At 70.1% G+C, this 55,938-nt stretch carries 49 protein-coding genes (1 of these 49 cut by a window edge); 24 read left to right on the top strand and 25 right to left on the bottom strand.

The genetic code is table 11. The features are described 5' to 3' along the window. Nucleotides 1–182: 182 nt before the first annotated feature. Nucleotides 183–1,130, bottom strand: a complete 948-nt coding sequence (locus NL114_RS19895) for a thiamine-phosphate synthase family protein (protein ID WP_254822660.1) — start codon at nt 1,128–1,130, stop codon at nt 183–185. On the opposite strand from NL114_RS19895, the gene thiC reads away from it, so the two are divergent. The 3 genes from thiC (at nt 1,024) to NL114_RS19880 (ending at nt 5,081) form a co-directional block, all read left to right on the top strand. Further along, nucleotides 1,024–2,697: a phosphomethylpyrimidine synthase ThiC gene (thiC, locus tag NL114_RS19890; protein ID WP_286671089.1), complete on the top strand. Its 1,674-nt coding sequence runs from the start codon at nt 1,024–1,026 to the stop codon at nt 2,695–2,697. The two genes, NL114_RS19895 and thiC, sit on opposite strands and share 107 nt — an antisense overlap. A 76-nt stretch (nt 2,698–2,773) precedes the next feature. After that, the gene (locus tag NL114_RS19885) at nt 2,774–3,967 is read left to right on the top strand and encodes a pyridoxal-phosphate-dependent aminotransferase family protein (protein WP_254822658.1); all 1,194 of its coding nucleotides are present in this window, start codon (nt 2,774–2,776) and stop codon (nt 3,965–3,967) included. Nucleotides 3,968–4,430: 463 nt separating this feature from the next. Further along, nucleotides 4,431–5,081 (top strand): helix-turn-helix domain-containing protein, encoded by a 651-nt coding sequence (locus NL114_RS19880; protein ID WP_254822657.1) that lies wholly within the window; start codon nt 4,431–4,433, stop codon nt 5,079–5,081. 508 nt (nt 5,082–5,589) lie between these two features. Here NL114_RS19880 and NL114_RS19875 read toward each other — a convergent pair. After that, the gene (locus NL114_RS19875; protein WP_254822656.1) at nt 5,590–7,605 is read right to left on the bottom strand and encodes an AMP-dependent synthetase/ligase; all 2,016 of its coding nucleotides are present in this window, start codon (nt 7,603–7,605) and stop codon (nt 5,590–5,592) included. A 198-nt stretch (nt 7,606–7,803) separates the two neighbouring features. Beyond that, the gene (locus NL114_RS19870; protein ID WP_254824751.1) at nt 7,804–8,058 is read right to left on the bottom strand and encodes an MTH865 family protein; all 255 of its coding nucleotides are present in this window, start codon (nt 8,056–8,058) and stop codon (nt 7,804–7,806) included. A gap of 392 nt (nt 8,059–8,450) precedes the next feature. Between NL114_RS19870 and rqcH the strand changes: the two genes are divergently transcribed. Together rqcH and NL114_RS19860 are read left to right on the top strand one after the other, a co-directional pair. Next, on the top strand, nt 8,451–10,628 hold the full coding sequence (gene rqcH / locus NL114_RS19865) for a ribosome rescue protein RqcH (RefSeq protein ID WP_254822655.1): 2,178 nt from the start codon (nt 8,451–8,453) through the stop codon (nt 10,626–10,628). A 162-nt stretch (nt 10,629–10,790) separates the two neighbouring features. Next, on the top strand, nt 10,791–11,495 hold the full coding sequence (locus NL114_RS19860; RefSeq protein WP_254822654.1) for a DUF4013 domain-containing protein: 705 nt from the start codon (nt 10,791–10,793) through the stop codon (nt 11,493–11,495). Between the two features lie 182 nt (nt 11,496–11,677). Here NL114_RS19860 and NL114_RS19855 read toward each other — a convergent pair whose 3' ends face one another. After that, on the bottom strand, nt 11,678–13,018 hold the full coding sequence (locus NL114_RS19855) for a condensation domain-containing protein (protein ID WP_254822653.1): 1,341 nt from the start codon (nt 13,016–13,018) through the stop codon (nt 11,678–11,680). A 97-nt stretch (nt 13,019–13,115) separates the two neighbouring features. Between NL114_RS19855 and NL114_RS19850 the strand changes: the two genes are divergently transcribed. Next, nucleotides 13,116–14,183 (top strand): mRNA surveillance protein pelota, encoded by a 1,068-nt coding sequence (locus NL114_RS19850; RefSeq protein WP_254822652.1) that lies wholly within the window; start codon nt 13,116–13,118, stop codon nt 14,181–14,183. Nucleotides 14,184–14,191: 8 nt separating this feature from the next. Here the strand turns inward: NL114_RS19850 and NL114_RS19845 are convergent, their stop codons facing one another. Both NL114_RS19845 and NL114_RS19840 read right to left on the bottom strand, forming a co-directional pair. Then, a complete protein-coding gene (locus NL114_RS19845) occupies nt 14,192–14,548 on the bottom strand; it encodes a DUF3268 family zinc-finger domain-containing protein (protein ID WP_254822651.1) in 357 nt (118 codons plus the stop codon). Between the two features lie 93 nt (nt 14,549–14,641). Continuing rightward, nucleotides 14,642–15,418, bottom strand: a complete 777-nt coding sequence (locus NL114_RS19840) for an MBL fold metallo-hydrolase (RefSeq protein ID WP_254822650.1) — start codon at nt 15,416–15,418, stop codon at nt 14,642–14,644. A gap of 250 nt (nt 15,419–15,668) precedes the next feature. On the opposite strand from NL114_RS19840, the gene NL114_RS19835 reads away from it, so the two are divergent. The 4 genes from NL114_RS19835 to NL114_RS19820 all read left to right on the top strand — a co-directional run bounded on the left by NL114_RS19835 (nt 15,669) and on the right by NL114_RS19820 (nt 19,430). After that, nucleotides 15,669–16,703: a hypothetical protein gene (locus NL114_RS19835; protein WP_254822649.1), complete on the top strand. Its 1,035-nt coding sequence runs from the start codon at nt 15,669–15,671 to the stop codon at nt 16,701–16,703. Beyond that, the gene (locus NL114_RS19830; RefSeq protein ID WP_254822648.1) at nt 16,700–17,575 is read left to right on the top strand and encodes a mechanosensitive ion channel family protein; all 876 of its coding nucleotides are present in this window, start codon (nt 16,700–16,702) and stop codon (nt 17,573–17,575) included. Before NL114_RS19835 ends, NL114_RS19830 begins: the two co-directional genes overlap by 4 nt. 185 nt (nt 17,576–17,760) lie before the next feature. Next, the gene (locus NL114_RS19825) at nt 17,761–18,351 is read left to right on the top strand and encodes a DJ-1/PfpI family protein (RefSeq protein WP_254822647.1); all 591 of its coding nucleotides are present in this window, start codon (nt 17,761–17,763) and stop codon (nt 18,349–18,351) included. 80 nt (nt 18,352–18,431) lie between these two features. After that, nucleotides 18,432–19,430 (top strand): PAS domain-containing sensor histidine kinase, encoded by a 999-nt coding sequence (locus NL114_RS19820; protein ID WP_254822646.1) that lies wholly within the window; start codon nt 18,432–18,434, stop codon nt 19,428–19,430. Between the two features lie 81 nt (nt 19,431–19,511). On the opposite strand, the gene NL114_RS19815 is transcribed toward NL114_RS19820, so the two are convergent. Beyond that, a complete protein-coding gene (locus tag NL114_RS19815; protein ID WP_254822645.1) occupies nt 19,512–22,442 on the bottom strand; it encodes a penicillin acylase family protein in 2,931 nt (976 codons plus the stop codon). 120 nt (nt 22,443–22,562) lie between these two features. Next, entirely contained in the window at nt 22,563–25,526 is a 2,964-nt protein-coding gene (locus NL114_RS19810; protein WP_254822644.1) for a penicillin acylase family protein, read from the bottom strand. 163 nt (nt 25,527–25,689) lie between these two features. Between NL114_RS19810 and NL114_RS19805 the strand changes: the two genes are divergently transcribed. Continuing rightward, nucleotides 25,690–25,845, top strand: a complete 156-nt coding sequence (locus NL114_RS19805; protein ID WP_254822643.1) for a hypothetical protein — start codon at nt 25,690–25,692, stop codon at nt 25,843–25,845. Nucleotides 25,846–26,022: 177 nt separating this feature from the next. Here NL114_RS19805 and NL114_RS19800 read toward each other — a convergent pair whose 3' ends face one another. Beyond that, nucleotides 26,023–27,828, bottom strand: coding sequence for an acyl-CoA dehydrogenase family protein (locus NL114_RS19800; protein WP_254822642.1), 1,806 nt, complete (start codon nt 27,826–27,828; stop codon nt 26,023–26,025). 149 nt (nt 27,829–27,977) lie between these two features. Between NL114_RS19800 and NL114_RS19795 the strand changes: the two genes are divergently transcribed. Beyond that, nucleotides 27,978–28,712, top strand: coding sequence for a GNAT family N-acetyltransferase (locus tag NL114_RS19795; protein WP_254822641.1), 735 nt, complete (start codon nt 27,978–27,980; stop codon nt 28,710–28,712). A 55-nt stretch (nt 28,713–28,767) separates the two neighbouring features. Next, nucleotides 28,768–29,439: a 2,5-diamino-6-(ribosylamino)-4(3H)-pyrimidinone 5'-phosphate reductase gene (locus NL114_RS19790; RefSeq protein WP_254822640.1), complete on the top strand. Its 672-nt coding sequence runs from the start codon at nt 28,768–28,770 to the stop codon at nt 29,437–29,439. Nucleotides 29,440–29,461: 22 nt separating this feature from the next. Here NL114_RS19790 and NL114_RS19785 read toward each other — a convergent pair whose 3' ends face one another. From NL114_RS19785 to NL114_RS19775, 3 genes are all read right to left on the bottom strand, one after another. Further along, entirely contained in the window at nt 29,462–29,752 is a 291-nt protein-coding gene (locus NL114_RS19785; protein WP_254822639.1) for a DUF7545 family protein, read from the bottom strand. 57 nt (nt 29,753–29,809) lie between these two features. Next, on the bottom strand, nt 29,810–30,079 hold the full coding sequence (locus NL114_RS19780; RefSeq protein ID WP_254822638.1) for a hypothetical protein: 270 nt from the start codon (nt 30,077–30,079) through the stop codon (nt 29,810–29,812). Between the two features lie 144 nt (nt 30,080–30,223). Further along, nucleotides 30,224–31,150 carry a nucleotidyltransferase domain-containing protein gene (locus NL114_RS19775; protein WP_254822637.1) on the bottom strand — a complete coding sequence of 309 codons (927 nt, stop codon included), beginning with the start codon at nt 31,148–31,150 and terminating at the stop codon, nt 30,224–30,226. A gap of 104 nt (nt 31,151–31,254) precedes the next feature. On the opposite strand from NL114_RS19775, the gene tmcA reads away from it, so the two are divergent. Next, nucleotides 31,255–33,630, top strand: coding sequence for a tRNA(Met) cytidine acetyltransferase TmcA (gene tmcA / locus NL114_RS19770; RefSeq protein ID WP_254822636.1), 2,376 nt, complete (start codon nt 31,255–31,257; stop codon nt 33,628–33,630). Between the two features lie 31 nt (nt 33,631–33,661). On the opposite strand, the gene NL114_RS19765 is transcribed toward tmcA, so the two are convergent. Then, nucleotides 33,662–34,186, bottom strand: a complete 525-nt coding sequence (locus NL114_RS19765; RefSeq protein ID WP_254822635.1) for a hypothetical protein — start codon at nt 34,184–34,186, stop codon at nt 33,662–33,664. Between the two features lie 186 nt (nt 34,187–34,372). On the opposite strand from NL114_RS19765, the gene NL114_RS19760 reads away from it, so the two are divergent. Then, nucleotides 34,373–34,858 carry a DUF456 family protein gene (locus NL114_RS19760; RefSeq protein WP_254822634.1) on the top strand — a complete coding sequence of 162 codons (486 nt, stop codon included), beginning with the start codon at nt 34,373–34,375 and terminating at the stop codon, nt 34,856–34,858. A gap of 39 nt (nt 34,859–34,897) precedes the next feature. Here NL114_RS19760 and NL114_RS19755 read toward each other — a convergent pair whose 3' ends face one another. Further along, the gene (locus NL114_RS19755; RefSeq protein ID WP_254822633.1) at nt 34,898–35,488 is read right to left on the bottom strand and encodes a peroxidase-related enzyme; all 591 of its coding nucleotides are present in this window, start codon (nt 35,486–35,488) and stop codon (nt 34,898–34,900) included. Between the two features lie 24 nt (nt 35,489–35,512). Continuing rightward, the gene (locus tag NL114_RS19750) at nt 35,513–35,887 is read right to left on the bottom strand and encodes a hypothetical protein (RefSeq protein WP_254822632.1); all 375 of its coding nucleotides are present in this window, start codon (nt 35,885–35,887) and stop codon (nt 35,513–35,515) included. 123 nt (nt 35,888–36,010) lie between these two features. On the opposite strand from NL114_RS19750, the gene NL114_RS19745 reads away from it, so the two are divergent. Continuing rightward, entirely contained in the window at nt 36,011–36,502 is a 492-nt protein-coding gene (locus NL114_RS19745; protein ID WP_254822631.1) for a metal-dependent hydrolase, read from the top strand. A gap of 130 nt (nt 36,503–36,632) precedes the next feature. After that, nucleotides 36,633–38,276, top strand: a complete 1,644-nt coding sequence (locus NL114_RS19740; protein WP_254822630.1) for a class I adenylate-forming enzyme family protein — start codon at nt 36,633–36,635, stop codon at nt 38,274–38,276. Between the two features lie 214 nt (nt 38,277–38,490). Here NL114_RS19740 and NL114_RS19735 read toward each other — a convergent pair whose 3' ends face one another. Genes NL114_RS19735 through NL114_RS19720 form a run of 4 tightly spaced genes read right to left on the bottom strand, consistent with a single transcriptional unit; the run spans nt 38,491 to nt 41,979 of the window. Next, a complete protein-coding gene (locus NL114_RS19735) occupies nt 38,491–40,104 on the bottom strand; it encodes a tail fiber domain-containing protein (protein WP_254822629.1) in 1,614 nt (537 codons plus the stop codon). A 24-nt stretch (nt 40,105–40,128) separates the two neighbouring features. Beyond that, nucleotides 40,129–40,587: a hypothetical protein gene (locus tag NL114_RS19730; protein WP_254822628.1), complete on the bottom strand. Its 459-nt coding sequence runs from the start codon at nt 40,585–40,587 to the stop codon at nt 40,129–40,131. A gap of 42 nt (nt 40,588–40,629) precedes the next feature. Next, nucleotides 40,630–41,814, bottom strand: a complete 1,185-nt coding sequence (locus NL114_RS19725) for a DUF6517 family protein (RefSeq protein WP_254822627.1) — start codon at nt 41,812–41,814, stop codon at nt 40,630–40,632. Further along, entirely contained in the window at nt 41,815–41,979 is a 165-nt protein-coding gene (locus NL114_RS19720) for a DUF7331 family protein (protein WP_254822626.1), read from the bottom strand. 456 nt (nt 41,980–42,435) lie between these two features. Here NL114_RS19720 and NL114_RS19715 point away from each other — a divergent pair, with 456 nt between their 5' ends. The 3 genes from NL114_RS19715 to NL114_RS19705 all read left to right on the top strand — a co-directional run bounded on the left by NL114_RS19715 (nt 42,436) and on the right by NL114_RS19705 (nt 45,351). Beyond that, nucleotides 42,436–43,566 (top strand): DUF7345 domain-containing protein, encoded by a 1,131-nt coding sequence (locus tag NL114_RS19715; protein WP_254822625.1) that lies wholly within the window; start codon nt 42,436–42,438, stop codon nt 43,564–43,566. A 169-nt stretch (nt 43,567–43,735) separates the two neighbouring features. Continuing rightward, nucleotides 43,736–44,293, top strand: coding sequence for a hypothetical protein (locus NL114_RS19710; protein WP_254822624.1), 558 nt, complete (start codon nt 43,736–43,738; stop codon nt 44,291–44,293). A 194-nt stretch (nt 44,294–44,487) separates the two neighbouring features. Then, on the top strand, nt 44,488–45,351 hold the full coding sequence (locus NL114_RS19705; RefSeq protein WP_254822623.1) for a hypothetical protein: 864 nt from the start codon (nt 44,488–44,490) through the stop codon (nt 45,349–45,351). A 27-nt stretch (nt 45,352–45,378) separates the two neighbouring features. On the opposite strand, the gene NL114_RS19700 is transcribed toward NL114_RS19705, so the two are convergent. Beyond that, nucleotides 45,379–46,113: a proteasome assembly chaperone family protein gene (locus NL114_RS19700; protein ID WP_254822622.1), complete on the bottom strand. Its 735-nt coding sequence runs from the start codon at nt 46,111–46,113 to the stop codon at nt 45,379–45,381. Between the two features lie 114 nt (nt 46,114–46,227). On the opposite strand from NL114_RS19700, the gene NL114_RS19695 reads away from it, so the two are divergent. Further along, complete coding sequence (locus NL114_RS19695; RefSeq protein WP_254822621.1) at nt 46,228–48,021, top strand: CocE/NonD family hydrolase; 1,794 nt, start codon at nt 46,228–46,230, stop codon at nt 48,019–48,021. Between the two features lie 153 nt (nt 48,022–48,174). On the opposite strand, the gene surE is transcribed toward NL114_RS19695, so the two are convergent. The 3 genes from surE to NL114_RS19680 form a co-directional block, all read right to left on the bottom strand. Next, nucleotides 48,175–48,981 (bottom strand): 5'/3'-nucleotidase SurE, encoded by an 807-nt coding sequence (gene surE, locus NL114_RS19690; RefSeq protein ID WP_254822620.1) that lies wholly within the window; start codon nt 48,979–48,981, stop codon nt 48,175–48,177. A gap of 81 nt (nt 48,982–49,062) precedes the next feature. Beyond that, nucleotides 49,063–50,592 carry a DUF8157 domain-containing protein gene (locus NL114_RS19685; protein ID WP_254824750.1) on the bottom strand — a complete coding sequence of 510 codons (1,530 nt, stop codon included), beginning with the start codon at nt 50,590–50,592 and terminating at the stop codon, nt 49,063–49,065. Continuing rightward, a complete protein-coding gene (locus NL114_RS19680; RefSeq protein ID WP_254822619.1) occupies nt 50,592–51,464 on the bottom strand; it encodes an NAD(P)-binding domain-containing protein in 873 nt (290 codons plus the stop codon). Before NL114_RS19680 ends, NL114_RS19685 begins: the two co-directional genes overlap by 1 nt. A gap of 100 nt (nt 51,465–51,564) precedes the next feature. On the opposite strand from NL114_RS19680, the gene NL114_RS19675 reads away from it, so the two are divergent. Beyond that, nucleotides 51,565–52,443, top strand: a complete 879-nt coding sequence (locus tag NL114_RS19675) for a DUF7537 family lipoprotein (protein ID WP_254822618.1) — start codon at nt 51,565–51,567, stop codon at nt 52,441–52,443. 139 nt (nt 52,444–52,582) lie between these two features. On the opposite strand, the gene NL114_RS19670 is transcribed toward NL114_RS19675, so the two are convergent. Both NL114_RS19670 and NL114_RS19665 read right to left on the bottom strand, forming a co-directional pair. Next, nucleotides 52,583–53,005 (bottom strand): dual specificity protein phosphatase family protein, encoded by a 423-nt coding sequence (locus NL114_RS19670; protein WP_254822617.1) that lies wholly within the window; start codon nt 53,003–53,005, stop codon nt 52,583–52,585. 88 nt (nt 53,006–53,093) lie between these two features. After that, on the bottom strand, nt 53,094–53,888 hold the full coding sequence (locus tag NL114_RS19665) for a creatininase family protein (RefSeq protein WP_254822616.1): 795 nt from the start codon (nt 53,886–53,888) through the stop codon (nt 53,094–53,096). Between NL114_RS19665 and NL114_RS21700 the strand changes: the two genes are divergently transcribed. Together NL114_RS21700 and NL114_RS19660 are read left to right on the top strand one after the other, a co-directional pair. Continuing rightward, nucleotides 53,887–54,018 carry a hypothetical protein gene (locus NL114_RS21700; protein ID WP_286671088.1) on the top strand — a complete coding sequence of 44 codons (132 nt, stop codon included), beginning with the start codon at nt 53,887–53,889 and terminating at the stop codon, nt 54,016–54,018. The genes NL114_RS19665 and NL114_RS21700 overlap by 2 nt on opposite strands. Nucleotides 54,019–54,020: 2 nt before the next feature. Further along, nucleotides 54,021–55,938, top strand: partial view of a hypothetical protein gene (locus tag NL114_RS19660; protein WP_254822615.1) — the 5' portion only. 167 nt of this gene lie beyond the right edge of the window; only the first 1,918 of its 2,085 coding nucleotides appear in the window; its start codon is at nt 54,021–54,023; its stop codon lies off the right edge, out of view.

The following is a 55,938-nucleotide window of genomic DNA, read 5'->3' as shown; positions in this document are numbered from 1 at the left end:
GTCCGGCTCCACCTCGGTGTGTCCCTCCCGAGTCATATTTCCAATCCCATGTGTGCGTATATAAATGTAGGGTCGTGGTCGCGGTGTCACGGCCGCAAGCAGGCGTGTACCATCGGGCGTCGGCGGGGACGGGGGCGGGGGCAGGGGAGCGGGGGCGTCCTCCGCGAGTCGGCGACCGTATGCTACTCGCCGGGGCCGTCGCCGTCGGCGGGTCCGATGGCGCGCCCGACCAGTTCGCCCAGTCGGGCGACCGCGTCGATGGCCGACGGTCCGAACACGTAGGTGATGGGCTCGACGCCGTACGCGCCGCGGTGGTAGACCACCGGCGGCACGCCCCCATGCTCGGCGAACGCGGTCGCGAACCGTTCGTGAGCGTCCGCCTCCGCGTCCACCAGCAGCGGGTCGTGCCCCGCCTCGCGTGCGGCCGCCAGCAGCTGGTCGTCGGTCGCCACGTTGAGCGCTCCCCGGACCGTCGGGTCGGCGGCCGTGGCGGCGAGCACCGCGTTCGCGACGTGTTCGCTCGCCCCGAACTCCGGGTTCGCCGGGACCGTCACGCGCCCGCGGACGGCGATGACCCGGCCCGGGACCGCCGCCACGTCCGTCGGGTCCGCGGGGTCGGGCAGTGCCATCCCGACGTTGGTGCCGACGCTCGGGATGAACCTTGCTGCGCCCTCGATGTCCTGCAGCCGGCGGGTCGCCTTCCGGACGTTCGCAAGCACCTGTCGCTCTTCGGAGAGGGCCTTGTCGGCGCCGCGAACGCAGAGGTCACAGCCCAGCCCCTCCAGCGCCGGCATCTCCGCCTCGTGAACGGCACAGATCGGTCCCCGGTCCTCGAACGCGCGCACCAGTTCCATCGTCTCGGCGAGCGCCTCGTACCCGTCCATCGAGCCGTCCGCGAAGCCGGCGCCGATACGCTCGACGGTCCGCTGGAACCGCTCGTCCTCGACGAAGCGTTCCTCCACGGCCGGGTCGCCCGAGAGGTAGTTACTGACGGCGGCCTGGGTCACACCGAGCCCGTCGGCGATGTCGGCCTGCGTGAGGCCGCGGTCCGAGAGGTCACGGGCGAGCTCCACCCGGAGCGTCGGGAGGAGTCGCTCGACGACGATCTCCTCGGGCAGCACCAGCGACATAGCCGACACGTCGACCCCACCCCGCTTGAACGCACGGGTCGACTCCGGGAGACCCACCGATGACCGTGGTCACCACGCTCACCGCTGGCTTTACAATAACTCGATAATACAATCTGGTTGTACCATGTCGGACCGCACCCAGCTCCAGCGGGCCCGTGCCGGTGAGGTGACGCCGGCGATGGAGCGCGTTGCAGTGCGCGAGAACCGAGACGCCGAGTTCGTCCGCGAGCAGGTCGCCGAGGGGCAGGCCGTCGTCCCCAGCAACCACGCGCACGAGTCACTGGACCCGATGGTCATCGGCCGCGAGTTCGCGACGAAGGTCAACGCCAACATCGGGAACAGCGAGACGACCAGCGACCTTGAGACGGAACTGGAGAAGCTCCATACCGCGGTCCATTACGGTGCGGACACGGTGATGGACCTCTCGACCGGCGAGAACCTCGACGCCATCCGGACGGCCAACGTCGAGCACTCGCCCGTCCCGGTGGGGACGGTGCCCATCTACGAGGCGCTCAAGCGGGCCGGCAGCCCCGAGGACATCACGCCCGACCTGCTCCTCGAGGTCATCGAGAAACTGGCCCGCCAGGGTGTCGACTACATGACCGTCCACGCCGGCGTGCTGCTGGAGCATCTCCCTCTGACCGACGGCCGGACGACGGGTATCGTCTCCCGTGGCGGGTCCATCCTCGCGAAGTGGATGGAGGCCCACGGCGAGCAGAACCCGCTGTTCACGGCGTTCGAGGACATCTGCGAGGTGTTCGTCGAGCACGACGTGACCGTCTCGCTGGGTGACGGGCTCCGTCCGGGGAGCCTGGCGGACGCCTCCGACGCCGCCCAGTTCGCCGAGCTGGAGACCCTCGGTGAGTTGACCCGGACCGCGTGGAGCCACGGGGTGCAGGTGATGGTCGAGGGGCCGGGTCACGTCCCGCTCGACGAGGTGGCCGACAACGTCGAACGCCAGCAGGAGGTCTGTGACGGGGCGCCGTTCTACGTGCTCGGGCCGCTGGTGACCGACGTGGCGCCGGGCTACGACCACATCACCAGTGCCATCGGTGCGACGGAGGCCGCTCGTGCAGGCGCCGCGATGCTCTGCTACGTCACGCCCAAAGAGCATCTCGGGCTGCCCGAGCGCGAGGACGTCCGTGACGGGCTGGCGGCCTACCGTATCGCCGCCCACGCAGCCGACGTGGCGAACGGGCGGCCCGGTGCCCGCGACTGGGACGACGCCCTCTCCGAGGCCCGGTACGCGTTCGACTGGCGCCGGCAGTTCGAGCTGGCACTGGACCCCGAGCGTGCCCGGGCGTTCCACGACCAGTCGCTCCCGGGTGACAACTACAAGGAGGCGCGCTTCTGCTCGATGTGCGGTGCGGAGTTCTGTTCGATGCGCATCGACCAGGACGCCCGTGACGCCGACGGCGCCGGCGAACTGGACGCCATCGGTCGGGAGACCGACCTCGAGACATCGGCGGCGGCCGCCGTGAACCTGCCCCCAACCGGGAGCCACGACACCAGCGAGGTTCCGGAGTGGCCACGGGGCGACGAGCGCGAGGGCGCAGCCGACGACTGAGGCGTCCTGCTCGCAGAAATCACCCGGGCCGTCGTGAACGGCCGCGTTTATATCGCCGGGTCCCGGACGGCCGCACATGCAACGCCCTCAGGTCGGTGAGCTGTCGCCACCGGACCGCCTGCTGATGGGTCCCGGGCCGAGCGAGGTCCATCCGCGCACTCTCCGCGCGATGGCGGCCCCACCCGTCGGCCACCTCGACCCCGCGTTCATCGACGTGATGGACGAGACCCAGGAGCTGCTCCGCTACGTCCTCCAGACCGAGAACAGGTGGACCATCCCGGTCTCCGGGACCGGGAGTGCGGCGATGGAGGCCGCCATCGGCAACCTCACCCGCCCCGGCGACACGGTGCTCGTGCCCTCGAACGGCTACTTCGGCGACCGGATGGCCGCGATGGTCCGGCGCGCCGGCGGCGCCCCCGTGCGGGTCGACGCGCCCTGGGGCGAGCCGCTCGCCCCCGACGACGTGCAGGAGGCGTTCACCGAGCACGACCCCGACCTGTTCGGCTTCGTCCACGCCGAGACCTCCACCGGGGTCAAACAGCCCGACGTGCCCGCGCTCACCGACATCGCCCACGACAACGACGCGCTCGTCGTCGCGGACGTGGTCACGTCGCTGGGCGGCGTGGAGTTCCGGATGGACGACTGGGGTGTCGACGCCGCGTACTCGGCCGGGCAGAAGTGCCTCTCCTGTCCGCCGGGTGCGTCGCCGCTCTCGCTCAACCACGCGGCGATGGAGCGGGTGCAGTCCCGCGAGGAGCGCCCCCGCTCGTGGTATCTCGATCTCTCGCTGCTGGACGACTACTGGGGCGAGGAGCGGGCCTACCACCACACCGCGCCGGTCTCGAACGTCTACGCGCTCCGCGAGTCGCTTCGCCTCGTCGTCGAGGAGGGCCTCGAGGACCGGTGGGCCCGCCACGAGCGCGTCGCCGGCGCGCTCCGTGAGGGCCTGGCCGCGATGGGGCTCGAACCCGTCGCCGAGCCGGACTGGTGGCTCCCCTCGCTCAACACCGCGCGCCTCCCCGAGGCCGCCCACGTCGAACCGGGCGATGTCATCGACCGGATGCTTGAGGAGCACGGAATCGAGATCGCCGGCGGCCTCGGCGACCTCGCAGGCGAGGTGCTGCGCGTCGGCTGCATGGGCTACGGTGCCACGCCGGACAACGTGACCGCGCTCGTGGCCGCGCTGGGCGACTCGCTGCTCGCGCTGGGCGTCGATGTGGACGCCGACGCCGGCCCGGCGACCGTCCGCGAGTCACTGCGGAGCAACTAGCGTCCCCGGCGCGGCCGGCCTCCTGTTCTCGTCACCGTCTTCCGTCAGTTCAGCAGGCGCGCGCTGGCGGCTGTGCCGGAGGCCAGCCGCCGGCACCGTGCGAGGGCTGAAGCGCGCAGCGACCGCAGGGAGCGACACTGCAAGCGGTTGGGGAGGTGTGAGGCTGACAGCTGCCGACTGACCAGCGTGCAGCCTTGGCGGACTCGAAGCGCGAGGGCTTCGTAGCTGGTTGTATCGTTGCGGTGTTCGTGACAGAGCGCGAGGGCTCCCCCGTCTGACCGTTCCTGGCAAAGCAGCCCGGAAGATACAGATGTTAATCGGGAAATAAGAGTGTAATGGTCTAATCTGGGTGCAAAATTGCTAGAATATGGTGTAAAATCTGGAATGGCCTAGATATGCCCTCGGATGCGCTCTTCTCCGTAGCCCGCAACCCTCAAGATGCTGGACCACTCGAACCGCAGATATGAGGTACGTCGATTTTCTACTCATCCCGCGAGGCCGTTATCTCCACCCGGCCGTCGCGGCCGTCGCCGACGACCCCGACGTGCACCGGGAGGCCATCCACCACTTCAACGTCCTCGAGGACGGCTCCGCGGTCGTGCTGCTGGAGTTCTCCGGCGACGCCGACCGGCTGGAGGAGCTCGTCGGCGACGACCCGGACATCATCTCGTACGACCTCTCGGTCTCGGAGACGGGCATCTTCTCGTACTCGCGCATCACCGCCGATGAGGAGCTCCAGCAGCTGTACAGCGTGCCCCAGCGTCGCGAGCTGGTGCTGGACACGCCGATGCGCTACACCGACCGCGGGGCGCTGGAGGTCCGGGCCATCGGCAACCAGCGCGCCATCCGCGAGGCCATCAAGGACGTCCCCGACGGACTGGGGCTGAAGTTCCTCTCGACCGGCGAGTACGACCCCGAACAGTCCGAGTCCGGCGACCAGCTCACCGAGCGCCAGCGGGAGATTCTCCGGACCGCGGTCGAGATGGGCTACTACGAGGAGCCCCGGCAGACCAACTACCAGGAACTCGCCGACGAACTGGAACTCTCCTCCGGCACCGTCGGCGAGCACCTCCGGAAGATCGAGTCGACGGTGCTGAAGCGGCTCGTGCCGTAGAACGGGCTGGTTCTGTGACTGTAGGGAGTGTAGTTGAAGGGGGATTCAGAATGACGATACGTGAACCGAACCGATTTGGAAGCCCCTGGCCGCTCGATGTCCCGGGCCTCGCTGCGCTCCTCGGCCTCACTGCGTTCGGCCTGCGGTGCTTGCGTCGTCCGGGGACAGTCGAGCGACCAGCCCCTTCCAGTCCCACCCGAGAGTGTCCGGTCCACGGAACGTCCGCACCGAGCTAGCACGGTGCGACGCGACCCCCGAAAGCCACGACGGGCGGGACTGAAAGGGGCCGCGGGCTGAGCGGTTCCCCGGCGAAGTAAGGACCGCAACGCAGGCCCGGAACGGCCCGAGCGAAGCGAGGGCCGCACGCCCGGACCGTGAGGACCACAACGAGCCGCGGGGCCCTCAGCCCGCGGGGGCTTTCAACAGGAGGTCGTCGGCGCTGTTGTCCACTCCCCAGGTCAGTAACCACGCACGCTGACGTTGCCGAGCTCACCACCGAAACGCCCGCTCAGTCCTCGTAGATGCTGTCGATGTACTCCTGGAAGCCGTCGCGGATGGCGCGGCGCTTCTTCTTCATCGACGGGGTGAGATAGTCGTTCTCGGCGGTCCACTCGACCGGGACGAGTTCGAACTGCTTGATGCGGGAGTGCTTCGGGAACTCGGCGTTGACGCGGTCGACCTCCTCCCCGATGTACTCGCGGACGCGGTCGTCCTGGCAGATGCCCTCGTTGTCGTCGGGCAGGTCGATACCCTGCTTGTCGGCCCAGCGGCGGACCTGCTCGAAGTTCGGGACGATGATGGCGCCGATGAACTTCTCGTCGTCGCCGGTCACCATCACCTGCTCGACGCGCTCGGAGGTGGAGAACTCGTCCTCGATGGGCTGGGGCGCGACGTTCTTCCCGGTGTCCAGCACGACCAGCGTCTTCAGGCGGTCCGTGTAGACGAGGTAGCCGTCCTCGTCGATGGTGATGATGTCGCCCGTGCGGAACCAGGGGTCGCCGCCGTCCTCGGCCTCGGTGAACGCGTCCTCGGTCGCCTCGGGCTTGTTCCAGTAGCCCTGCGTGACGTTCGGCCCGCGGACGAGCAGTTCGCCCACCTGCCCGTCGGCGTTCTCGCGGCGCTCCTGGCTGACGACCGACTCGTCGACCGTCACCTCACAATCCACGACCGGCGGGCCCAGTGTGCCGTGCTTGGGCGCCTCGGCCGGGTTCGTCGAGACGACGGGCGAGGTCTCGGTCAGCCCGTACCCCTCGTTGATGGGGATGTCCATCCCGTCGAACATCTGGGCGAGTTCCTTCGAGAGCGAGCCGCCACCGGAGATGAACGAGTCGATGCGCCCGCCCACGCCCTCGCGGACGGTCTCGTAGACGAGTTTATCGGCGATGGCGTGCTTGACGCGCAGCCCGAGGTCGGGCTCCTCGTCCGGGTCGCGCTTGATGCGGCCGTAGTCGCGGGCCACGTCCAGCGACCACTGGAAGATGCGCTCTTTCACGTCCGAGCCCGACGCCTGCTCGCGCATCTGGTCGAAGATGCGCTCGTAGACACGGGGGACGCTCGTCGCGCCCGAGGGCTGGACCTTCTCGAGGTCGTCGCCGACGGTGTCCGGCGACTCGGCGTACGCGACGGTGCCGCCGGTCGCGAACATCGAGAAGTGGCCGGCCAGCCGCTCGAAGACGTGCGCCAGCGGCAGGAAGGAGAGCGTGCGGGTGTTCTTGTCGATGACGGGCGTGTCCTCGTCCTTGTCGGGCCGGGGCCCGAACCGCTTGCGGACCTGGTTGACGTTCGCGCGGAAGTTCCCGTGGGTCAACATCACGCCCTTCGGGTCGCCGGTCGTCCCGGAGGTGTAGACCAGCGAGGCGAGGTCGTCCAGTTCGCAGGCGTCGAGGCGCTCCTCGAACGCGTCCTCGTCGAAGGCGGACTGCCCGCGCTCGTACACGTCCGCGAGCGAGTACACGTCGAGGTCCGTCTCCGGCGCCTCGAACTCGTCCATCACGACCGCGAACTCGACATCGAGTTCGTCCTCCACCGCGACGACGCGCTCCAGCAGTTCCCCGTTCTCACAGACCACGCCCGTCGCGCCGGGGTCGCCCAGCAGGTACTGCACCCGCGGCGGCTCGGACTCCGTGTAGACCGTCGTGACGGTGGCGCCGGCCGAGAGGAGCGCGAAGTCACACTGGGCCCACTCCATCCGCGTGTTGGCGAACATCCCGACGCGGTCGCCGTGCTCGACGCCGATGTCGACGAAGCCGGCCGAGAGGCTCTGCACCACGTCCAGCATATCCGCGTACGTGAGCGAGGCGAACTCGCCGTCGAGCGCCTCCGGGTAGGCGACACCGGCCATCGTGCGGTCGTAGACCCCGCCCTTGTACCACTGTGCGTCCCGGCGGCCGTTCCGGCGGGCGCTGGCGACGAAGAGCTCGCCCAGCGTGTCGTCGCCGATGACCTCGTCGTCGTACTCCCGTTCTGCGCGGAGCCAGTCCGGCTCCCCCCGTCCGTATCCGATGGTCCCATCCAGGTCCTGCATCTATACGCCCGGCTTGTCGACCGTGGCACCCTATGTCCTTCGGTTCGCACATCGCGCTTCGGCGCGAGCGCGGCCGCTACCCGCCACAATCCGGGGATAACCGGGTCACTCATTGGGGCGGGCTCGTGCCGGCACACCCACTGCCGTCGCTGGTCGACGACACGGGCGAGAAGTCCGCGCTCGGGAGAGCGCGTGGCTCTAGAAGTAGCCTTCGTCTTCCATCCCGTCGACGAGGGCGTCGACCAGCTCGTCGACGCTATCGTAGGGATAGTCGGCCTGCCCGGAGGCCTCCTGGTTGAGCTCCATCGCGGTGATGGTCTCGTCGCCGATCTCGAACGTCGTGCCGGGGCCGTTCGGCAGGGCCGGCACGAGGTCCATCGGGCTGTTGACGGGGTAATCCGCACCCTCGAACGCTTCACGGAACTGCTGTCGTACGTTCTCCTTGTCCGCCATAGCAACCTGCATCTCGTCGCCCTCGGGTGTATCGTTACTGCCTGTCAACTGCGGGTTTTTTAGTCCGAGCCCGGTCGCCATCGGTGAGAAACGGTCGCGGGCCCGCCCCCGAAGCCACGCCCGGGCCACGTCACCGTACGAGTCGACCCGCTCGGCGAGCCGCCGCTCGGGGAGCTCCCCTTTCCGGACGACGCTGTCCGCCGCCTCGACCTCCTGCTTCACCACCCGCCGCATCGCTCTCCGTACGTCGTCGTTCATACCTGTTCCAGGCGAGCCATCCACTCGACCCTGTGCCCGCAGTTCTGCGGTTCGTTTTGATTCGAGGCGCCGTCCGCGCCCGGGTCGGGACCCCGACCCGACACGCCTATCCGGGCGACCGCCACAGTCCGGGCATGGAGCAGAAACGCGCCCTGACCAGTGTGGACTGTGCGGCGCTGGTCCGCGAACTCCGGAGCTACCGGGGGGCCAAGCTGGACAAGGCCTACCTGTACGAGGACGACCTCGTCCGGCTGAAGCTGCGGGACTTCGACGCCGGCCGCCTCGAACTACTGGCGGAGGTACGCGACCCGAAACGGGTCCACCTCGTCGACCCCGAACGCGTTCCGGACGCCCCGGGTCGGCCGCCGAACTTCGCGATGATGCTGCGCAACCGCCTGTCGGGCGCCGACCTCGTCGACGTGCGCCAGTTCGAGTTCGACCGCATCATCAGCGTGGAGTTCGAACGGGACGACGAGAACACCACCCTCGTCTTCGAGCTGTTCGGCGACGGCAACGTCGCGGTGCTGGACCCCGAGCGGGAGGTCGTCTCGTCGCTCGACACGGTCCGGCTGAAGTCCCGGACCGTCGCTCCGGGCTCGACCTACGACTTCCCCGACTCCCGGTTCGACCCGCTCGAAGCCGACCAGGAGGCGTTCGCACGACGGATGGACCAGTCCGACTCGGACATCGTCCGTACCGTGGCGACGCAGCTCAACTTCGGGGGCCTCTGGGCCGAGGAGCTCTGCCGGCGCGCCGGCGTCGAGATGGTCAAGGACATCGCTGCCGCCGAGCGCGAGGAGTACGACGCCCTCTACGACGCCTGGGACCGCCTCCGGGCCCGCATCAAGGAGGGCGACCTCGACCCACGCGTCTACACCGAGGCCGTCGAGATCGAGGACGACAGCAACGACGATACCGACGAGGACGCCCCTCGCCGCGTCGTGGACGTGACGCCCGTCCCGATGGAGGAGCACGAGGCCGAGGGGCTCCACGCCGAGGCGTTCGACGACTTCAACGAGGCGCTGGCGGACTACTTCCACCGACTGGAACACGAATCGGTCGGCGAGGGCGGTGGTGGCGGTGGTGGCGGACGTGACCGACCGGACTTCGAGTCGGAGATCGCCAAACACGAGCGCATCATCGAGCAGCAGGAGACCGCCATCGAGGAGTTCGAGGAACAGGCCGAACAGGAGCGCGAGAAGGCCGAACTGCTGTACGCCAACTACGACCTCGTGGACGACGTGCTCTCGACCGTGCGCGCGGCCCGCGAGGAGGACCGTTCCTGGGACGCTATCGAGGAGCGGTTCGCCGAGGGCGCCGAGCAGGGTATCCCGGCCGCCGAGGCCGTCGTGGGCGTGGACGGCGCCGAGGGGACCGTCACGCTCGCGCTGGACGACCACGAGGTGACCGTCGAGGTCGCGGACGGCGTCGAGAAGAACGCCGACCGGCTGTACACCGAGGCAAAGCGCATCGCCGAGAAGAAGGAGGGCGCGCTGGCCGCCATCGAGGACACCCGCGAGGACCTCGAGGCGGTCAAGCAGCGTCGCGAGGAGTGGACGGCCCGCGACGAGGAGGAGGTCGACGACGGGGACGAGGACGGGGACGACGAGACCAGCGACGAGGAGTGGCTCCAGCGGAGTTCCATCCCCATCCGGAGCGACGAGCAGTGGTACGAGCGGTTCCGCTGGTTCCACACCTCCGACGGCTTCCTCGTCATCGGCGGGCGCAACGCCGACCAGAACGAGGAACTCGTCAAGAAGTACATGGACCGCGGGGACCTGTTCTTCCACACGCAGGCCCACGGCGGCCCCGTCACGATTCTGAAGGCGACCGGGCCGAGCGAGGCCGCGACGGACATCGACATCCCTCAGCGGTCGAAGGCAGAGGCCGCGCAGTTCGCCGTCGCCTACTCCTCGGTCTGGAAGGACGGTCGCTTCGCGGGGGACGCCTACGTGGTCGACCCCGACCAGGTGTCGAAGACGCCCGAATCCGGCGAGTACCTGGAGAAGGGTGGCTTCGCCGTGCGTGGCGACCGCACCTACTTCGAGGATGTCGAAGCGGAGGTCGCCGTCGGCATCCAGGTCGAACCCGAATCGAGGGTCGTGGGCGGTCCGCCCGACCCCATCGAGGAGCGGACCGTGACCAGCGTCCGGCTGGAGCCGGGGCAGTACGCCCAGAACGACATCGCGAAGATGGTCTACCGGCAGTTCCGCGAGCGCTTCGCCGACCAGTCGTTCGTCCGGAAGGTCGCCAGCGCCGACCGCGTCCAGGAGTTCTGCCCGCCCGGCGGCTCGACGATCGTCGACGAGTAGCGGGGGGGGCTGCCCGACGGAACGGTCACTTCTGTCATCTCCGGGGCGTCCGACCGCGCATCGTTGCTCGGTATAAGTTTATATTCCAGAAGGGTGTAGAAACTTCCAGCCGTAGCGCGCGCGAAAGGTTAATCGCGCGGCCAGCACGGACGGTGATACACCATGTTCGAGGAATCCATCAACTATCCGCGAGAGGGAGGGGAGGGCTGGAAGACGATCGTCATCGGCGGGGTTCTGGGAATCCTGTCGTTCCTGGTCGTCCCCGTGTTCCTGGTGCTGGGCTACGGGGCCCGCGTCCTCCGGGACGCGGCGGCCGACCCCGAGACCGAGAGCGCCCCCGTCTTCGACGACTGGGGCGAGCTGCTCATGGACGGCCTGAAGCTGTTCGTGGTCTCGTTGGCCTACCTTCTCGTGCCCCTGGTCATCTTCGGCGTCACCACCGGTGGGCTGGTCGTCGCGATTCTCACCGGAAGTCAGAGCCTGACCGCCGGGGCCATCCTCGGCGCTCTCGGCGGGTTCGTCGTCGCCGGCCTGCTGACCCTGTTGATCTACTACTTCCTGCCCGCGGCGCTGACGTTCGTCGCCATGTCGGGAAGCGTGGCCGACGGGTTCGATGTCGGGCGCATCCGTGCGCTCGTGACGACCCGCGAGTACGCCGTCCGCTGGGTGGTCGCACTGGGCGTCCTCGTCGTCGTCGGCGCCATCACCAGCGTCCTCAGCGCCACCGGCATCGGCGGGCTGGTCGTCCCGTTCGTCTCGTTCTACGGGATGGTCTCGGCGTACTACCTGTACGGCGGAGCGGTCGGCGTCGTCGAACCGGGGGCCGACGAGGCGGACCCGGACCCCACTGCCGGACAGGCCATCTGAGCGTCCGGGCGCGACCCCCTATTCTGGAATCGTATCGATGATTTCGTTCTGCAGGAGAAGTGGTGGGATATTGGTATAATGTGTGCTATTAATGGAATGTTGGGCGTATACTTCTAGATATGGTCCGGTGGAGGAATATATCGGAGGGGTACGGTACGTGTGATGACCGGAACGTTCGCTGGTCAGTCCGCCGTCACTGCCGGCAACACCTCGTCCACGAGCCGCTCGATGTGGGTCACGTACGTGTCGACGAACCGCGCCGCCGCGGGCTCGTCGAACTGCTCCAGCAGGTACCGGCAGAACAGGTGGAGTTCACCGTCGAACGTTCCCACCGCGATGCCGATGGGAATCTGCCGCCAGGTCGGCGGCGAGAACCAGACCTCGCTCTCGGTCCCCTCGCCCAGTGACGGGGAGACGGGGACGTTTCCGAGGTTGGTCAGGACGGCCGTATCCAGCAGTCGCGCGCCACCGTCGCGGAGGAGGTCGGGGAGGTGGCGCTCCAGGGCGACAGGCAGACCGTCGGGGAGCAGCGCCAGCGCCTCGTAGGCTCGCTCCGGGAGGTCGCGTTCCTTGATGCGGGTCGTCTGCCGGGCCACCCGTGCCAGCGCGGTGCCGGGGTTCCGCCGGTGGGCCCGGTTCGTCCGCACCCGCTCGAACAGCGTGTACATCGCCATCACCTGGTAGAACCAGTCGTCGGGCCTGACGTTGACCGGCATCATGACGCCGAGCCAGCCGGTCGGCTCCCCGTGGGCGTCGTTCCACGCCTCGATGGCGAGGTGGAGGGCGGTCAGGAGGACGTCGTTGACCGAGACGCCCGGTGGCCGGGTGGCGATGAGCCGACCCGTCAGGTCGGCGTCGAGCACCCGTCGCTCGTAGCCCCAGCCGGGCCGGTCCGAGCCGCCGTCGTCCGCGATGTCGGTCGGGCTCAGAACGCCATCGCGGAGTCGCCGCCCCACCGTCTCCGCCGCTTCACAGGCGTCCCGCGGCGTCGTGGGACGGAGGTTCTCCAGCAGCGAGCGGGACTCGTGCAGGCCGACCGTGTCCCCGACCGGCTCCTCGCCCCGGTAGGCCGTCCAGGTGGCGTGACTGAACCGGAGTACACCCACGCCGTCGGCGACCACGTGGCTGGTCGACTGGAGGATACGGTCGCCACCGTCGATGCCGCCGCCCCGGTAGACGACCATCGCGAAGGGCGGCTCCTCGGTGAGGTCGAACTGGTGCCCGTAGAGCCGGTTCCGGACGGTCCGGAGGTCGTACTCCTCGCTGTCGACCTCGTAGACCGGGACCGGCCCCGGGTCGGAGGGTATCTCCCACCAGTATCGGGTGTCGGTGGGTCGCGACGGGCGGCGCCGTGCTCGCGACATGGGGTGGAGCTGCATCGCGGTTCCCGTGGCCGACCGCAGTTCGTCGATGTCGACACGGGCCGAGGACGCGATCTCGCCCTGCATGTCGAGCGGCTGGAAGCGCCGCTCGAGGTGGTGTGTCATCTCCTCGATGAGCGTGAACGGCAGGGTCTCGCGCATCTCGTGCTCGGTCTGCGGCCAGCCGGCTGATAAAGGCTGGCGCCGCCCGGCGGCCGGGAACGGCAGGGTCTTTGCGCCCGGCCCGCCGAGTCCGGGTATGCGAATCCAGGACCGCCACGCCGTCGGCGAGGGGCGAGAGAAGATCGAGGTGGTCCCCGAGAGTCTGGACGACCTGTGGCACCTGACCTACATCATCGAGCCGGGCGACGAGGTCGGGGGCGACACGACCCGCCGCATCCAGCGCAACGACGACCAGATGCGCGACACCGGTGGCGAGCGCGAGCACATGTACGTCACCATCGCGGTCGAGACCACGGAGTTCGCGAAGTTCGCCAACCGGCTCCGCATCGGGGGCGAGATCGTCGACTGCTCGCGCGAGGACCAGCTCGGGCTCCACCACACCCTGAACGTGGAGGAACTGACGGAGATCGAGATAACCAAGCGCTGGAAGACCGACCAGCTCGAACGGCTGCAAGAGGCCGTCGAGGCCGCCGAGAACCCGGACGTGGCCATCGCAACGGTCGAGGAGGGGGAGGCGTACGTCCACACCGTCGCGCAGTACGGCGTCGAGGAGCGCGCCGGCATCACGGCGACCACGGGCAAGGGCGAGTACGCCCAGCCGCGCACCCAGCTGTTCGCCGAGTTGACCGACGTGCTCGCGCGGATGGACGTGGACGCCATCATCCTCGCCGGCCCCGGATTCACCAAACAGGACGCCCTGGAGTACATCGAGGAGGAGGCGCCGGATGTCGCGGAGCTCATCACGACGGTCGACACCGCCGGCGTCGGTGACCGCGGTGTCCACGAGGTGCTCAAGCGCGGTGCCGTCGACGAGGTGCAGGCCGAGACCCGCATCGCCGAGGAGGCCGAGTACATCGATGAGCTGATGGAGCGCATCGCACAGGGCCACGAGGCCGCCTACGGCATCGAGGGCGTGATGGAGGCCGCCGAGTTCGGCGCCATCGACGAACTGCTCATCCTCGACGAACGCCTCCGCGCCGAGCGCGCCGGCGAGGGCGACTGGGACGTCGACGCCAACGACCTCGTGGAGACGGTCGAACAGAAGGGTGGCGAGGTGACGGTGTTCTCCAACGAGTTCGACCCCGGCCAGCAACTGAAGAACCTCGGCGGCGTCGCGGCGCTGTTGCGGTACCGCATCGACTGAGCTCCGGCTCAGTCCAGCATGTAGTTGAAGCGGAACCAGTCGTCGCAGCTCGGACAGCTGACCGTCGACCGCGCGTCTGCCTGTTTCGTCTCCATCCGGGTCGAGTAGAAGGAAGCGTTCGGGGGAACATTCACGTCGACCGGAACCCCGCAGTTCGGACACGTGACCGTCTCGACCGAATCCGACGAGCGCGAGTTGAACTCGTAGTTCGACCGGAACCAGCGGTCGCAGTGCCGACACCTCGATGTCGACCGCGCGTCCCCCTGCTTCGAGTTCTTCCGCGCGGAGTAGAAGTCGGCGTTGTTCGGCACGGTCGCGTGTGCGGTCTCCCCACAGTACGGACAGTTGACAGTAACCCGCCCCATGGCTCGTCCTGCGACCACTTCGACAAATGGTTTCGGATGGCGGCAGACGCACTCGGGGACGACACCCGCTTTCGGAGAGCGACTGGCGTGCAGCTACTCCACCTCGACCACCAGGCCGTCCTCCGCGAACCGCACCTCCCCGTCGTAGTGCTGCTCCAGTGAATCGAGCATCTCGGACTCCTTCCCGACCGTGTGCGGGTAGAGATGGGTCAGGTAGACCGTGCCGTAGTCGTGGCCCGCCAGGACCTGCCCGAGTGCGCTGGGCGTGGGGTGGTTGTCCACGTCGACCTCGTCGGGGAACGAGCAGTCGTGGACGAACACGTCCGAGCCGTCCGCGAAGCGCGCGAGGCGGTCGGTCTCCTCGGAGTCCCCCGAGAAGGTGAAGACGGGCGCGTCGTCGCCCGCGGCCGCGTCTGCGGGCGTGAACCGGTACGCGTGACAGTACATCGAGTGGACGGTCTCCATCGCGTCCACCGAGAAGCCCGCGAGGTCGAAGGGGGCCTCGTCGGGTGTCACCTCGCGGAGCCGGAGGTCGAGGCGGTCCTGCATGTAGTCGTGGACATCGAGCAGGCCCTCGACGAGTTCCCCTGTCCCGGGTGGTCCGACGACACGGAGCGACTCGGCGCCCGCCAGCCAGCGGGCCTTCATCAGCGGGAGGAGGTCCGCGACGTGGTCGAGGTGGTGGTGGGTCAGGAGGACCGTATCGACGCCCTCGTAGCCCGTTTCGGTGGCGGCCAGCGAGTGGAGCGCGCCGCTGCCACAGTCGACGAGCAGCGGGCCCGCCTCGCCGTCGCCCTCGACGAGCAGTCCCGTCTGCATCCGCTCGCCGGTCGGCATCGCGCTCCCGGTTCCGAGGAACGTCACCTGCATACGCCGACCTCGGGCGCGTCGGCGGCAAAGGCGTGGCGGTGCGGCGGCTGGCGGTTGGGAGGCTGGTGACGGGATGGCTGGCGGTGGAGAGGCTTCCGTGGGGAGGTTGCGGTGTGGGGGCTCGGCGGGCGGTGACGGTCGGGCGGCTGCACGGCGTTCCCGACCGAGTCGGGGAAACACGGAAGTCACCGCGGGGCCCGCAGGAGGGTATGGACGCTGGGGTGTCACGGGCTGTCGGGGGTGGACAGCCATGAGAGGGGTGGTCGAGGATGCGGTTCCGGACCTCCCCGTGGCGGCGCTCCGGGAAGCCGGACTCGGCGCGCAGTTCGACGCGCTCGAGGAGGCGGTCGGCGGCCACCTGGAGGGGGAGCGCTCGAACGTGGCGGTCGTCGCCGAGCCGTTCGCCGGGCGCGCGGGGCTGCTGGCCTACGCCGAGGAGTACCTGGGCGCGGCCGCCGAGCGTCGGTCGTTCGACGGCCTCGTTGTCGACCCCGACGAGGCCCCGGCGCCCGACAGCGAGGCGGTCGTGGTCGACGGCTGCCACTACCTCTACACCCGTCGCGTCGGCGGGTTCGACCCGCTGGAGCGGTTCATCGACCGCGTGACCGACAGCGACGCGATGTTCGTCACCGGGTGGAACCGCTACGCCTGGGACTACCTCCGTGCGACCCGCGATGTCGACGCGGCGTTCCCCGTCGTGGTCCGGCTGCCGGCGCTCGACGCGGGCGGCGTCCGTGACCTCATCCACGCGACGTACGGCCCGGACCTGCCGGCGTTCGAGTCGACGGAGGCGTTCGGCCGGGTGAAGACGCTGGACTTCGAGCGTCGGACGCTGTCGCTCACGCGCTCGGTCGGCGTCGAGGTGACCGTCCCGACGCTGAACCTCTCCTACCTCACCGCCCGCGCCGAGGAGGACGTGGGTGAGGTGGAGGCGGTCGTCTTCGAGCGGCTGACCCGGCTCTCCGAGGGGAACCCGGGCGTGGCGGTGGCGCTCTGGGAGCGCAGCGTCGAGGACGGCACCATCACGCCGGCCTCGGTGGAGGCACTGGACCGGAGCCTCGACCTCGACGACGACGCGGGGTTCGTGCTGCTGCTCGTACTGACCAACGGCGCCGTCGACCGGGAGGTGCTGGCCGCGGCGCTGCCGGAGGTGCAGGTCAGACGGTCGCTCACGTTCCTGGCGGACCGCGACCTCGTGTCACTCTCCGACGACATCGCCTGGGTCGAACCGACGGCGTTGCACCCCGCCGCCGAGTACCTCCGGGGGAGGCGGTTGCTGTGGTGAGCGCTCCCGTCGCGTGGGCGGGTGCCCGGGCACTGGTCGTCGCGCAGACGGGCGGGCTGAGCGGCTCGGAGGTGAGCGAGGCCAGTCCCGTCACCCTCCAGACGGTCCTCAACGCGCTCGCGGTGCTGGTGCTGGCGTACGTCGTCGCCCGCGCCACGAGCGCGGTCCTGAACGGGCTGGCCGACCGGCTCACCACCCAGCGGTTCCGTGTGACGCTGCTCATCCCCGTGGTCAAGGTCGGCGTCTACGGCGGGGCGGTCTGGCTCGTCTTCCGCGGCGTGTTCGACCTGAGCAGCGCCCAGCTCGTGGCCTTCTCGGGCCTGCTGGGTGCCGCGCTCGGGCTCGGCCTCAAGGACCTCATGGCGGACCTGTTCGGCGGGCTCGTGCTCGTCGCGGAGCGGCCGTACCGCATCGGCGACAAGATCGCCGTCGGCGAGCACTACGGTGAGGTCACCGACATCGGCATCCGCTCGACCACGCTCGTCACGCCGGACGACACCGCCATCACCGTCCCCAACTACCTCTTCTTCAACGAGTCCATCGCCAACGCGAACGACGGCGCCGCGGAGATGCTCGTCACCGTCGAGTTCTACCTCGACCCCGCCGCCGACGTCCGGGTCGCGCGCCGCATCGTCCGCGAGGCGATGGAGACCTCCCAGTACGTCTACGTCACCGAGGACCACCCGGTGACGGTCCGGGTCACCGACGACCTCCACTACCGGACCGTGACCGGGAAGGCCTACGTCGACGACCTCCGCAACGAGTTCGCCTTCGAGACGGACGTGACCGACCGTGCGCTCGCCGCATTCGCCGAACACGACATCCGGTCGCCACGCGTGACGCCCGGCGTCCCCGACGAGGCCGTGGAGTAGGGTCGCGCCACGGCTCGCACTATCCGGACAACCGTTGAAAGACATCGAACGGTGGAGCAGCAACTGCAGCTATGCTCCGGACACCCCCGATGTGGCCGGCCTCTCCTCGTGTCCTCTTGGCGGGGTCAAGAACTATGTCCGCTCCGGCCCATGCATCGGACGCACCACACGGTGCGTGTTCACACATGACAGGAAAACAGCTCCTGATGATCGTCGGCGACTTCGTCGAGGACTACGAGGTCATGGTCCCGTTCCAGGCCCTGCAGGCCGTCGGCCACGAGGTCCACGCCGTCTGCCCGGAGAAGGATGCCGGGGACAGCGTCAAGACCGCCATCCACGACTTCCGTGGCGACCAGACGTACCTGGAGGAGCGTGGCCACGACTTCGAGGTCACCGCGACGATGAGCGAGGTGGACCCGGCCGAGTACGACGGCCTCGTCGTCCCGGGCGGGCGCGCCCCGGAGTACCTCCGGACGTACGACGCCGTCCTCGATACGGTCCGGCACTTCTTCGAGGCGGAGAAGCCGGTCGCGGCACTGTGTCACGGCCCCCAGATTCTCGCGGCTGCGGGCGTCCTCGACGGCTACGAGATGACCGCGTATCCGGCGGTACGGGCCGAGGTCGAGGCCGCGGGCTGTTCGTGGGTCGACGGCGTCGTCACCGACCGCAACCTGGTGACAGGGCAGGCGTGGCCCGACCACCCGGAGTGGATCGCCCAGTTCCTCGACGTACTGGGGACCGACATCCAGCACGGCGAGCCGGTCGCAGCCGACTGACCCCGCCACCCCACTCGCTCAGCCAGGACCAGCGGTGAAATGGCCGACTGGTTTTTCCCCGATGGCCCCCGATTAGCCGTATGGACCGGTCGCAGCTGTTCGAAGAGATGGTCGCCTCCGTGGGCGTCGGTGTCGCCATCTACGGCGATGACGGCTGCTACCGCTACGTCAACGCGGCCTACGCGGACCTGCTCGGGACCGATGTGGACACGCTCACCGGGACGCCAATCTGGGCGGTCGTCCCGGAGTTCGAGGCGGAGCGGTTCGACGAGTACTGGAACTCGTTCGCGGACGGCGAGACCCGTGCGGTGGAGACGGTCCACGAATACGGGGACACCTGTGTGCCGGTCTCGGCGGTGACGACGCGACGGCGCATCGAGGGCACCCCCTACCACTTCGGAACCATTCAGGACATCTCCGAGCTGAAACAGCGCGAACAGGAGCTCAGCGAACAGAACGAGCGGCTGGAGGCGTTCACCGGCGTCGTCAGCCACGACCTGCGGAACCCGCTCAACGTCGCGAAAGGCTACGTCGACATCCTGCAGGAGGATATCGACCGCGACGAGCTGGAGCTGGTCGAGAGCTCGCTGGAACGGATGTCAATCCTCGTCGACGACCTGCTCCGACTGGCCCGCGAGGGACAGGCGGTGGACGCGATGGCGCCGGTGTCGCTGATGGCGGTCGGGACCGCCGCCCGCGAGACGGTCGCGACCGGCGAGGCCACGGTCACCGTCGAGTCCGACCTCGACCTCCTGGCCGACGGGAGCCGGCTCCAGCAGCTCCTCGAGAACCTCATCCGCAACGCGGTCGAACACGCCAGCGAGGACGGTGACCCCACCATCACTATCGGAGCGCTCGCGGACGGCAAGGGATTCTTCGTCGAGGACGACGGTCCCGGTATCCCCCCCGGGGAGCGCGAAGCGGTGTTCTCTCCCACCCGGTCGGAGGGTAAGCGCGGCGTCGGCCTCGGACTCGCCATCGTCAAGGAGATCGCCGAGGCCCACGACTGGACCATCACGGTCACCGATGGGCGTGAAGACGGCGCCCGGTTCGAATTTCGGGATGTCGAGCTTCATTGAGGGGGCTGCCGAACCTCTCTCGGTAGCTCTCCCTTGCGGTTATACGTGGGATGTCCGGGAAATTCGCCTCCTCTGGCCGTCCTACAGCAGGTCGTCCAGGTCGTCGTCAGTGACGTGGCCAGTAGGTCGGTCAACCGCATCGGTCACGTCGCTGGCAGTATCGGTCGCATCGCTGCCGCCATCTCCGTCCGTGGACGTGGGGGAGGGCACGCCACCCTCCGGCGGCTCGGGGGCGTCACCGGGCGACGGTGCGTCGGGGTTCGGGACGCTGATGGGCATCGGGAGGGGCCGCGGTGCCGCCGGAACGACCGGCGTGTAGTCGTGCTCCGGGGTGACCCGGACCGTCGTCGACTCGACCGCCACGTCCTCGACCTGTTTGCGCGTGTGCGGGTGGGGCTTGTACTCCCCGTTGTTCACGTAGAACTCCAGCTGGTCGTGGAGCCGCTCGGGTTCCTCGCCGGTGGCCTGGGTCTGGGCGAGCTCCTGTGCGTTCTGGTGGCCGGACTGCCCCGGCGGCAGCACGTCCTGGGCGTTGTCCTGCCAGGTCTGGGTGTCGTCGCTCAGCGCGAAGCCCATGTCGATGGCCTGGTTGTACGAGGAGCGGTTCTGGATATCGATGACCGTCTGGTTCGAGGCGCCGATGGAGAGGAACTTGCTCTCGAGGATGTCGTCCCGCCAGTCGGCCGGGTCGGAGCCGTAGTCCTCGCGGAGTTCGGCCTTCACCTCACGCAGCACGCCCCGGATGACCTCGTCGCGGCGCTCGGGGTCGAACGTGGCGAGACCGTCGTTACTCGCTGTCGCGAACCAGTCGTGGGTGGTGTCGCCCGCCAGCGCGTCGATGAACGTCACGTCGCTGGTCGCGTTGCCCGAGTCCGAGGCGTGCCGGCTCGTCACCGGCCGCAGGTTCAGCGCCCCCTGCTCGCCGTCGAGTTCGTCGTCGAAGACGCGCTGCTGGAGCTTCCTCCGGGCCCGGATGAACACCGAGTGCCCCGGGTAGTCCATCCGGTCGTCGTCGGTCAGGTCCTTCCACGAGCAGAAGTCGTCGAGCCACTCGGTCAACACGTCGGCCACGTCCTGCAGGTCGTCGGCGTCGGCCGCGGCGTCGCGGAGGTACGGCGCCGACACCTGCGCGGTGGCGTCGTGCTTCGCGGACTGGTACTCGATGTCGCGGACGTCCTCGAGCGAGACGGTCGAGCGTGCCTGTTCGGCCTTCTCCTTGCCGACTGGCACCCCATCCGGGATATCGAGCTTCTCTCGGATGAAGTGGTTCTGGGTCTCGACGCGGTGTCGCGAGCCCCAGTTCTGCTCGCCGTCCCCAGCCCGCCAGCCCGCTGCCGGGCCGTTGTTCCAGTTGACGTAGTAGCCACGCGAGGAGTTGCGGTCGGTCGTCCCGAGACCGGTCCCGGAGTAGGTGGCCGTCCACTCGTGGGTCTCCGGCGTCGCCGGGAGCCGGTAGTCCCGGCCGTCGAAGCGCTCGGGAATCTTTCCGGTGTGGATGTACGCGATGTTCTCGCGCTCGACGTTACCCTGGTCGTCCTCCTCGTACTCGACGACGTGGAAGTTGAAGGTGAACGGGAACTCCGAGAGGCGGTGCTCGAAGTCCTCCAGGTCGTCGGAGCGGCCGAGTTCTGCCCACGCGAACGCACCCTCCAGCTCGTCGCCCCGCGTTGTCGTCCGCTGGCACCAGGCGACGTTCTCGTCGGGGTTCCACGCGACGACGGGCATCGAGGCACCGTCCTGCTCGACCCGGGCCACCTCCTGCTCCACGACTCGCGTCCCCGAGCCGCCCGTGAGGACCGCACCCGCGGGGTTGGCCCTGTGGACGACCGTCTCGGTCGACATCTCGTACCACTCCCCGTCCCACTTGTAGCGGTGCTTGTCCTCGGGGTCGAGTTCGACCGCGATGGTGTCGACCTGGTCGTCCCGCCCGGAGGTGACCGTCCACGCGAGCGTGTCCGTCCGGCCGATGACCAGCGCGGGCGCCCCGACGACGCCCATCCCGGTCATGTCGAAGCCGGCGCCGTGCAGGCCGATCTCGTACGGGATCGGCGGCTTGAAGAAGCCCATCTGCGGCCCGCCCCCCAGCATCGGCGTCCCCGTCTCCGTCAGCTCGCCGCTGAAGACGTACGCGTTCGAGCCCCACTTGAACCCGGTCATCAGGCCCTGGCCCGAGCGGATGCCGTTCTGCACGTCCGGGGGGATTCTGAGGTCGGTCTCGATGCCCCAGGTTTCGGCCCCCAGCGCGGCGTCGACCAGATCGAGCTGCTCCTGTGGGACGTCCTCGTAGTCCGGCACCGTCTCGACGAGGTCCGGGTCGTAGTCCTCGTCGCCCGGCGCGATACTGGTGAAGTGGTCGTCGGTCGTCTCCAGCCAGTTGAGGTCGCCGTAGGCCTCGAACGCCTCGCGCTCGTCACCCAGGTTCTGCTTGAGTCTCGCGAGGCTCTTCGCGTTGCCGAGTTCGCTCCCGCCGCTGACGCCGAAGAAGCCGATGAGGTAGTTGATGGCCGCCACGGTGTCCTCGGGCTTCCACGGCTCCGGGGCGTGCCCCAGCGCGGCGAAGATGCCCGGCAGCTCGCCCGCCGCCGCCATCTCCGTCATCCGCCGGTTGACGCCGTCCGTGTAGCCACGGACGGCCTCCTTGATGGTCTGGGAGGCGTTCTCCCACTGGCGCCGGATCTCGTCGGGGTTGTAGAGGTCCCGCCGGACCTGGATGTCCGAGGAGAGCTGTGCCGGCCCCAGTACCTGTGCGCTGTTGCCGTAGCCGATATGTCGGACGGCATCCAGCAGGAACAGCCGGTCGCGCGCCTGCACGTAGCCGTTGCCGTAGCCCAGCGCGTAGACGCTGTCGCCGTAGATGTGGCTCTCGTTGTACTCCGTCGTCAGGATCTCGATCTGTTCCAGCGGGTCCTCCTGGAGGTTCGGGGCGAAACCGTCGGTCTCGGCCGAGGCCGTCCCGGCCAGCCCCGTCCCGGCCAGCCCACCGAGCAGCTTCGTGAACTCGCGTCGTTCCATGTGTCCGCACTGTTCCCCTATCCCCGCTAAGCGATGTCGCCGCCTTTAGAGGGGTGTTTATTGATTGAACGCTGAGTCAGGATTCTAGCCGCTCGAACCTGGTGGCGGTCCGTTCCGGAGTCAGCGGTCCAACAGCCCGCCCAGGAGATCACCACCGGTCAGACCGTCACCGCCGGACTCCGTCGCCGAATCGTCGGTTGCTGCTCCGGTACCGAGTATCGACTCGCCGGTGTCGTCCGCCGCTCCGGTCGTCCCCGTCTCGCTCGCCGACTCGACGGCCCCGGTCACGGCGCCTGTCGTCTCGGAGACGGCGTCCGCGGCGTCACCGGGCTGGCTGGCGGACTGGAGTTCGAGCAGCGGCGAGAGGACGTCCGCCGGCAGGTCCCGGACCGGCTCCACCGGGCCGGTGAGCGAGGGCGTCGTCGCGCGGACCGTGGTCGATTCGACGGCCGTCTCGGCCACCTCATCGCGGGTGTGTGGGTGGGGTTTGTACTCGTAGTTCGCGTACAGTTCGAGCTGGTCGGTCAGGCGCTCCGGGCCGCGGCCCGCCTGAGCCGCGACGAGCTCGGCGGCGTTCACGTGCCCCGAGTTCCCCGGGGGCAGCGCGTCCCCGGCCCCGTCGAGCCCCTCGCCGGCCGCGATGGCCTGCATGTAGGACGCCCGGTTCGACATCGGGATGGCCTCCGTGGGCGTCGCCCCGAGTGCCGAGAAGGTGCTGCTGTACCGGGGCAGCTGCCAGGTCGACGGGTCGACGGTCCCGAACCGGTCGACGAGCTCGTCGCGGGCGTCGGCCAGTGCCGCGCGGACGACGCGGTCACGGCGCCGTGCTCTGCCGTCTCGTCCTCGTCCTCGCCCCCGTCCCCGCCCTCGACCCCGGCCACGGCCGGGCCCCTCGCCGCTCGTGGCTCCCCGGAACCAGTCGTACTCCGTCCGGAGGTGAAGCGCGTCGGCGAGCAGCTGGTCCTGCTTCGCGTTCCCGTGGTCCGCGGCGTGCGGGTCCGGCCCGTTGCCGAGCGATGCCCCGCCGCCGCCGCTGGGGTCGTAGGCCGCGACGTGGCGGTGTGGTCCGAGCTCGTCGCCGAGTGCGCGCTCGCTGAGGGCTCGTCGGACGGCCTCGAAGATGGCCATCCCGCCGCCTGCGTAGCGCTCGCCGCCGAACCCGCCGTCGGCGGTCCGCCAGGAGCAGCCGTCGGCCAGCCACGACTCGAGTTCGGCCGCCATCTCGCGGACCAGCTGGTCGTCGCTCTCCGCGCCCGCGGCGATGACCGGTTCGAGCCACTGTGGCGCCGCCGAGTCGTGCTTCGCCGCCAGCTCGATGACCGACTTCACGTCGTCGAGCGAGAGCGCATCACCCGTGTCGGCCAGCGCCTGTCGCGTGAACCGGTCCAGCACCTCGACGCGGTGGGTGGTGCCCCAGGAGCGCTCGGCGTCGTCGGCCCGCCAGCCGACCGCCGGGCCGTTGTTCCAGTTGACGAAGTAGCCCCGCGAGGAGCCGTGCGCGACCGTCCCCTCCAGCTGGGCGAGCCGCGTGCTGTTCCAGTGAGGTTCGCCCCCCGGGACGGGCAGCCGGCCGTCCCACGGACCGACCCGGTCGGGGACCTCCCCGGTGTGGATGAACGAGATGTCGGGTTCGTCCTCGCGGTCGCTGATGACGTGGAAGTTGAAGGTGAACGGGAACTCCGCGAGGGCGTCCTCGAACTCGTCGAGCGTGTCGGCGCGCCCGACCTCGGCCCAGCGGAAGGCCCCCGAGAGCTCCTGATAGCGCGTGGTCTTGCGCTGGCACCAGGCGACGTTCTCCTCCTCGTTCCACGCGACGACGGGCATCGTGTCGCCGTTCTGCTCGATGCGGGCGAGCTCCTGTTCGACCACCTGCACCGACGGGTCCCCCTCGACGACGCTCCCCGGCAGCGAGGCGCGGTGGACGACCGTCTCCGTGTCCATCTCGTGCCACTCCCCGTTCCAGCGGTAGCGATGGCGGTCGTCGGGGTCCAGTTCGACGGCGTAGGTGTCGATCATGTCGTCGCGCCCGGAGGTGACCGTCCACGAGAGGTGGTCGCTCCGCCCGATGACGACCGACGGCGCCCCGACGACGCCGATGCCGGTCACATCGAAGCCCGCGCCGTGCAGGCCGATCTCGTGGATGACGGGTGGCTTGAAGTAGCCCATCTGCGGGCCGCCGCCCAGCATCGGCTCGCCCGTCTCGGTGTGCTCGCCGTCGACGACGATGGCGTTGGAGCCGAACTTGAACCCCTCCATGATGCCCCGGGCCTGCGGGACCGCGTCGGCCAGGTCCTCCGGGAGGTCCACCTCCGTCTGCACGCCCCACGGCTCGGCGTCCGCGGCGGCCGACACGAACTCGCGCTGACGCTCCGGCAGGTCGGCCAGCGAGTCGGGGATCGTCTCGCCCGCCTCCACCGTCTTGTCGGTCGCGGGGATGCTGGCGTAGTGGGACTCGGGTGTCCGGAGCGTGTTCAGGTCGCCGTACGCCGCGTACGCCTCGGCCGGGTCGTCGAACTCCTCGAACAGGTGCGCGAGCGTCTTCGCGTTGCCGAGTTCGCCGCCGCCGGAGACACCGAAGTAGCCGATGGCGTAGCTGATGGCCGCGATGGAGTCGACCGGGTCCCACGGCTCGGGGGCGTGTCCCAGTGCCGCGAACTCCCCGGGCAGGTCACCCGTCCCGGCGAGTTCGACGATACGACGGTTGACGCCGGCGGCGAACCCCTCCAGCGCGGTGCGCGTCGTCTCGCTCGCGGCCTCGTACATCGACTCCATCTCGGTCTCGCTGTAGAGGTCGCGGCGGACGGAGATGTCCGAGCCCAGCTGCGAGGGCCCGATGATGGCCGCGCTGTCCCCGTAGCCCACGTGTCGGAGAGCGTCCATCTCGAACAGCCGGTCGCGGGCCTGCACGTAGCCGTTCCCGTACGACAGCGCGTAGAGGTCGTCGGCGTAGACGTGGCTCTCGCCGTACTCGGTCGTCTCGATCTCGATCTCCGAGAGCGTGTCCCCCCGGCCGCTGGCGATACCGCCCAGGAGCCCGGTACCGACGGCGGCGCCGAGCCCCTGCGTGAACGTTCGTCGCTTCATACTGAACGAACCTTCAATCAGGGGCGTAGCGTCTTCCCCCGGGATGGCAGGCCGTTTAAGATGGACGAACGTCGCCGGAAGGTTCCGGAACGGCCGAGACCCCGTCTGACGCCCGGCGCACGTCGCCACAACGTATATACCGCCACGTCCCCCACATCGTGGTATGGCAGAACATAGCAATCCGTACGTGTTCGGAGACGAGGCCGGCGACGGCGGACTGGAGGTCGACCCGGAGAGCGACCACGGCACCGAGACGGTCATCGTCGACGGCGACGCGATGAGTTACCGGAGCTACCAGAAACACGAGGAGGCGGAGTGAAACCGGAGCACTCGCTACCGACTGCACAGCTCGACGAACACGAGGGTTCACACACAATTCTCGATTCCTGGCACAGAAATCGCTAGTAGCTACTTTATCATCCAGGTTATCGAACTGTGCGCGTAAAAGGTGCCCGAGGCCGTGTGCCGACGTCGCATGTGGCAGTGCCGCCCGGCCTCAGTCGTCGGCGGTCGGCTCGGGGGTATCGACCAGCGCGTCGGGCTCCACGCTCGCGTACCGCGCGACGCCGTCGAACACCTCGTCGGTCATGGCGAAGCGCTCGCCGGAGTCGATGACGCGTGACTCGTCGCGGAAGCGGGTGTTGACGAAGCCCTCCGCCACGAGGGCGCGGCGGCCCTCACCGGCGTCGATGTCGTCCTGGGCCTGTTCGAGCAGGAGCGTGGCCGTCACCACGTCGAAGATGAGGTCCGCGAGCTTCTTGGCCTGGTACTGGGCGTAGTCGCCGTCCTCGCCCGCGAGCGCGCCGAGGCCGCGCTGGAGGTCGCCGAAGGCCGCCTCGACCTCCTCGGCCAGCGGTTCGAGGTGTGGATGCTCGACGGCGTCGAGCTTTTCCTGCACGTACGGGAGCAGCGATTCGGCCGCTCCCTCGCGCTCCAGCGCGCGCAGCACGTCCAGCGAGAGGACGTTGGATGGACCCTCCCAGATGGGGAGCACCTGCGCGTCGCGGAAGAACCGCTCCGTGACGAACCCGGAGACGTAGCCGTTGCCGCCCAGCACCTCCATCGCGTAGCTCGTGTTGTCGACGGCCATCCGCGCGGTCCGGTACTTCGCGATGGGGATGAGCAGCCGCATCAGGCGGTACGCATCGGAATCGTCGCCCTCCTCCTCACGGCGGTCCATCAGCCGCGCGGCCTCGAAGGTGAACGCCGTTGCGGCCTCGTAGTCCACGGTCATCTCGACGAGGTCACGCCGCATCAGCGGGTACTCCTGAATGACATCGCCGAACGCCTCGCGGTCGGCGGCCCGGACCTTCGCCGCGAGCAGGGTGCGGCCGATGGCCGAGACCGAAGCGGCCGCGTTCGAGAGCCGCTCGTAGTTCATCATCTCGGCCATGTACTTGAAGCCGCGTTCCGCCTCGCCGACGAGGTAGGCCTCGGCGCCCTCGAACTCGATCTCGCCCGTCGGCACCGAGAGCGTCCCGAGTTTGTCCTTCAGCCGGCGGTACACCTGTCCGTTGGGCTCGCCGTCGACCTCGTGCGGGACGAGGAACAGCGACAGGCCGGCGGTCCCCTCGTCGGCGTCCGGGGTGCGGGCCAGCGCGAGCGCGCCCTGCCCGTCGATGTTCGAGCAGAACCACTTCTCGCCGTGGAGCCGGTAGACCTCGGCGTCCTCTGGCGCGTCGTCGGAGACCGTCTCGGGGTCGGCCGGCTCGGCGCGGGTCTCGTTGGCACCCACGTCGGAGCCGCCCTGCTTCTCCGTGAGGAACATGGCGCCCTCGATGTGCTCGTCGTAGTCGTCGGCCGTGAGTCCCTGGAAGAACTCCTCAAGCGGGCCGTCGTCGAACTTCTCGAGGACGATGGCCGCGCCGACGGTCATCGACGCCGGACAGGTGAACCCCTGGTCGGCGTACGAGAGGAACGTCTGCATCAGGAGGGCGTGCGAGATGTTCAGCGGCTCCTCGCGGCCCTCGGGCGCGTGGAAGACGTCGTGGCTGAGACCGAACTCGTCGTAGGTGATGCGCTCGTTCTCGAACTGCTTCGGGTGGTACTCGACGTGGTTCTGCACCTCGCCGTAGTTGTCGTAGGTGTGCAGCTCCGGCGGGTTGTCGTCGATCAGGTCGGCGTTGTGGGCGACGGTGTGGCCCAGCACCTCGCCGAACGCCGAGAGCTGGCGTCGTGCCCAGTCGAGGTCGGACTCGGGGTAGAGCCGCTCCGCGACGCCCTGCAACGTGGGGTCGTACGTCCAGTAGTTGCAGTCCGCGGCCTCGTCGAGGGCACCGTAGTCGATGGGGTCCGTTGCCATACCTCGACCCTCGCCGTGGCTCCAGATAAATGACCTGCTTGCACGGACTCGTATGGACGGTGGCGCCCGTCCCACCACGCTCGACGGCCGGTGGCCGGTTGTCGAACGTTACCGTGTATCTAAGTCACCCGGCGATGAACGGGTACGGTATGGAGTTCCGCCAGCAGCCGACGTTCGAGCGGCCGGAGCGACAGGAGATCTACGACCTTGTCGAACGCCACGGACGCGTCGACTACGAGGAGGCCCGGCAGGACCTGCGGATGGACCACGAGATGTTCGGCCACCACGTCGCGATGCTGGTTCGGGACGGCGCCCTGAACAGGACCGAGGAGGGGGCTCTGGAGGTCGCCTTCGAGTCCGGCGCCGTCGAGGAGTACGAGGTCGACGACACGCTGTTCTGCATCCGGCAGGCCCGCCAGGACGACCTGACCGGCCTCATCGGGGCCATCCGCTCGACCACCGAGACCGCGCCCTACGTCGAGGCCGAATCGGTCGCGGACATCGTCGAGAGCGAGGAGACGCTGCTGCGGCACAACGAGGTGGAGACGCGCGTGTTCTTCGTGGCGACCGTCGACGGCGACGTGGTGGGCTGGGCCGGCGTGAAGGGGAACGAACTGGCGAAGCTGTCCCACACCGCCGAACTCACCGTCGGCGTGGTCGACCAGTACCAGGGGCTCGGCATCGGCAGCCACCTCCTCGTCCGCGGGGTCGGCTGGGCGGCGGCCAACGGCTACGACCGCGTCTACAACTCCGTCCCGGCGACGAACGAGGCCGCCGCCGAGTTCCTCGAGGACCACGGCTGGGAGGTCGAGGCCGTCCGCGAGGGCCACTACCGCATCGACGGCGAGCCGGTCGACGAGCTGATGCTGGCCGTCGAGGTCTGAGCCGCGGATCCCCACGCACCGAAACCCGTTTTCGCCCCCGGACCGCACGGCCGGTGTGTACGTCCACGTCAACGCGGCGACCAGCGCCGACGGGAAGCTCTCGACCCGCCGGCGCGAGCAGGTCCGCATCTCCGGCGACGAGGACTTCGCCCGCGTCGACCGCCTCCGCGCCGAGACCGACGCCGTGCTCGTCGGTGTCGGGACCGTCCTCGCGGACGACCCGTCGCTGGTACGTCACGACGAGACCCACCGCGCCAGCGAGCGGGCGGATGCGGATGGTCCACCCGCACGGGTCGTCGTCGACAGCCGGGGGCGCACGCCGCCCGACGCCGCCATCCTCGACGGTGACCCGACGACCTACCTGCTCGCGAGCGACGCGCTCTCGGACGACCGCGAGCGGGCGCTCGCAGCGGCGGGGGCGACGGTCGTTCGCGCGCCGAGTGAGGGGGACCGAGCGCGGGTCAACCTCGCGGCTGGCCTCGATGCGCTCGCCGAGCGAGGCGTCGACCGGCTCATGGTCGAGGGCGGCGGCGAGGTCATCTTCTCGCTGTTCGACGCCGGTCTCGTCGACCGGCTCACCGTCTACGTCGGGTCGCTGGTCATCGGCGGGCGGGACGCCCCGACGCTGGCCGACGGGGAGGGGTTCGTCGAGTCGTTCCCGTCGCTGTCGCTGGCGTCGGTCGAACGGCTGGACGACGGCGTGCTGCTGTCGTACGAGGTTCCGTGAACGGCAAAGAAGTGCGGCCGACTCAGTGCTGGTGGCCGGTCAGCTCGCCGTAGGTGGCGCCGAATCGCTCCTCGAACAGGTCCATCGTCGTCTCCTCGATGGCCTCCAGTTCCTCGTCCACGCCGCCCTCGGAGTGGTGGACGGTGGCGTGGATGCGCTGGGCGCAGCCGAACATCGCGAGGTCACCGACGACCTGGGCCGCGGACTCGTCGCCCTCGGCGAGCATCTCGAGGAGCCCTTCCGGGAGCGTGACCTCGTCGTCGCCGTCGGGGCCGTCGATGGTGAGCGTGACCGCGTCGGACTGGTCTGACATGCACTCCGGTAGCGCGGCCTCCGGTATGACTCTGGTGGGTCGGCCCGCGGCGCGCTCTCACTCCTCGTCGCCGCGCTCGGGCGGCTCGACGAAGTCGAACCCGACCTGCGGCCGGCCGGTCGCCTCGTCCACGTGGGCACCCGCAGCCTCCAGCCCCAGCGCCCGGGCCTTCCGGAACACCGCCGTCGGCACCGGGCGGATGGTCTCACCGGTCCCGCCGACCACGATGCAGTCGTAGCTCCCGGCCCGGCCGACCTCGCAGCCGTGCTCCTCGGCGACCGTCCGCAACTCATCGATCGTGTTCGCGACCTGCTCGGCGTAGCTCATGAGACGGGCTTGTCACGGTCGCGGTTTGGGCCCGACGGCCCCCGCGGGACCTGCCGCCTGTCGCGGGAACCGGCGGGTTCTGCGGACTCCTGTGGCGGTCGAGGGGGCGGCGCACTCGCCCCACGCCGGCAACCGGCATCAGACTCACTCGGGTGCGTCGGCGAGTGCTCGCTCGATGAACGCGTTCACCCGCTCTCGAGGAATCCCTCGGACGGCGTGTGTCCCCGGGTCGATATGCTCCGGCGGCAACGCGTCCTGACCGACGGGGTCGCCCACGACCGCGCCCCCCTCGCCGGCCCGCTTGCGCTCGGCGAGGTCGCGTGCCGTCGCCACCAGCTCCGGGTCCGGGTCGAACCCGTCGACCGCACCGACCGAGTCGAGGAACGCGCCGAAGTCGAGCGGCGGGAACCGGTGGGTGTCGCGGACGTACGCGGCGTAGAGGATGCCCCGGACGACGTACAGCGCCCGCTTGACCGTCCGGTCAGTGGTCGCCGCCTCGTAGCGGTCCTTCGGGACGCGCTCGGTCGGGGCGTCGGGAGTGTCAGGGGCGTCGGGGGTGTCGACCGGTCGGACGCGGTACGCGTCTTCGAGTTCCTCGACCACCACGGACACCGGCTCGCCGCCGTCGAGCAGCCGCCGCTGGAGGTACTTGTGGTACTGCCGCGTCGCTAGCGACCGGTAGTGGTGGTAGACGGCCATCGGGTCGAACCGGTCGGCCACGTCCGCGACGAGCGCCGCGAGCGGCTCGTAGGGTCGGTGGACGAGCGGCGAGTGGCAGAACTCCAGCGCGGTCGGGTTGGAGTCCGCGAGCAGTTCGCCGAACCGGCGGACGTTCCACGCCCGGAGTTCCGTCTCCCCGGCAGTTCGCTCGACGGACTCGACCACGTCGCCGAGCCGTGCGTACGCGGCGGGCCGCTGGACGAACAGCGCCGCCACGTCGTGGTCGCTCGTCGCCGAGTGGAGGTTCCACGCCCGGCTGCCGATGTCGCGGACGGCCACCACGCGGGCGCCGTGGTCGCGCTCGACCGCCGCGAGGGCGTCGGTCAGCCCCGGCGGGTCGTCGCTGGTCATGTCGGGGTCGTGTCGGGCGCACGGGTAAGCGTGTTCGGTGGGGTGTGAACCCACGACATCCCACGACCGACGGACCCTTGCCGTTCGGGGACCCCCCGACCGGTATGGACCTCCCGGGGCTCGCGGAGCGGCTCGTCGCCGAGGCGCGTGCGACCGACGAGCGCCGGCTTCTCGTGCTCCACGGCCCGCGCGACGCCTGTGAGCGGGCGGCGAACGTCGCGCTCGATGCTGCCGGCCTCGACCGGGTTGCCGTCCTGAGCGAGCGCGACGCCGTCGACGCGACCACCCGGCGCCCGCCGACGCGCTCCGGCGACCTCCTCGGCGAGACGTACGACGCGACGGTCGTGGACTGCCACGACGCCTGCCAGCCGAACGCGCTGGGGCGGGCGGCCGGCACGGTCGACGGCGGTGGGCTGCTCGTGGTGCTGGCGCCACCGCTCGACGCGTGGCCCGACCGCCGCGACGGCTTCGACGAGTCGCTCGCGGTACCGCCGTTCGACCTCGACGACGTGACCGGCGTCTTCCGGCGCCGGCTGGTGCGGACGCTCCGCGCGCATCCGGGCGTGGCTATCGCCGCCGTTGCGGACACCGACGAGGGTGTCACGGTCGACATCGAGCGCGACGGCCTGACGCACCCGGCACCGCGGCTCGTGACGGACGACCCGGCGGTCGAGCCCCCCACCGATGCGGTCTTCCCGCGTGCCTCGTACGACGCCTGCCGCACGGCCGACCAGGCCGATGCCGTCGCAGCGTGTGAACACCTCCGCGAGCCGGAGCAGGCGGTCGTCCTGACGGCCGACCGCGGCCGGGGGAAGTCCAGCGCCATCGGACTGGCCGCCGGCGCGCTCGCGCTCGACGCCCGGGACGTGCTGGTGGCGGCGCCGGGCTACCGGAACGCCAGCGAGGCGTTCGACCGGGCGCGCGAGCTGGTCGCGTCGGTCGGCGCAGACGCCGAGTGGGACTCGGACGCCCACACCCTGCGCGTGGGCGGGGGGCGAGTCCGGTTCGCGGGCCCGCCGGACGCGGCCGAGGCGGTGGCCGACCCCGACGCGGCGACGACCCCTGATGTCCTGCTGGTCGACGAGGCGGCCTCGCTCCCGGTCCGCCTGCTCGAACGCTACCTGACGGGCGTCCCGGTCGCGTTCGCGACGACGGTTCACGGCTACGAGGGCGCCGGCCGGGGCTTCGACGTGCGGTTCCGTGGCCGCCTCGCCGACAGCGACTACACAGTGACCGACCGTACGCTGGACGAGCCCATCCGCTACGCCGGCGGCGACCCCATCGAGGTGTGGTCGTTCCGGGCACTCATGCTGGGTGCCCGGCCGCCGGTCGACGATATCGTCGTGGACGCCACGCCGGGGACGACGACGTACGAACGCCTCGACCCCGAGACGCTCGCGGCGCCGGGCGAGGAGTGGCGGCTCGCCGAGGCGTTCGGCCTGCTCGTACTCGCCCACTACCGCACGGAGCCGGACGACCTCGCGCGCCTGCTCGACGCGCCGAACGTCGCCGTCCGGGCGCTCATCCACGACGGCCACCCGGTCGCCGTGGCGCTCCTCGCGCGGGAGGGCGGGTTGCCGGCGGAGCGCCGCGCCCGGATGTACGAGGGCGAGCGCGTGCGTGGCAACATGCTCCCGGACGTGCTGACGACCCAGTTGCGCGACGAGCAGGCCGGCGACCCCGTCGGGATCCGGGTGCTCCGCATCGCGACCCATCACGCCGTCCGCTCGGAGGGGCTGGGGAGTCGGCTCCTGCGTGAGGTCGCCGACGAGTTCGGGCCGGACGAGGGCGACGGCGAGGGCGGTCCGGCCGATGGCGGCGAGGGCGCTCCCCCCGCGGCCGACCCGCCAGAGCCACGCTGGCCGGTCGAGCCGGTCGACTACCTCGGCGTGGGCTACGGCGCGACGCCGCGGTTGCTCCGCTTCTGGGGGCGGAACGAGTTCCGGACGGTTCACCTCTCGACGACGCGCAACGACACCTCCGGCGAGTACTCCGCACTGATGATGCGCCCACTCACCGATGCCGGGGGCGTGCTCCATGACCGGAGCGCGGCCTGGTTCGCACGGCGCATCGGGAGCGTCCTCGGCGACCCGCTCCGGGACGCGGACCCGGACGTGGTCCGGGCGACGCTGCGCGCGGCCGACGCGACGGTCCCGCTCGATCTGTCCGACCGCGAGTGGCGGACCGTCGCGGCCGCGGCGTACGGCCCCGGGATGTACGCCCCGGCGCCGCGGCCGTTCCGGCGACTCGCGCTCCACGACCTGCTGGGCGGCTCGGCGGCGGGACTGGACGATACCGAGGAGCGCCTCCTCGTGCGGAAGGCGTGTCAGTCCCACCCGTGGGACGACGTGGCCGAGGAACTCGACTTCGTCTCCCGTCGCGCCTGTATGCGGGCGTTCGGAGATGCGTGCGTCGCGCTCGTGGACGCGTACGGTGGCGAGGCGGCTCGCGAGGAGGCGGCGCGGTACGACGGCGGCTGAGGGCCGTCGAGAACGGAGTGGCTCGCCGCGATTACTCGTCGGACTCGCCCGCGACCCGGAGCTTCTCGAACTGTGCCCTGACGTAGCCTTCGGCGGTCTCCGGCTGGACGTTGCCGATGACCTGCACGTAGACGTTGTCCGTCCGTGCCTCGAGGAAGGTTCCCGTGGAGACGGTCGCGCCGATGCCACCATCTCCCAGGGAGACGTTGGTCGCGTTCAGGCCGCTCGAGTTGTACGCCTGCCGCTGTTCGTCGAGGAACGCGCTCGAATCCGACGCCGACGAGAACACGAGCACCGTTATCTGGAGGTCGGCGCTCCCGTTGGTCAGCTCGATGACCCGGCCCGACTCGATGCGCGAGGAGTTGATGTTCGGGTCGCGGGTGACGTTCTCCGTCCAGCCGTCGCCGACCTCTCCGGCCGTGAGGAGGTAGTCACTCGCGTCGCCCTGATACTGGGGGCCCGCTGGCCCGCCACCGATGACCTGCCCACACCCCGAGACGACGAGCAGGAGCGCGAGTGCCACGACGCCCACGGTGGAGCGGTACGTATCGTCCATGGTCGAGGACCGTTCCGTCCGGGCATAAGGGCGCGTCCTGTTCGGAACGCTGAAACGCGCCCCACTGACCGCGGGACGTAAGCCGCCCCACGCGCAACCTTCACGGCACACGTGTCCCCGCTTCACGCTGTTCCCGTTCCCGAACCCGTCGCTCTCGCCGCGGTGGGACCGTCGGTGTCGGTCCCCATGCTGGGTACCGTCGAGGCGGTGTGGCTGGCCGCGCTGGCGCTCCTGCTCGTCGGCATCCTCGGGAGTCTCGTCCCCGGACTCCCGGGGCCGGCGCTGTCGCTGGCCGGCGTCCTGTCCTACTGGTGGGCCACGGGTTACACCAGTCCCGGCACGCTCGCGCTCGCTGGGCTGGTGGGGCTCGGGCTCCTCGGCCTCGCGGCCGACTGGTTCGCCGCACCGCTCGGCGCGAAGGCGGGCGGGGCCTCGACACGGACGACCGCGGTGGCGGGCGTCGTCGGCTTCGCGCTCCTGTTCGTACTCGGGCCGCTCGGCGTCGTCGTCGGCGTCGCCGGCACGGTGTTCCTGCTGGAACTCCGGGCGTCGGGCGACCCCCGCGGGTCGCTCCGCGCGGCCGGCACGGCCACCGTCGCGGTCCTCGGGAGCGCGCTCGCGCAACTGGTCGTGACGGGCGCGATGCTGGTCGGGTTCCTGCTGGTGGCCTGACCGACGCTCCAGGTCGCGGGCCCGCGGCCTCCCTGATGGTCAGCGCCCCATCGCGTGGAACTCCTCGTTCGGACGCATATCCGTCAGCAGCGCCATCCGGTTGGCGAGGTTGTAGTAGGCGACGACGGTCCCGATGTCCCAGATGGCCTCGTCGTCGAAGCCGGCCTCGCGGAGGCGGTCGAGGTCGGTCTCGTCGACGCGACCGGGCGATTCGGTGAGCTTGACCGCAAAGTCCAGCATCGCGCGGTGCTCGTCGGAGATATCGGCGAGGCGGTGGTTGGCGGCGATCTGGTCGGCCAGCAGCGGCGCGTCGGCGAAGATGCGGAGCAGGGCGCCGTGCGCGACGATGCAGTAGTAGCAGTCGTTCGTCCCCGAGACGGCCACGATTATCATCTCGATCTCCTCGGGCGCGAGCGAACTCCCCTCGTGGATGGCGTCGTAGTAGCCGAAGAAGGCGCGGAACTGCTCGGGGCGGTGGGCCATCGCCGAGAAGACGTTCGGCGTGAAGCCGGCCTGGTCGGTCTCCTCGGCGATGCGCTCCTGCAGGTCCTCCGGAAGGTCCTCGAAGTCGGGCACCGGGAAGCGCGTCATGGCGTTGTCCCGGAGCGTCGGCGTCTCGTCTGGAGCCATACCGTGGCTCCGTCTGGAGCCGGGTTAGTCGTTGTGCCGGGGGGTGTTCCCGGTCCGGTCGTCGGCTCCCTCGTGTTCCGGCCCGGTACCGGCACTGCTCCCGCCTCCGGAGCGCCCCGTACCGTCGGCTTCGGTCCCGTCGGTCGTCGCGCCCTCCTCATCGTCGTCGTACGGGCGGACGCCGCGGGTGCTGGCGCCGTAGTCGTTGTCGGTGGCGGAGCGTTCGGGCGTCCCGGCCGAGAGGTTGACCACGCCCTCCTCCGTGTCCGGGCGGAACTGCCGGCTCACGAGGAACAGCACCGTGTAGCCGACGACCCCGATGGCGAAGACGGTCACCGGGATGAGGAAGGGGCCGAACGTCCGCACCATCCCCTCCACCACCGACTGGACCCCGACCATCGCCGACCTGTACGGCGGGCAGCGGTTTAGTTGTGGGCATCGGCCGGCGGTCGGCCGGCGGGTAGCCGGGGGGCCGTGGCAGTCTGCCCACAGGTTCAAATCCGGAGCCACCGAACCGACGGTGTGTACGCGACGGGGCATTACGGGATGGCGTTGCTCGTCTACGCACCGGTCGGCTACATCCTCGTGCAGGCGGACCCGTTCCTGGCGTTCGTGGGCGGGGCGGGCGTGCTCGCGCTCGCGACGCTCCCGGACGTGGACATGGACCTCCCGCTCGTCCCACACCGGGGCCCGACCCACTCGCTGCTGTTCCTGGCGCTGGTCGCCGGGGCACTGGGGGCGGTCGGGTACGCCGTCGGCCAGGGGTCGTGGCAGCCGCTCGGTGAGCCGACGCGGGCGGCGGTGTTCACCGCCGGTATCGGCGTGCTGGGCGTGGGGTCGCACCTCCTCGCGGATATGCTGACACCGGCGGGCATCAACCTCTTCTGGCCGCTCCCCGCCGACTCGTTCACCTTCGATATCGCCCGGGCGGACAACACCGTCGCCAACTACGCCCTCCTCGGGCTGGGTGCGTTCGCGACGGCGGCCGTGCTGCTCGTCGCGGCCCCTGCCTGAGCGGGTGACGCCGCGTCCGTCCAGCGACTCCCAATGACCTTCTCGGCCCTGCATCTGCCGGACGCTTTTAGTCCGACAGCCGTGCCGGGCGCCAATCTTTATGCCGTGACCGGCGGTTCCTCCCTCTGTTATGGAACACCACAACGGCGAACCGTTGCGTCACTTCGGCGACGTGCCGGCGATGGCTGCCGACCGGTACGGGGACAAGACCGCCTTCACCTCCTTCGGGCAGGAACTCTCCTTCGCCGAGGTCGACCAGCAGGCCAACCAGGTCGCGAACCTCCTCGTCGAGCAGGGCGTCGAACCCGGCGACCGCGTGGGGCTGTTCATCCCGAACACGAACCAGTTCCCGCCGGCGTACTTCGGTATCATCCGGGCCGGGGGCGTGGCGGTCCCGCTCAACCTCCGGATGGACCCGAACACGCTCGGCTACGTCGTCAACAACTCCGAGGCCGACATCGTCATCGCCTCGCCCGTCCTCGCCGACGAGGCCAAGCAGCTCGCGGGGGCGACGGACATCGAGACGCTCCTCCTGCCCGGTGTCACGGACGACGGCATCGTCAACTACTCGCAGGCAATGGCCGACCAGCCCACCGAGTTCGACCGGCCGGAGCGCGACGTGAGCGACATCGCCTGCCAGCCGTACACCTCCGGGACGACCGGCAAGCCGAAGGGCGTCCTCCTGAGCCACGAGAACCTCCTCTCGGCGGTCGAGGCCTACACCAAGGGCGGCCTCGCGGTGGACGCCGACGACTCCATCGTCCTCGTGCTGCCGCTGTTCCACATCTTCGCCCTGAACGCCATCATGTCGACGTACCTCTACAAGGGCGCGACGATGCACCTCCAGCCCGAGCCCGACGCCGAGAACATGCTGACGGCGCTGGACGAGCACGACGTGACCACGATGGCCGGCGTCCCCGCGATGTACACGATGATGTGGCAGGAGTACCGCGGCAACGAGGACCAGTACGACCTCTCCGCGCTGCGCTACGTCAACTGCGCCGCCGCGCCGCTGCCGGACAACGTCCGCCGGACCATCGAGGAGGCCTGGGGGGTCCCGATGATCGAGGGCTGGGGGATGACCGAGACCGCGCCCGCGGGCACCATCGAGCCGTCCCACGGCGTCCGCAAGGCCGCGGGCTGTATCGGCCCCGTGCTGGAGGTCTGCGACGTGAAGCTCGTCGACCCGGACACCCGCGAGACGAAGGTGACGAACGACCAGCTCGAGCCGTTCCCCGACCAGGACCTCGACTTCGAGGGCGAGGAGACGACCGGCGAGCTCGCCATCAAGGGCCCCAACGTCTTCGAGGGCTACTTCAAGCTCCCCGAGAAGACGGCGGCCGTCTTCGACGACGAGGACTACTTCCTCACGGAGGACATCATGCGCGTCGACGAGGACGGCTACCTCTGGATGGTCGACCGCTCGGACGACATGATCATCGCGGGCGGGGAGAACATCTACCCCGCCGAGGTCGAGGACGCCCTCTACGAGCACCCCGACGTGGCGGAGGCCGGCGTCTGTGCGGCCCCGCACGCGGTCAAGGGTGAGGCCCCCGTCGCCTTCGTCGTCCTCGAGGAGGGTTCGGACGTGACCGAGGAGGAACTCCGGAAGTTCACGCTCGACCACGTCGCCACCTACGCCCACCCGCGGCGCATCTGGTTCGTCGACGAACTCCCGCGCAGCGCCACCCAGAAGGTCCAGCGCTTCCAGCTCGAGGAGATGGCCAAGGAGCGCCTGGACGGCGGCCAGCTCGAGAGCGGTGGCGAGCTGTAGAGCTCCGTTTCACCCCTCGATTTTCCGATTCTATCGAAATAGACTGGAATATATCCAGAACAGTCGTAATAACTGCAGAATAACTAGACAAGAATGTTCAATATGCATCAAGGACTCATGGCTGGGACACCCAGTATTTCAGGCGCAGCCAGTGTGTCCGGTCGTCCGGTAGGCGGGTCGTGGGAGGGCCGAGATGGGCAGCGGGGGTGATAGCTCACGCCGCGTCCGTTTCGCCGACCGTCTCGCGGAGGTCGGCGACCTCGTCGCGGAGGTCCGAGAGTGCCGACGACTGTTCCGCGACCGTGGCCTCCAGGTCCGAGATGCGCTCGTCGCGTCTCTCGACCTCGCGTTCGAGGTCCGCGACACGCGCCTCGCAGTCGTCCACCCGCTGGTCGAGGCCCTTGATTGCTGCCAGCGCGACGCCGTCGGCGTCGACGGTGGCGATGCGGTCGCGGTCGGCACCGAGCCCGAACGCGTCGTGGAAGTCCTCGGCCATCGGGCCCATGTGGGTGGCGTCCTCCTGGCTGTCGTACTCCCACCGACTGACATCCAGGTCCGCGACCCGGTCCAGGACCGCGCCCGGGTCGACCGGCTGGATGTTCGTCTTCGCGGAGCTCGCGCTCAGCGAGGACCAGGAGCCCCCGCCGGGCGGGAGTTCCGCACCCGTGGAGGCATCACTGCTGGAGAAGACGGTCACGCCGCCGCCGGCCTGGACCAGGAACTGGTCCGCCCGCGAGGCCGTGACGCTCCGCTGGGTGCTATCGCCCCAGGCGAAGCTCCCGTCGCCGTCGGCGGTCGCCTGCCGGCCAGCGGCGAACGAGAAGCTCCCGTTGGCCGCGTTGTTCCGCCCCCCTGGGACGGTGGCGACGTAGCCCGCCGAGTTCCCGAGGCCGCCGCCGACGGTCCCGGTGCTGTCCGCGGTGTTGCCGACGCCCCCGGCGACGGTGGCCATCTTGTCGGTGGCCTCGTTCCGTCCGCCGCCGCCGACGGTCGTGTACTCCGCGCTGGCGGTGTTCTTCTCCCCGCCGCCGACGGTCGAGTGGTCGCCGCCCGCGCTGTTCTCGGCCCCGCCACCAACGGTGGCGGTGTACTTCGCGGTGTTGTCGTAGCCGCCCGCGACGGTCGCCGCGTCGAACTCGGCGGTGTTCTTCGAGCCGCCGGCGATGGTCGAGTTGCCGGCGCTCGCGACATTGTTGTTCCCGCCGCCGACGGTCGACCACTGGTTGGTGGCCTCGTTGCGCATCCCACCCGCGACGATGGCATCCTGGCCGGTGGCCCGGTTGAGGTCGCCGCCGCCGACCGTGGCGTGCTGCCCAGAGGCGACGTTCGAGGTGCCGCCCCCGACGCTCGCGTCCTGGCCGCTGGCTGAGTTGGCCTCGCCGCCCGCGACCGTGGCGTTCTCGGCGCCGGCGGCGTTCCCGCGACCACCGCCGACGGTCCCGAAGGGGGCCGTCACCTCGTTGGGCTCGACCGTGTTCCCGTCGTCGAAGCCACCGCCGGCGACCGTCGCGCCGCTGATGCCGCTCGCGACGCTGTTGCCCGGGTGGCCGGCGATCAGGTTAGCCGCGGCGCCCGTCGTCGCAGGCGTCCGGAGCCGCGACAGCGCCAGCATCGGGAGCCAGTTCGACCCATCGCCCAGGTAGACCACGCCGAGGTCGGTCGCGAGGAACTTCGCGCCCTGCTTGGGCGTGTAGTTCCCGCGGTTGGACGCGGCGTCGCGGACCTCGATGTCGATGTCGTACTGCCGGAAGTTGTCGTTCAGCGGTTTGTGCCAGTTCTTCGCGCCCTTCTGCGGAACGTTGTAGCCGTGGTTCGGAGTCTTGCTCATTGTGTTCACCTCGTGTGCGCCGGATTACGGGCCGACGCCCCCGTAGCCGTACTCGCCGTAGCGTTGCTCGCCGAAGTCGTCCTGAATCGGAGGCGACGTGGGCGTCGCCGTCGGGGTCGGACTGGGGGTCGGTGACGGCGTGGGACTGGGCGTCGCTGTCGCCGTCGGGGTGTCGGTGGGCCAGTCGAGGTCGGGGCGGGTCCCCGTCTCGGTGGCCCCGGGGGTCCACTCGCCACGCTGGTCCGGGGTCCCGGTCGAGGAGGCGTCCCCGCCGTCCGGCGACCCGCCGTAGCCGAACGTCGGGGTCGGCGTGCCGCCTCCGCCGGACTCACCGGCCCCGTCGTCCAGCTCGGTGACGGCGGTGTAGCAGCCGGCCAGCCCGACGGCGCCCGCGGCGGTCCCGGCCAGCAGTTGCCGCCGGCTCAGCGCGACCCGGCTGTCGGAGGTCTCGCCGGAGTCCGTGGTGTCGGCCTCGTCGGTCACGCCTGGTCACCTCCGTGCCGGGGCGGTCGCGAGTCCGTCATCTCAGCACCCCCACACGTTGACGTTGTAGCGGATGGTGTCGCTGGAGGCGACGTTGCCCTGCGAGTCGTACGCCTCGACGCGAATCTCGTAGATGGTGAACCCGCACTCGCAGTCCTCCAGGGGCATGGTCACCGAGGTCCCCGTGCCGGCAGAGACCCACCTGTTCAGTGGTGGCCCGCAGTGCCCCCTGTGCTGGCTGATGCGACGGTAACTCCACTCGTAGTGGTCGAAGTCGTCCGGCCACCCGCCGCAGACCCCGAGGACCTTCCCCGTGTCTGCCTCAGCGGTCACCTCGGCGTACGGCTTCCCGCCGTCGTACTCGATTGGGAACTGGTAACCGCCGCTCGTCGAGCCGTCCAGCGTGACGAGCCCACGGTCCTCGGGCTTGGTGATCTCGACCCAGCGACCGGGCGTACCGGCGCAGGGGTCGATGCGCTCGCCGTGTCCGAGACCGATATCGAAGCGCTCCCAGGCCTCGGGGGGCGACCAGCCGCCGCCGGAGCCCGAGTCCATGGAGCCGTCTTCGTCCTCGCTGCCTCCATCCGTCGGCGTGGCGCGCTCCTGGTCGCGTTCGAGGGGCCGGGTATCGACCCGGACGCCGAAGACGGCGTCGCCCTCGTGGCGGATGCGAGCGACGTGGAGCAGGACCTCCTCGCCGCCGCCGGTGGTTCCGGTGAACGCCATCGCACGGGCCTCCCGGCCGAGGAAGGCGGTCTCACGGACTCCGAGCCGCTCCGGGCCGCGCCGCCATGCCAGCTCCCCCTCGGGCTCGATGTTGAGCCGGCGGAGCAGCGACCGGGCGGCGTCGGAGTCGACCAGGTCGGGGAGCGGTCGCTCGGCGAGCGGGTTCAGGGCCTCCCCGCCCTCCTCGACCGCGGGCATCGCGACCAGCCCCAGGTGGGCATCCTGGCCCCCGTAGGCGGCGTATTGGTTCGTCAGCGTCGCGTCGACCTCCATGCCGAGCGCCTCGGCGCTGCGAGTCTCCTCCCAGCTGCCGGCGTCGACGGCGTGGAAGCCCTCCGACTCGGCCTCGGCCGCCAGCGCGACCGGGGCCGCCTCGTACTCCCGTGCCGCGACCTCGCTGCAGCCGGCCAGGCCGACGGCGCCGGCCGCGCCGGCCGCGCCCAGCGTCTTGAGCACGCTCCGCCGCGACGTGCCGCCCGTGGTGGCGTCGTCTCGAGACATCTACGCCACCTCCGCGGGGTCGATGGTGGTGTCGGCCTCGAGCCACGCGTCCGGGTCGTCGGGGTCGTACATGACGAGCCCCGCCTCGGTCGAGAAGCTCGCGTACTGGTCGTCGGTCGTGTGCGGTTCGTCCGTGTCGAACTTCGGTTCGTGGTTCCGGGTCATGGGCTGTCTCCGTGTGCACGCATCCGCACCCGTCGACCGGGCCGTGACCGCCGTGACAGGACCGGAGCGTGCCGATGCGGTTCCTCGCATCGTGACTGCACATGCCCCGTGGAGTTCCGTATAAACCCCCAGCGCTGGTGGTGAATCGAGGCGGTTCCGCGTAGATTTGTCCGGATTTGATACCCTCCAAGTCGTGCGGTTCTCGTGAATCCTTGCCGGATTCTCTCCAAAACGGTCGCTGGATTCAAATACTAGAATTTCGCCCTCGGTTGTGACGGGGGAGCACCGCCGTGGTGAACCGGACGGCGTTCGGCCTCGCGCGCGGTTGGGGAGGTCATCGGACATCCCGGCTCAGGGCGATGCTCCCGGTCCGGCGCCGCCGGTTCGGACGCTCCCAGTCCCGACGGCCGACCGAGGGATTATGAGAGCGGCTGGTAATGCCCCGGTAGAAGGAGGATGGACCGCTACCGCGGTTCGACCGTGCTGGCCCTGCTGGTGGTGGCACTGCTGGCCACCGTCGCCGGGGGGTCGCTGTCCCCGAATCCGGGGGGAAGCACCACCGACAGCGTCCCCGCCGTCCAGCGCAACGCCAGCGGGCTGGCGGCGGACACCACCGCCATCCGCATCGCCGTCCAGCCCGACGGCTCGGCGGTCTGGGAGGTCGGCTACCGTGTCGCCCTGGACGACGAGGAGACGCGGTCGCGGTTCGAGACCGTCGACGACCGCATCGAGGCCCGGCCGCTCCAGTACACCGGCCCCTACCGGGAGATGATGGCCGAGGCCGCCGAGGTCGCCGCCAGCCGGACCGGGCGGTCGATGGAGATCCGGAACGTCACCGTCCAGGCCAGGGAGCTCCCGACCGGGGAGGGCGTGGTGGTGTACCGGTTCGTGTGGACCGGCTTCGCTTCCCGGTCGGGTGGGCGGATGGTCATCGGCGACGCCATCACCCGGCTGCCGCTCTCGGACGCGGACACCCGACTCGTGGTGCAGTGGCCCGCCGGGTTCGACGCGAAGCAGGTCAGCCCGGACCCAGATACCCGGCGCGACAGGGCGGTCGTCTGGCGAGGTCCGGTCGAGTTCGCGCCCTACGAGCCACGGGTCACCGTCGGTGGCGGTCCACTCCTCGGCCCCGATACGCTCGCGACCATCGGGGCCGTCGTCGGCCTCGTCGCGGCTACCGGCGCCGGGGGTGTCGGCGTGTACTGGTGGCGCCGACGCGACCCCGACGGGCGTCTGCTGCCGTGGCCTTCGTCGGAGGACCGCACCGGGACCACACCGGACGACCCGTCCACTGCGGACGACCCAGCCACCGCGGCCGAGGAGTCGGCGACCGAGGAGCCGTCCGGCGACGGGGACGGCGCTGCGGCGGCGGTTCCCGAAGAGCTCCTCAGCGACCCCGAACGTGTCCTCGACCTGCTGGAGTCGCGAGGGGGGCGGATGAAACAGCAGGAGGTGGTGAGCGAGCTTGGCTGGTCCGAGACCAAGACGAGCCAGGTCGTCAACGAGATGCAGGATGAAGGGACCATCGAGGTGTACCGCATCGGCCGCGAGAACGTGCTCTCACTGCCGGGGGAGATGGATGTCTGACCGGAGTCGCGGGACAGCAACCGGTAAACGGACCGTTTCGGCGATGAAAACAGTGCTGAAATGGCCCGGATTCGGCCAAAGGGAGTCGGCGATTGATGGTGGTCTCGCCCGAAGGACCGGTGTGAACTCGAGTCGGCGCACGCACCCTGGTCTCGTGGTGGTGAGCTGCGTGCTGCTCCTCCTGGCCGGTGGTGTGGCCAGCGGCGGGGCCACACCGGCCGGCACCGTGGTCGCACAGGAGGGCAACGCGACCGCCGACCCCGGCGCAGTGGCCGGCGACGGTGTCCGGGAGGGCGGCGACGCCCTCGGGAGCCCGGTCGAGTCGCCGGACACGACGTTCGGCAGCCGGTTCTACCTGCGGGTCTCGTCGGTCACCACGGCCTACAACGATGAGCAGCCCGAACTGGGGCTCGCCGGCGGACTGGCCACCGACAACGTGGTCAACTTCCACGTGACCACCGTGGACGGGGAGGAAGCGGTCTTCTCGTTCCGGCTCACCGAGGACAACCGCATCGAGGAACTGCGCGCGGGCGCCCGAAGCGACGCCTCGATCCGGATGACGACGGACAAGGAGACGTTCGACCGCATCGCCACCGCCGACTCACCGGGGGTCGCGTTCCGCGAGGCGCTGGCGTCCCGCGAAATCCAGATCGGTGGTCGGGGCGTCGTCAGCGGGCTCTTCTGGGGAGTGGTGAACCTGCTCCGGAGTATCGGCGGGCTGCTCTGAGGTGGGCGTTCCGGCGTGCCGAGCCCTGCAGCCGGGAGACGGAGGACTCGACTCCACAGGACCCGCCGTTCACCCCGAAGTGAAGGCTCTCTCCCGGCCGAAATCCCCTGGCGGAAAGCGAGTCCCGGCCCCAGAAACAAGCACCTCTTTGAGCATCCAGAAGGCGTTTTTCCGCACACCGCCATCCGGTGGATATGCCCTCCAGACGTGCCTACCTCGCGATGCTGGCAGCGACCGCGGGCTGTACGAGTCCGTTCTCCCCCGACTCGCCCGCTGATGGCGACGATGCGCCCACGGATTCCCCGACCGACACGTCGCCCACCGGCGCCGGGGCGACGGTCACCTACGAGTACGTCGGCACGGACGACCTGCCGACGGGCGAGCCCGCGCTGGTCCTCCCCGGGCAGTGGCGAGACTGGCTCCGGACGGCCGCGAGCGGCGACACTGCCCGCGGGAGAACCCGACCGGAGGACTGCGGGCGTTCGCCGGTCCAGCCCGGGTGGGCAGTCCGGCTCCGCCACGCGGGCGACCTGTCCGGCAGCTACACCGTCGAGGGTGACACCGGCGGCCACTACATCGTCCAGTACCGGGCCGAACAGGCCTCACCCCCCGAGGACGCGACGGTCCACCCGTTCGCGGACCTCCCGGCGGCCGTCAGCGAGCCTGTCGGGCGGACCCTCGACGGGATGGCCGTCGACCTCCCGCCACAGAACCGGCCCTACCAGTACATCAGACGCGAGGGCCGGCAGGGCGACGGCAGCTACCCCGAGCTGTGGGTCAGGCGGGACGGCACCACCTACCGGGTCCACCCGGACGTGCCGACCATCACGCCACCCTGCGACTACTACGTCGCGCTCCGGTTCTCGCCCGTCGACAGCGCCGACCGGTCGCTCTCGCTCGCGACGGTAAACCAGCCCGACACCATCGCCGCCGACGCCCGCGCGGAAGCGGAACGACCGCTCACGGACTACACCGGACACGACAGGTCACGCCTCCGGGAGTTCGACCACGTCATGACGCTCGCCGGGTTCTACCGGGTACGCGTGACGACGGAGTGAGACGGGCGGCGGGACGGGACCGCCGCTCTATTGGAACCCTCGAATCGGCTGGGCCTGGCTCGACTCCTCGTCGGCCTGCTGCATCTGCTCGGCGAGCTGTTCGCGGGCCTCGCGGATCTCCTCGGCGCGCTCCACGAGGTTCTCGGTCGGGATCTCGAGGTCGGTGAGGGGCTCGATACCCCCCGAGATGATGATACGGGAGGATTCGGGGTCGGGGAACTGCGCCTCCGTCTCGACGATGAGGCCGACGGCGTCGAGGTCCTGGCGTTGTGCCTGCGAGAGGAGCGCGCCGGTGGGGCCGCTGACCAGGCCGCCCTGCCGTGGCGGGACGATGCCGGCCTCGTCGAGGCGGCCCCCGGCGTCACCCGATGCGACGCCGTACAGCTCCGGTGTGCCCTCTTTCTCCTCGGGGAGGCCGCTGAGGTAGAACGGCGTGATGTCGTGTTCGGTGACGAAGCTCGTCACGCAGTCGGCGAAGTCGTCGGCTCGCTGGGGGGAGATGGGAACGTCGCTCTGGAGGACGAGCAGGCCCCGGTCCGCGTCGGCGTAGAACCTGACCGGCGGCATGAGGTCGGAGCTATCGCCGTGGTAGACGGCCACGTCCGGGATGCCGTCGCAGTGGAGTCCACCGACACAGGGCATGTCGAACGCGTCGACGAGGTGGTCGGCGGCGATCTTCCCGACGAGCCCGGCCCCGGGGAGCCCTTCCACGAGCGTTGCACCGTTCAGGTCGATGTCGGCCCTGATGTCGATGTGTGCCATACCGTCGCGTCACTCGGGAGGGGCTTCAACGTGAGGGGGACCGCGGGCCGCGCTGTCGGACGTTTTGACGGGACTGTCAATTTCTCTTTATGTTGGTGTACGGCATTGTATGGTATGGAACAGGACAGGCAGCAAGACCGTGGTGGGTCGGGTGGGACGGGCCGACGCTCGTTTCTGAAAGGTGCGACGACGACATTGCTCGCGGCGGGCGCGCTCGGGACGAGCGTCACGAACGCGGCGGCGGCCAGCGAGCAGGTCGAGACGGTGACGAAGCGCATCGAGACGTGGGACGGGAAGGAACTGGCGACGCAGCTCTACCTGCCGGATACGAAGGGCCCGGCGCCGGCTGTCCTGATGACGCACGGTTACGGGAGCGACAAGGAGGATGCGGCGCTCGTCCGGACGGGAACGAAATACGCGGAAGCGGGCTTCGTCGTCCTCACCTACGACTCGCGTGGCTTCGGCGAGTCCGACGGCGAGGTCGGCGTCGACGGGCCGAAGGAGGTCAAGGACGCGCAGTCGCTCCTCGACTGGCTGGGCTACGCACGTCAGGCAGACGTCGGTCGCGAGAGCTCCGGCCTGCTCGTGCAGGGTGACGAGCGGAACGGTGGCCGGACCGGCACGCGCGACGTCGACAACCCCGGCTCCGGACCGGACATCAAGGTCGGCATGGACGGGCTCTCCTACGCCGGCGGTATCCAGCTCAACCTCGCTGCGGTCGACGACCGGCTCGACGCCATCGTCCCGCGGTGGGCGTGGAACGACCTGACCTACTCGCTGGCCCCGAACGGCGGCATCAAGGCGGGCTGGACGACTATCCTGCAGGAGTTCGGCGCGCAGGGCTCGCGTGACATCGAGACGGGCGGCGACAGCGACAACGATATCGACGAGCGCGACGTCCGGAACGGCGTCGACCCGCGGCTGTACAAGTTCTACACCGAGAGCGTCGCGACCAACGAGTTCTCGCCGGCGGCCCGGTCGTTCTTCAAGCTCCGCTCGCCGTCGACGAAGGCGGCCGGGCTCGCGGAGAACGCGCCGCCGTCGCTGCTCATCACCGGCTGGAACGACACGCTGTTCACCGCGACCGAGGCGGTTCGGAACCACGAACTGCTGGAGGGCGGCGGGCAGGACAGCCGGATGGTGTTCATCCGCGGTGGCCACTCGCTGGAGCAGCAGGCGCCGCTCGAGCAGGGGGAGATCGACGCGATGGCGCTCGACTGGATGACCGAGCACGTCGCCGGCGGCAAACGGGCCGACCTCGCCGAGGTCACCTACTGGCAGCAGGAGGCCGAGGCGTTCGCCGAGGCGGACGCGCTTCCGAGCGCGGCCGAGGGTCCGTCCCGGACGCTGACCGAGGCCACGAACGCCAGTAGCGGGACGACCGACCTCGCCGGTGGCCCGGCCGGTGGCTCCAACTCCGAGATTCTCGTCCAGCGCAACGACGACTACGCGCCGGGGACGTTCGCTGACTTCGACTTCCCGGTCGAGGAGCACATGGAGCTCCTGGGCGTGCCCGAAATCACGCTGAACGTGACGCCGCTGGGCCGCGACCCGCTCGTCTTCGCGAAGGTCTACCACGTCGATTCGGCGGGGAACGCGGAACTCCTCTACAACCAGTCGACGCCCTACCGCGTCGAGGGGCCGGTTGGCGAATCGCAGGACATCTCGTTCGAACTGGCCGGCGTCCAGCGCCAGTTCGAGGCGGGCGACACGCTTCGTGTCACCCTCTCGACGACCGACGTCGCGTACTTCAACTCGCGCACGTCGGCGGGCGTCAGCATCGACAACGACGGCTCGGAGGTTCGGATTCCCGTGAAGGGGACCGACGGTCTCGCGGCAGCGTCGTCGTCCTCGTCCGGTGCGTCCAACCCGGTCACCGGGCTGGAATCGTTCTCCGGGACGCTCTGATACCACGGCTGCGGCGCACCAGCGCCGTCCGACGGTTCCTTTGACTCGACGCCTTCTGCGGCCCCGTCTCCGCGGGCCGGGCGATTGTCCCGGCCCAACGCTCACCCGGCGAGTGGCGACGCCCGGCTCGTCGCCATGACCGCCCGTCGGCCGTCACTCGACGTCGCCGTACGCCGCGACCAGGCCGTCGAGCGCCTCGTGGTGTTCGGTGGTGTGTGGCGCGGCGAGCGGTGTGACCGATACCTCGCCCTCGACGACGGCGCGGCGGTCGGTCCCGTCGGGGTCGGGGATGGTCCCCTCGGCCATCAGCTCCCAGATATGGTCGTGGATGACGACGTTATCCCCCTCGCGCTCGGCGTCGATGCGGTAGACGTGGGACGGGCGGGTGACCCGCATCGGGGCGCTGGCCTCGCTCTCGGGGGCGTCGGGCTCGTACGCCGCCGGGAGCGGGGCGTTGACGTTGAGGTAGTCGGCGTGCTCGAAGACGCCGGCCTCGGGGGCGTGATCGACGAGGAAGCGGGTCGCGCGGGCGGCCTCCGCGTACGCGGGCACGTCGGGGTCGAACTCCCGGTACCGCTCGTCGCTCCCGGGGAAGTAGAGCGAGGCGGCGATGGCGGGGATGTCGAAGAACGCCGCCTCGACGGCCGCGGAGACGGTGCCCGAGCGGCCGAGCGTGTAGCCACCGAGGTTCGCACCTCGGTTGCAGCCAGCCACCACGAGGTCCGGGTCGAGGTCCAGTGCCTGGGTTCCGGCGACCACGCAGTCGACCGGCGTCCCGTGGACGGCGAAGCCGGCCTCGCGTTCCTCGACGGTCACCTCCCTGGACATCTTCCGCCCGACCGCGCTCTGGTCGGCGGCGGGCGCGACCACGGTCACGTCGGCCACCGGCGAGAGGGCCTCGCGGATGGCCTGCAGGCCCGTGGCGTCGATGCCGTCGTCGTTGGTGAGGAGAACCTCCATGCCGTGTCTCCGGCCGGCCGGGGCAAAAAGCCGTGCCTGCGGCGGCGGGCAGGGGCCCACTCCCGTGGACTGCCCTCCCGGTCAGGGCGGTACGGGCACCGACTCCACCACGACCTCATCGTCGACGACGAGATTGTACGCGGCCTCGTCGTCGTTCCAGAGGACCAGCACCCGCTCGAAGGTGAGCAGGTCGCCGTAGTCCGCCTCGCGGAGTGGCGCGTTCAGCGCGTCCTCGTCGACGAGGACGGCGAAGTGGTCGGCCACCTGTGAGCCGTCGCCGATACGGAACAGCGGGTTCGCGCCGGGGGCCTCCGTCAGGTCGTGGCTCAACTTCACCGCGGCGGCGTTGACGCGGTCGGTGACGTGGGCCTCGGAGTCCGCGAGGCGGGCGAATCGGTCGTGTGCCGGCTGGAAGTCGATGGCCCGGCGGCCGTCCCGCCGGAGGACACTGTACGAGAACTGCACGTCGACGTTGACGAACTCGCCGTCGCCCGGCTCCCGGTCCTCGCCCCCGGACGGGGCGGCGTCGGGCCCGCGCTCGCCCCGATCGAGCGAGCGCTGGAAGCCCGGCACGTCGAGGTCCGGGCGCACGTCGAACGACCAGCAGGTGTCGCTGGGCGCGGCGTCGGGCCACAGCCGCAGCGTCGGTGCCCACACCGTCGCCGCGTCCTCGCCCGAGTGGTCGGCCAGCGCGCGCTCGACGCCGCGCAGCCCCAGCGCCGTGTTACGGTCGGCGGGTGCGAGCGCGAGGAACGACCCATCGGGGGCGAGTGTGTCGAGATATCGCCGGGCCGTCTTCGAGGGGTCGGCCAGTTCCGAGAGGACGTTCGAGAACAGGACGAGGTCCCAGCCGTCCGCCGCGTCGTCGTCGTTCCCGCCCTCCGCGGCGGCCCCGTCGAGCGGCCCGGTCGGGTCGAACGCCTCGGCCGTCTCCCGATGCACCGTCGGGTGGACGTTCCGCCCCGTCCCCTCCAGCACCGCGTCCAGCACGTCGGCCGCGGCCGCGGGTTCGACGGCGTGGTAGTGGACGAGTGCGTCGTCCGGGAGGTAGTCCGCGAGGCCGAGCGCGGGCCCGCCCACACCCGCTCCCACGTCCAGCACGCGCAGATGGTGGTCCAGCAGGTCGGCCTTCGCGAGGTCGTCCAGCACGTACTGGACACTCGCGTAGTAGCCCGGAAGATGGTAGACAGCGTACGCGAGCGCCGTCTCGTCGTCGTACTCGACATCGCCGCCGTGGAGGTAGTGCTCCTTGACCTCGCGCAGCCGGGCGCGGAGTCGGTCGCCGCTGTCGCCGTCCGGCCAGCCGGCGCCGTAGCGCTCGACGAGCAGGTCCTCCAGCCGGGTCGCGTGGTCGTCCGGGAGCGCGGTGACGTGCTCGTCGGCGCCGCGGGCACGCCACGCCGGAACCGGCTCCTCGGGGGCGGGAGCGAAGGTCCCCTCGTCGGTCTCGACCAGCCCCAGCTCGGGCGCCAGCGTCCGGAGTCCCTGCTTCACGATACCGGGATGGGGCTGTCCCTCGACGTACTCGAACACCTCCTCGGGGTCGATGGGGCGGACGCTCCGGAGGTAGCGCGCCGTGTCCCGGAGGTCGGACCGCTGGGACTCATCCATCATGTGCCATCACCGTCCGTGTTCGCGTCGGTGTCGTGGCCGGGCGCGTCGGTGTCGTGGGGGGCCGCCGCTTCCCCGGTTCCTGCCCCGAACGCTCCGGCGCTGGCCGCCTCGTACATCTCGGCGAACGCCTCCGCGTCGTCGGCCACGTCGGCGATGCGGCGGGCGGCGTCGGCCACCGCGTCCGCGCCCTCGAAGGCCGCCTGTATCTCCGCGTACACCGAGGGGTTCCCGCCGGTCACGTTCTCGACGAGGGCGGCCAGCGGCCCGGAGACGGGCGTGTGGAACTCCTCGGGCACGTCCTCGGCGGCGAGCCCGAACGCGAGGACTGCAGCGTGGGTGCGGGCCTGCACGGTCGCCATCGCGCGGTCGTGCTCCTCGGGGGTCGTATCGAAGACGTGGTTGCCGCGGTCGGTCAGCGCCTCGCGGATGGCACGAACGGCCGGCCCGCCACGGTCGACGACGACGGCGCAGTTGCCGGGTTCGTTGCCGGGCGCGAACAGCGGGTGGAAGGAGGCGCGCTCGCAGTCGGGCGCCGCGTCGGCGAGCGCGTCGACCGCGGTCGCCATCTCCCCGGAGACATCCACGACGGCGCGCTCGGCGCGTGAGCCGTGCTCGGCGACGGCCTCGGGGACCGCCGAGATGGGCACCGCCACGCAGACGACGTCGACCGCCGCGCTGTCGGCGTGCTCCCCGTCGACGGCCGCCGCCGGCGGGTCGGGCTGGTCGGCCACTCGTTCCTCGAAGGCCGCGACGGCCGCCCGGGCGGCGGCCGCGTCGTCGTCGGCGAAGGTCACGCGGTCGATGGCGGGGGCGACGCTCCGGGCGAACCAGCGGCCCATCGTCCCGGCCCCGACCACGAGCAGGTTCATGCGGGCTGGTTCCCGACGCCCCGGCAAAAGCCGTTCGCTCCCGGGGGGCTGGGCTGCCGCCGCCGTCAGCACTATCCGGGGTGGGGTTGCACTGGCGCGCATGCGACGCAGCCTGCTGGTGGTGGGCCTGTGCTGTCTCGTCGTCCTCGCCGGCTGTGGTGGGACGAGCACGCAACCGACACCGACACCATCCCCGACCGGGTCGGCGGCTCCCGACGGCGGGGACGGTGGCGGGGGCGGAAGCGACGGCGGAGACGGCGCCGGTGGCGGTGGCGGTGCGGATGGCAGCGACGGTGGCTCGACCGCGTTCTCGTACCCGGCCGGGACGAGCGAGTCGGGTGTGGGGGACTCGACAGCCCTCCTCGACACGAAGGTCGACAGTCTCGCCGAGACGGACTACGCCCTCAACGTGACACAGGTGGCGATGGTCGACGGCAACCGGACCCGGTCGGTCTCGGTGGTCCGGAGCGACCTCGACGGGCAGCGTTCGCTCGGCGAGTTCGGCGTGCGGTCGCCCCGCGGGGAGACCACCGTCGACATCTACCGCAACGTGACGACCCTCTACCGGCAGCAGACGGTCGACGGGCGGACGAGCTACCGGGTCCGGAACGGCAGCGGCACGTTCGAACAGTACCACGAACGTCGGGCCGACGTGGCCCGCTCGGCGGAGAGCCTGTTCCGGTTCGCGAACTTCTCCGGCGCTGAACTCGTCGAGCGCGATGGCCGGACGATGGCCCGCTACTCGCTCGCCGAGGCGAACCGGTCGGCGATCAACGAGAGCACGACCATCACCGACGCCACCGGCGAACTGCTGGTCGACGAACGCGGCGTCATCCATCGCGGCGTGGTCGACATCCGGGGGAACCGCGACGGAACGCCGCGGCGGCTGTTCATCGAACTCCGGACCACGGCGACGAGCGATGTGACCGTCGAGGAGCCGGACTGGCTGAGCGAGGCCGAGGCCGCGTCGGAGGGCTGATTCTCCCGACGGAACGCGTGGCTGCCGATTCGGGACGGCCCCTGCACGGATTATCGTCTTGTACGTAACGTGCGTCGGATACGCCTGGGCCTTGGAACCTATCGTTAGCGTTGGTGGGATATACCGGGCTATCACGAACTCAGCTCTCGTACCCGAGGTAGCCGGCCGCACGCCGGACCAGCGCCGGATGTGGGTCGGCGGGCGGTCGTCGGTCGACGACCCGCTGGAAGGCGGCTTCGAGGTCGCGGTCGGTCGTCTCGGTGAGCGCCGCCGCGGCCACCGCGACGCTCCGCGAGGCGCCGGCCGAGCAGTGGACCAGGGCCCGCTCGTCGCTCGTCAGGGCGTCGCGGGTCGCCTCGACAGCGCGCTCGAAGGCCGGGGCCTCGTTCCTGGGCCCGTCCACCATCGGCTCGCGGATTACGCGGACGGGGTCGGGGTAGCCGCCGGCCGGCGGGTCGTGGGTGAGGCCGACGACGACCTCGATATCCGCGTCGCGGAGCGGCGCCGTCTCGCTCACGGCCGCGATGCCCCCCACGTACAGCCCGTCGGCGACCTGATGCATGGTCGGCCGCACGGGCGGGTACGACAAGAAGGTCCGTCAGACAGCCGGCGACGTGGGAACTCAGACGACAGCCGGCGTCGTGGGGTCCTCAGACGTGGGGTTTCGGGCGCAGCTCCTCGGGCTCGCGTGCCGCGAGCCACTCGCAGAGCTTCACGAGCTGGTCGCACGAGGCCTCGAACAGTTCGGCGCCCTTCTCGGCGGTCGCGTCGGTCTGGTCCCCGAGGACGCCGTTGTCGGTGTTGTCGGCGGCGTCGTAGAACGCGCGGGCGCCGTGGACCATCCCCCGGCGACGACCGTCCGGCTCCGCGTTCTCGACCTCCTCCATCAGGATACCGGTGTCGCGGGCCTCCTCCAGCCGGTCGTCGTGGACCAGGTCGGGGTGGAGATGCTGTATCATCGCGGTCTCCTTCGGCCCGCCGTGGGGGCCGTTGTGCTCGAACAGCTCGTCCACGAGGTCCGGGATGGACTCGTCCCACATCCACTCGATGGCGAAGGCGGTCTCGTCGTCGTAGAGGCGGCGGCCGACCTCTTGGAGGTGCTCGATGTTGCCGCCGTGGGCGTTGACGTAGACGACGCGGTCGATGCCGTGGTAGGTGAGGTTGCGGGTGAACGACTCGACGTAGTCGCGGAACTGCGGCGCGTCGACCCACATCGTCCCGTGGAACTGCTTGTGGTGCGGGCTGACGCCGATGTTGATGGTCGGTGTGCAGAGGTAGCCCGTCCGGTCGGCCGCGGCGCGGGCGAGTCCCTCGGCGATGAGATGGTCGGTGCCCTCGGGCAGGTGCGGGCCGTGCTGTTCGGTCGACCCCAGCGGGACGATGGCCAGCGACTCGGACTCGAAGTACGACTCCAGGTCCGGCCACGCCTCGTCGGCGAGATACATGGCGCAGTCGACGGGCGGCGGTGGCATGAAGGTGGTCCCACGGGCACCGGTTGCGGCATCCGGCCCCTCGCCGGCGGTTCCCGCGGTGGAGACACCGAAGACACTTACCGATGCCATCGACACCGACTGATGATGTCACCCAAACGTCGCGATGTCCTCCGTGCTGGAGGCGTCGCAGCCCTCCTGAGTGGCGGCCTCGCCGGCTGTATCGAGGACGTTACGGACGCACCCGGAGAGGAGCGGCCCTCGTACGCCGACTGGCTGTTCGACACGGGTACCCTGCTGGACGCCTCGTTCCAGGGGTTCTACGCCGTCGATGTCGCGGCGTACCGTGAACAGCAGGCCGCGCTCCCGACCGAGGCGAACGAGGCCCTCCAGCGCGCAGCCGACGAGTACGACGGCGTCGCCATCGACGATTTCGACCGCGTGACCGGTCTCGGCGCCTTCGCCGACCCGAACCCGGACGACTACGGCGACGAGCAGTTCGTGATGACGACCGTCGGGACGGGGTCGTTCGATAGCGACGCCGTGGCGAGCGCCATCCAGTCGAACTCCGAGGTGGGCGCCGCCGGCGAGTACGAGGGATACGACCTCTACACCCGCCGGGACCGCTACTCGCCGGGGAGTACGGCCGCGGCGGCGGTCGGTGACGAGGCGGTCGTTCTCGCGGTGGCCGACGCCGGCGGCGAGTACGTCGACCCGCCACGGGGCGAGACACCGCCGGAGCCATCCGGCACGCCCGCTGGCGGCGTGAGCGCCGAGCGCGCTGCCAGGCTCCACGTCGACGCGGGCGCGAGCGGTTCCGGCGGGCTCCTCGGCGCGAACGACCGGCTCGACCGCCTTGCCGACGCACTCGATGGGCCCATCGTCGGTGGGCTGGCGTTCGACGCCGCCACGCTCCGCGAGCGCCTCGGGTTCCGGACGCCGGAGGCGGAGACGGCCACCCCGGAGGCCGACGGTCGGGACGGGGACGACAACGGCGGGGCCGACGACCGGCGCGCCAGTACCCCGACCGTGAGCGAGCCGGAGCCGAGCCCCGTCGAGCGCCACCTCCGACGCATCACGCTGGGCCTGACGGCGTTCGGCGGGAGTGCGGACGCCGAGGGCGCAAGCAGCGGCGCGGTCGACCTCCGGCTGCTGTACGAGGACGAGTCCGCGGCGAGCGACGGCGCCACGGCCGTCGAGGACCTCCGTGACGCGCTCCGCGCGGAGTCCGAGGCGTTCACCGTCCCGGAGGTCACGGTCGAGACCGACGGGGCCGCGGTCGCCGTCGCCATCACCGGCGACCCGTCGGCGTTCTACGAGGAACTCGGCTTCGGCGAGCGCAACGACCCCGCGCCGAGGGCCCCGCAGGTCTCGTTCAGCTTCGACCGCCGCGAGGACGGCCGCGTCATGGTCACCCACGACGGCGGCGACGAGGTCGGCACCGAGGGCACACTCGGACTTCTCTACGAATCCAGCGGCGAGGGCATCGAGCGCCAGTGGCAGCCCGACGACGGCTCCATCACCGCCGGTGACTCGATCACCACGGACCAGCCCGTCACGGGTGTCCTCCGCGTCGTCTGGAACTCCTCGGACGGCGACTCCTCGGCGACACTGGGCCTCTACCGGCCGCCGGCGCCGGACGCCCCGGAGGTCGCCTTCGACTTCGACACCCGGAGCGAGAACCGGGTCACCATCACGCACGAGGGTGGCGACACCATCGAGCAGCCGCTCGTCGTCGTCTACGACTCGGTGGAGGGTGGCCGGAAGGAGGTCTGGGAGCCCGAGGGCGACGCCATCGCGGCCGGGGACACCTACACGACCGAACTCGCCCTCGCCGAGGACGGCTCCGTCCGTGTCATCTGGAACGGTGAGGGGGCAGTCACGCTCGCGGAGTTCGACGGGGCGCCGACGGGAACGCCCCGCCGAACCCGAACGGCGTCCGCGGAGGGGACGGAGACGCAGACGCCCCGGGAGGCCACCGAGACGCGGACGGGCACCGCGACCCCGGACGAGACACCGACGCGGACGCCGAGGTCGACCGACTCGGCTACCCCGACCACGACCG

It is taken from the genome of Haloglomus halophilum (assembly GCF_024298885.1).
Taxonomy (GTDB): domain Archaea; phylum Halobacteriota; class Halobacteria; order Halobacteriales; family Haloarculaceae; genus Haloglomus; species Haloglomus halophilum.
This window is presented reverse-complemented; position numbering and strand designations above follow the sequence as displayed.

What these genes read in the sequence shown, in the direction of transcription:
- NL114_RS19880 (WP_254822657.1), top strand. Translation starts at nt 4,431, where the DNA reads ATGAGGTACGTCGATTTTCTACTCATCCCGCGAGGCCGTTATCTCCAC.
- NL114_RS19840 (WP_254822650.1), bottom strand. Translation starts at nt 15,418, where the DNA reads ATGCAGGTGACGTTCCTCGGAACCGGGAGCGCGATGCCGACCGGCGAG.
- NL114_RS19805 (WP_254822643.1), top strand. Translation starts at nt 25,690, where the DNA reads ATGGCAGAACATAGCAATCCGTACGTGTTCGGAGACGAGGCCGGCGAC.
- NL114_RS19795 (WP_254822641.1), top strand. Translation starts at nt 27,978, where the DNA reads ATGGAGTTCCGCCAGCAGCCGACGTTCGAGCGGCCGGAGCGACAGGAG.
- NL114_RS19725 (WP_254822627.1), bottom strand. Translation starts at nt 41,814, where the DNA reads ATGTCTCGAGACGACGCCACCACGGGCGGCACGTCGCGGCGGAGCGTG.
- tmcA (WP_254822636.1), top strand. Translation starts at nt 31,255, where the DNA reads ATGGACCTCCCGGGGCTCGCGGAGCGGCTCGTCGCCGAGGCGCGTGCG.
- NL114_RS19855 (WP_254822653.1), bottom strand. Translation starts at nt 13,018, where the DNA reads ATGCGCGAGACCCTGCCGTTCACGCTCATCGAGGAGATGACACACCAC.
- rqcH (WP_254822655.1), top strand. Translation starts at nt 8,451, where the DNA reads ATGGAGCAGAAACGCGCCCTGACCAGTGTGGACTGTGCGGCGCTGGTC.
- NL114_RS19740 (WP_254822630.1), top strand. Translation starts at nt 36,633, where the DNA reads ATGGAACACCACAACGGCGAACCGTTGCGTCACTTCGGCGACGTGCCG.
- NL114_RS19845 (WP_254822651.1), bottom strand. Translation starts at nt 14,548, where the DNA reads ATGGGGCGGGTTACTGTCAACTGTCCGTACTGTGGGGAGACCGCACAC.
- NL114_RS19800 (WP_254822642.1), bottom strand. Translation starts at nt 27,828, where the DNA reads ATGGCAACGGACCCCATCGACTACGGTGCCCTCGACGAGGCCGCGGAC.
- NL114_RS19765 (WP_254822635.1), bottom strand. Translation starts at nt 34,186, where the DNA reads ATGGACGATACGTACCGCTCCACCGTGGGCGTCGTGGCACTCGCGCTC.
- NL114_RS19735 (WP_254822629.1), bottom strand. Translation starts at nt 40,104, where the DNA reads ATGAGCAAGACTCCGAACCACGGCTACAACGTTCCGCAGAAGGGCGCG.
- NL114_RS19675 (WP_254822618.1), top strand. Translation starts at nt 51,565, where the DNA reads ATGCGACGCAGCCTGCTGGTGGTGGGCCTGTGCTGTCTCGTCGTCCTC.
- NL114_RS19785 (WP_254822639.1), bottom strand. Translation starts at nt 29,752, where the DNA reads ATGTCAGACCAGTCCGACGCGGTCACGCTCACCATCGACGGCCCCGAC.
- NL114_RS19700 (WP_254822622.1), bottom strand. Translation starts at nt 46,113, where the DNA reads ATGGCACACATCGACATCAGGGCCGACATCGACCTGAACGGTGCAACG.
- thiC (WP_286671089.1), top strand. Translation starts at nt 1,024, where the DNA reads ATGTCGGCCTGCGTGAGGCCGCGGTCCGAGAGGTCACGGGCGAGCTCC.
- NL114_RS19815 (WP_254822645.1), bottom strand. Translation starts at nt 22,442, where the DNA reads ATGGAACGACGCGAGTTCACGAAGCTGCTCGGTGGGCTGGCCGGGACG.
- NL114_RS19705 (WP_254822623.1), top strand. Translation starts at nt 44,488, where the DNA reads ATGCCCTCCAGACGTGCCTACCTCGCGATGCTGGCAGCGACCGCGGGC.
- NL114_RS19810 (WP_254822644.1), bottom strand. Translation starts at nt 25,526, where the DNA reads ATGAAGCGACGAACGTTCACGCAGGGGCTCGGCGCCGCCGTCGGTACC.
- NL114_RS19695 (WP_254822621.1), top strand. Translation starts at nt 46,228, where the DNA reads ATGGAACAGGACAGGCAGCAAGACCGTGGTGGGTCGGGTGGGACGGGC.
- NL114_RS19780 (WP_254822638.1), bottom strand. Translation starts at nt 30,079, where the DNA reads ATGAGCTACGCCGAGCAGGTCGCGAACACGATCGATGAGTTGCGGACG.
- NL114_RS19665 (WP_254822616.1), bottom strand. Translation starts at nt 53,888, where the DNA reads ATGTATCTCGCCGACGAGGCGTGGCCGGACCTGGAGTCGTACTTCGAG.
- NL114_RS19825 (WP_254822647.1), top strand. Translation starts at nt 17,761, where the DNA reads ATGACAGGAAAACAGCTCCTGATGATCGTCGGCGACTTCGTCGAGGAC.
- NL114_RS19870 (WP_254824751.1), bottom strand. Translation starts at nt 8,058, where the DNA reads ATGGCGGACAAGGAGAACGTACGACAGCAGTTCCGTGAAGCGTTCGAG.
- NL114_RS19875 (WP_254822656.1), bottom strand. Translation starts at nt 7,605, where the DNA reads ATGCAGGACCTGGATGGGACCATCGGATACGGACGGGGGGAGCCGGAC.
- NL114_RS19820 (WP_254822646.1), top strand. Translation starts at nt 18,432, where the DNA reads ATGGACCGGTCGCAGCTGTTCGAAGAGATGGTCGCCTCCGTGGGCGTC.
- NL114_RS19835 (WP_254822649.1), top strand. Translation starts at nt 15,669, where the DNA reads ATGAGAGGGGTGGTCGAGGATGCGGTTCCGGACCTCCCCGTGGCGGCG.
- NL114_RS21700 (WP_286671088.1), top strand. Translation starts at nt 53,887, where the DNA reads ATGGCGCAGTCGACGGGCGGCGGTGGCATGAAGGTGGTCCCACGGGCA.
- NL114_RS19885 (WP_254822658.1), top strand. Translation starts at nt 2,774, where the DNA reads ATGCAACGCCCTCAGGTCGGTGAGCTGTCGCCACCGGACCGCCTGCTG.
- NL114_RS19895 (WP_254822660.1), bottom strand. Translation starts at nt 1,130, where the DNA reads ATGTCGCTGGTGCTGCCCGAGGAGATCGTCGTCGAGCGACTCCTCCCG.
- NL114_RS19850 (WP_254822652.1), top strand. Translation starts at nt 13,116, where the DNA reads ATGCGAATCCAGGACCGCCACGCCGTCGGCGAGGGGCGAGAGAAGATC.
- NL114_RS19680 (WP_254822619.1), bottom strand. Translation starts at nt 51,464, where the DNA reads ATGAACCTGCTCGTGGTCGGGGCCGGGACGATGGGCCGCTGGTTCGCC.
- NL114_RS19860 (WP_254822654.1), top strand. Translation starts at nt 10,791, where the DNA reads ATGTTCGAGGAATCCATCAACTATCCGCGAGAGGGAGGGGAGGGCTGG.
- NL114_RS19750 (WP_254822632.1), bottom strand. Translation starts at nt 35,887, where the DNA reads ATGGTCGGGGTCCAGTCGGTGGTGGAGGGGATGGTGCGGACGTTCGGC.
- NL114_RS19670 (WP_254822617.1), bottom strand. Translation starts at nt 53,005, where the DNA reads ATGCATCAGGTCGCCGACGGGCTGTACGTGGGGGGCATCGCGGCCGTG.
- NL114_RS19685 (WP_254824750.1), bottom strand. Translation starts at nt 50,592, where the DNA reads ATGGATGAGTCCCAGCGGTCCGACCTCCGGGACACGGCGCGCTACCTC.
- NL114_RS19755 (WP_254822633.1), bottom strand. Translation starts at nt 35,488, where the DNA reads ATGGCTCCAGACGAGACGCCGACGCTCCGGGACAACGCCATGACGCGC.
- NL114_RS19775 (WP_254822637.1), bottom strand. Translation starts at nt 31,150, where the DNA reads ATGACCAGCGACGACCCGCCGGGGCTGACCGACGCCCTCGCGGCGGTC.
- surE (WP_254822620.1), bottom strand. Translation starts at nt 48,981, where the DNA reads ATGGAGGTTCTCCTCACCAACGACGACGGCATCGACGCCACGGGCCTG.
- NL114_RS19715 (WP_254822625.1), top strand. Translation starts at nt 42,436, where the DNA reads ATGGACCGCTACCGCGGTTCGACCGTGCTGGCCCTGCTGGTGGTGGCA.
- NL114_RS19760 (WP_254822634.1), top strand. Translation starts at nt 34,373, where the DNA reads ATGCTGGGTACCGTCGAGGCGGTGTGGCTGGCCGCGCTGGCGCTCCTG.
- NL114_RS19720 (WP_254822626.1), bottom strand. Translation starts at nt 41,979, where the DNA reads ATGACCCGGAACCACGAACCGAAGTTCGACACGGACGAACCGCACACG.